Origin of the sequence: Methanobacterium aggregans (genome assembly GCF_017874455.1) — an archaeon.
In the GTDB taxonomy this organism is placed as follows: Archaea; Methanobacteriota; Methanobacteria; order Methanobacteriales; family Methanobacteriaceae; genus Methanobacterium_C; species Methanobacterium_C aggregans.
Map to the genome: position 1 here is coordinate 57,672 of NZ_JAGGLN010000004.1, position 57,671 is coordinate 115,342.

The following is a 57,671-nucleotide window of genomic DNA, read 5'->3' on the forward strand; positions in this document are numbered from 1 at the left end:
GGATGAAGCCGTAGCTGTGATAGTTAAAACTGTGTTATAGTGTGAGTAAAATGTTCAAGCCGGCAAAAATGCAGAAGCTCAAGATAATAACTTTGGACAAGTACGCTGATTCTGCAGTTAATTCCCTTCATGAAGAGGGAATCGTACAGATCCAGGATATCTCAGAGCGAATTCAAACCGATGCAGAGTGGAAGCAAATACTCAAACCTTCAAAGGCAAATCCCAACACAGGAAAAGTCTCTTCTCTTCTCATGAAAACTTCGGGAATGGTTGATTTTCTTGAATCCGTTGAAAAACGTGACGGTGGCATAAAAAACACCATCATGGGTTTTATCAATCCTGAAACATTTGAGAAACGAGAAGTTGAAGTTATAAGTGCAGATGAACTGGTTGCCAAAGCAGAGTCAACAATTGCAGATGTTGAATCAAGGACCAAATCCCTTGAAGAACAGTTGAACAAACTGGACTCTGAAAAAGGTAAACTGGAAGATGCTTCCAAAATTGCAGAAGAATTAAAAGATTTTGATGTTGATCTCATTGATTTAAAAGGATCAGAGTATACTGAAGTTATAACTGGTAAAATAGAACTTTCTAACCTTGAAAAATTTAAGGAAGAAGCCAGTGCAGTTACAGAAGAATATCTTGTTTTTGAAACTGATTCTGAACTTAAAAAATCAAAATCTAAAGAAGTTTCAAAGAATATTATTATCATAACCTTATCACAATATGGTGAAAAGTTAACAGGACTTCTAAGAAAACTGGAATTTGATAAATTCGAAGTTTCAGGAATTTCTGGAAAACCAGAAGAGTTTATAAGAAACTCTGAGACAAGAATTCATGCCATAGAAAGTGAAAAAGAAACCCATTTCAATGAACTGGCAGTTGTTGCAGATGAATGGAAGGATAATCTCCTCGTTCTGAAGGAACAGCTGGAAGTTGAGAAGGAAAGGGATGAAATATTTTCCTCATTTGGAGAAACCAACAACACCATGATGTTTGAAGCATGGGTTCCAGAGAAGAAGATGAAAAAATCTCTTGAAATCCTGGAAACATCCACTGAAGGACATTCAGTTGTTGAAGTTTCAGATCCTGAAGAGAACGACGACGTTCCTAGTCATCTCGATAATCCGCGCTTTGCAAAGCCATACGAGATGATGGTGGACATGTACTCCCCTACAAACTACAAGGAATTGGACCCAACCATTTTCATGGCAATCATGTTCCCATTCTTCTTTGGTTACTGTTTAACCGATGCAGGTTATGGTATAATTGATGCATTAGTAGGATATCTCCTTTACAGGGGACTTGGAAGGACCAATAGAACCATGCATGATATGGGTTTGATACTCGTTGCATGTGGTGTGTGGGCTTTCATCCTTGGAATGGTTACCAACGGTTTCATAGGAGACCTTGTACCAAGATTCATAGTTGGAGATATGAGTTACCTAATGCCAACAGTCATAGGATCTGTCAACGCATTTGTGCATCCTGAAAACATATTGTACATAGCATTGACCATAGGTATCCTTCACATAAACCTGGGTCTTATCATGGGTGCTTACAACAACATAAAGAATGGGAAAATTGGAGAAGCCTTCGGTACACAGCTCGATTGGATTATACTTGAATTAGCCATTGTTCTTTACATTGTAACAGGATCAGCCATAGTTGGAGGAGTTACAGCACTCATAGCCATAGGAATTATGATGTACTACAACGGCGTCATGGGAGTGATGGATATACTGAGTTTCCTCGGTACGGTTTTATCATACTCAAGGCTTTTAGCACTCTGTCTTTCAACAGGCGGAATAGCTATGACAGTTAACATCATAACAGGGTTGTCTGCAGAGATGATACCCTATGTTGGTATAATACTAGCTCCAATAATATTCATTGGAGGACACATTGCAAACCTGGCTTTCCAGAGTCTTGGTGCATTTATACATTCATTACGTTTACATTATGTTGAATTTTTCAGTCAATTCTACGAGGGCGGAAGTCCAAAATTCAAGCCCTTCCAAGCTGAAAGAAAATTTACGAAAATTAGGAGGTAAAATAAATGGCAGCAGAATTAACATTAGGTACAGCTTTAGCAGCAATAGGAGCAGGAGTCGCAGTAGGATTTGCGGCATTAGGATCAGGTATAGGACAAGGTATAGCATCAGCAGGTGCAGTAGGTGCAGTAGCTGAAGATAAAGGCATGTTCGCACAGGGTATCGTTTTCACAGCTATACCAGAGACACAGGCTATATACGGTTTCTTAATAGCTATATTGATCCTCGTGTTCTCAGGACTCATGGGTGGACACACGCTTGACGTAGTCACAGGACTTGTAGCAATAGGTGCAGGTGCAGCAGTAGGATTTGCAGGTTTAGGATCCGGTATGGGTCAGGGTATAGCTTCATCAGCATCCGTTGGTGCAGTTGTCGAAGATAAAGGTATGTTCGCACAGGGTATCGTTTTCACAGCTATACCAGAGACACAGGCTATATACGGTTTCCTTATAGCTATACTGTTACTTGTGTTCGGCGGAATTCTCGGAGCATAAGCATTTAAGCTTAGATATTGGAGGATAAGCAGATGAGCTCAGGGGCAGAAAAAATAGTATCAAACATCATATCAGATGCTCAAAGTAAGGCAGATATCATAATCCAGAAGGCCCAGGAGGACACCAGTACAATCACAGAAGAAGGGGACAAAAAAGCCCAATTTGAAAGCGAAAAAATTCTTGAAAGCGCTGAAAAACAGGCACAGATGAAATATCAACAGTTGATCTCTGAGGCTAAGATGAATTCCCGTAGGAAAGAACTCGAGGCAAGAGAAGAAATTATTGAAGAATCATTTGCTAAAGCCGGAGCAGAACTTGAAAAGATCGCTTCAACTTCTTCCAAGGAATATGTGGAATCACTTAAAAATGTCATAAGTGAAGCTGCATTTGAGATTGGTGGTGGAGAACTGGTTGTACTTCTTAAAGAGGAAGATATCTCCAAAATAAAAGACGAAATAAAAGCTATCGAGAAAGATATTACTGATAAAACAGGCCAGAAAACAACCTTTGAAACTGGAGAAAGCATAACCACCATTGGTGGGGCAGTTGTGAAAACCAAAGATGGAGATATTGAGGTTAACAACACAATCGAAGCAAGGATGCTCAGATTCAAAAAAGCTCTAAGATCAGAGGTTGCAAAGGTGCTGTTTAAGTAAGGAGGAAAACCTAAATGGTAGAAGATATTGCAGCATTAGTAAGCTCAATGGGATTTTCCTCCCCAGAATCCGTTATAGGGCTTTTATTTCTGGTCTTAGCAGTTATTGGAGCAGTAATTGTTGTTGTGAGCATCAGACCCGTTCTGGAGTTTTACCCATACACATCACCCAATGCACGTGTAAGGGCAAGAAGAGGAAAGCTGTTTGATGAAAAACAGCTTTCAGAAATAGTTGAAGCAGACACAGTGGAAGAGGTCAAAAATTACCTTAGGGGAGTTCCAGAGTACGCAGAATACGTGGAAAAGTACCCTATTGAGAAGGCACTTGACACCCAGCTTGCAGAAACTCACGATCTTCTTGCAAGGATAGCACCAGATGATATAAAAGAAACCTTTGAAATTCTTTTGTCAAAATGGGATATAAGCAACTTGAAGAGCATAATAATTGCAAAAGAAGCTGGTTTAACAAGGGAAGAAACAGAAGATCTTTTAATACCCTTTGGGGATCTAAAAGATTCATCTGACAAACTCCTTGATGCAAAGAACATTGAAGAAATTGTTAATGCTCTTGAAGGTACAGAATACGCACAAATTCTTGAAGATGCTATGCCAGAGTACCAGAAAATGGGTATGCTCTTACCTTTAGAAGCAGCACTTGACAAGAATTATCTTAACAAGCTGGTTAGATCCGTTGCAAACCCTGCAGATGACAACAGCAAGTTACTGCAGAGTTACATCGGAACCCTTGTGGACACAACCAACCTGAAGATCATACTCCGGGCAAAGGTTGACGGACTCAAATACGAAGAAGTCCAGTCTTACATGATATCCAACGGATACCAGATACGTGAGTGGAAATTAAAAGAACTCATGGAATCTGAAGATGTTGAAGGAGTATTAAGCAGTCTTGAAGGAACAAAATATTCACACATACTTTCAGAGTCCATGCCTGATTATTCAGGCACAGGTTCAATAGCCCCATTCGAGGCAGCTCTGGATGCAAATGTGAGAAAAACTGCAAACACCATATCCAAGAAAAAACCAATAGGCATAGGTCCAATAATAGGATTCCTCAGCAGGAAAGAAACTGAAGTAAGGAACCTTAAGATCATAGCCCGTGGTAAAGTAGAGGATGGAGTTTCAGCTTCCGTGATTAAGGAGATGTTAGTATGAGTTCGCAGGTAGCAGTTATGGCTGACGCGGATACTGTCACAGGATTCCGTCTTGGAGGAATTAAGGCAGGATATCCAGTTTCAAACATGGAAGAAGCAGATAAAACCCTTAAAGAACTTGTAAAACAGGATTTTTCTATTATAATAATAACAGAAAAAATCGGTGACGGAATAAGGGAAACAATAGATAAGTTCACAAAAACAAGCGCATTGCCTATGATAATTGAAGTACCCGACAAATCAGGCTCAATTAGGAGAGAATCAGACCCTATGAGAGAGCTTATAAAGAGAGTAATTGGGGTTGAGATGGTAAAATGATTACAGGAAATATAATAAAAATAGCAGGTCCCGTTATTGTTGCAGACGGCATGAAGGGAACCCAGATGTACGAAATGGTCAAAGTCGGTAGCGACAAGCTCATTGGAGAGATAATTGAACTCGAAGGTGACACAGCAACCATACAGGTTTACGAGGAAACAGCAGGTATGAAACCTGGCGAACCAGTTGAAAGTACTGGAGGACCATTATCTGTGGAATTAGGTCCAGGTATTTTAGGATCCATATTTGATGGAATTCAGAGACCTCTTGAAAAGATCAAAGTTCTAACAGGAGATTACCTCCCTAGGGGTGTTGATGTTCCATCCTTACCAAAGGACAAAAAATGGACTTTCAAACCAACAGCAAAAGCTGGAATAGAAGTTAAAGGTGGAGATGTTATAGGAGAAGTCCAGGAAACATCTGCAATCGTCCAGAAAATAATGATACCTCCAAAAGTGGAGGGAACATTAAAAACAATAGTATCTGAAGGTGAATACACTGTAGAGGAAGACATCGCAGAAGTGGAAACATCCAAAGGTGTCGTAAAAGTTCAGATGCTACAAAAATGGCCTGTTAGGGTTGGAAGACCATACAAGCAGAAATTAGACCCTGATGTACCACTTGTAACAGGACAAAGGGCACAGGATACTTTCTTCCCAGTTGCTAAAGGTGGAACATCTGCTATGCCAGGTCCATTTGGATCAGGTAAGACAGTTACACAGCAGCAGCTTGCAAAATGGGCTGACGCAGACATAATCGTCTACGTTGGATGTGGAGAACGTGGTAACGAGATGACAGAAGTTTTAACAGAGTTCCCAGAACTTGAAGACCCAAAAACTGGAAAACCACTCATGGACAGGACTGTCCTTATCGCAAACACTTCAAACATGCCTGTGGCAGCAAGGGAAGCATGTGTTTATACAGGTATAACCATAGCAGAATACTTCCGTGATATGGGCTACGATGTGGCTCTAATGGCAGATTCAACATCCCGATGGGCTGAAGCTATGAGGGAGATCTCAGGAAGGCTCGAAGAGATGCCTGGTGAAGAAGGATACCCAGCATACCTTGCATCAAGACTTGCACAGTTCTATGAACGTGCTGGTAGGATTACAACAGTCGGTACAGAGGACAAAGTTGCATCAGTAACAGTTGTTGGAGCAGTATCACCTCCTGGTGGTGACCTTTCAGAACCAGTTACACAGAACACCCTACGTATATCCAAAGTGTTCTGGGCACTGGATGCATCACTTGCAGACAAACGTCACTTCCCATCAATAGATTGGTTACAGAGTTACTCATTATACGTTGAAAGTGTGCAGGACTGGTGGAAGGAGAACACAGGTTCAGATTGGAGGGACACAAGGGACGAAGCAATGGCCCTGCTCCAGAAAGAATCTGAGCTCCAGGAAATTGTTCAGCTCGTTGGTCCAGACGCACTTCCTGACCGTGAAAGGGTAACCCTTGAAACAACAAGGATGATAAGGGAAGACTTCCTCCAGCAGAACGCTTTCCACGAGATAGACACATACTGCGCACCTCAAAAACAGTATGAAATGCTTAAAACCATCATCATGTTCCAGAAAAACGCAAGTGCAGCCCTTGAAAGGGGAGCAGCAGCAGCAGATGTAGTAGCTCTTACTGTTAAAGAGGACATAGGAAAGATGAAATACTTACCTGAAGCAGAATTTGATGCAAAGGTCAAAGAAATTCAGGATAAAATAATCAAGCAGTGCAGTGAGGTATGAAGATGAAGATAGATATAAAAACAAGGGAGTACACAACAGTTTCAGAAGTTTCCGGCCCTCTAATGATTGTTGAGGGAGTTGAAGGCGTTGCCTACGGCGAAATCGTGGAGATCGAAACACCTGCAGGGGATCACAGACGTGGACAGGTTCTTGAGGTTAAAGATGATCTGGCTGTTGTGCAGGTCTTCGAGGGAACAAGCGACCTCAACACATCAACCACCAAAGTCAGGTTCACAGGAGAAACAGCAAAACTCGGTGTTTCACCTGACATGCTCGGAAGAATATTCAACGGTACAGGAAAACCAATAGACGGTGGTCCAGAGATCATTCCTGAAGAGGAACTGGATATCAACGGTAACCCTATGAACCCATCAGCAAGGGAATTCCCAGCAGAGTTCATAGAAACAGGTATATCAACAATAGACGGTATGAACACACTTGTACGTGGACAGAAGCTACCTATATTTTCAGGTTCCGGTCTTCCACACAACGAGCTTGCAGCACAGATAGCAAGGCAGGCTAAGGTTATAGGTGAAGGATCAGAGTTTGCAGTTATATTTGCAGCTATGGGTATCACCCACGAAGAAGCAAACTACTTCATGAGGGATTTCGAGCGAACTGGAGCTCTTGAGAGGGTTACAGTTTTCATGAACCTTGCAGACGACCCTGCAATCGAAAGGATCATCACACCTAAAATGGCATTAACCACAGCTGAATACTTCGCATTTGAGAAAAACATGCACGTGCTTGTTATACTCACTGACCTTACCAACTACTGTGAGGCATTAAGGGAAATATCAGCAGCAAGGGACGAAGTTCCAGGAAGGCGTGGATACCCTGGTTACATGTACACCGACCTTGCAACCATGTACGAACGTGCAGGAAGGATATTAGGTAAAGAGGGTTCAATCACCCAGATGCCCATACTTGTCATGCCACAGGACGACATAACCCACCCAATTCCTGATTTAACAGGTTACATCACAGAGGGACAGATCGTTCTAAGCCGTGACCTCCACAGGAAAGGTATATACCCACCAGTAGATGTTTTACCATCACTTTCCAGACTTATGAGTGGTGGAATAGGTGCAGAACAAACACGTGAAGACCACAGTGGTGTTTCAGACCAGCTTTACTCAGCATATGCTGAAGGTCGTGAACTACGTGATTTAATGGCTGTTGTTGGTGAAGAAGCTCTTACAGAGCGTGACAGGAAGTTCCTGAAGTTTGCAGATGAATTTGAAAAACAGTTCATAACCCAGACCAGGGACGAAGACAGATCCATTGAAGAAACACTGACACTCGGTTGGGAACTTCTGGCACTTCTGCCAAAAGCAGAACTCAAACGTGTACGTGAAGAACACATTCCAAAATACCACCCAGAATACAAATAAACCCCTTAATTTATTTTTTGGGGTTATAGAGGGATAAAATGGCACAAGAAATGATAGAAGGAATCAATCCAACAAGGATGGAACTTCTAAAACTAAAGGATAGGGAAAAACTGGCAGTAAAAGGTCATGGACTCCTCAAAGAGAAGAGGAACGCCCTTATCATGGAGTTCTTCAACATACTTGAACGTGTTCAGGGTTCAAGGGACATGGTTGAGGAAAATCTAAAGGAAGCCTATGAAGACCTGGCAAAGGCCCAGATCACAATGGGAGAACTCGCTGTCCATAAAGCTTCAATGGCTGTTAAAGAATCCGTTGAAGTTGACATTGATTCTCGAAGTATAATGGGTGTTGTTGTGCCTGTAATTGAATCAACAAGCACACAAACACGTACCATGGTTAACAGAGGATATGGATTTGTAGACACCTCTGTAAAACTGGATGAAGCAGCCAAAAAATTCGAAGAATCCATCAAACTCATAATAGAACTTGGAGAAATAGAAAAAACTATTATACTCCTTGCAAGTGAGATAGAGTCAACAAAAAGACGTGTTAATGCTCTGGAACATATAATCATTCCAAGGGTTGAGAACACAGTCAAGTACATTGAAATGAGGCTCGAAGAGATGGAAAGGGAAAGTTTCGTAAGGCTCAAGATGATCAAAAAAACCATGGAGATGGAGTAATGGTCAGAATAGTAACCAGACTTGGTACCATAAGGAAGGAACTTGAAGATAAAGAAGCAGATATTGACTTCAAAATAGGAACTATAGTTGGAAAATTAAGGGCAATAGTTGCTGATGAAGATGTGGATTTCAAGGCCAACGATGTGAAGCCAATTAAAATCCAGGAGATCAAGGTACCTGCAAACCATATCTGCCTCCTTTACGCCTACGCTGAGAACCGATATGGGCATACAATAGCTGTAGGTGAAGAAACACCCCTACCAATAAGTATGGACAGAACAGTGGACCATGCAACATTTGTTGCAGCTCTTGATGGAGAGATCAAAAAGAATGACCTGATTGGAGTGCTGACCTTACTTCCAACAGAACTCATGAGGTAAGGTTAAAATCCTTACCTATCTTTTTATTTTTTATTTACGATTTTTAGTGTAGACTATTTTTTAGAAATTTAATTGAAAGAAATTTAATTGAATTTCAGGTAAATTATCAACTACCAATTTTTTATAAATTTTATAAATAAAAGATTAAAATTTCATTAGAATTTTTTTAGCATCTACTTGACTATGAAAAAAGATTGTAAAAAATAGGGGTTTGGTACATCCCAAATTACTCATTCACAACCAAATTCAAGGACTGAAATGAAGACAAAATAAATATGAAAGTTTTTGATCAAAAATCAAAGGTTCATCAACCGCTGGAAAGTCTGTCCTTAATGAAGTTGTTCATTGGCTCTTTGCTCTTTCTAACTTCAAGGAGGAAATCTTTTATAACTTCTTCCAACTCATGATATTCCTGTAATTTTTTGTTTTTATCCATTCCAAGCTGTTTTAATTCCTTCATCATCTTCTTTCGAGGTGAAGAGCTTAAAATACCTGTAATCCTCGATTTTTGAGATTTGTTAGAGTATTTATCAATTATAATTCGTTTATTTTTGGTATGATCCGATTTAATTTGTTCTATGTCCCTTTTAATATTGTCCTGAAGGTTGCAGAGAGCTTCCTCAATTTCATTCAGCTCAGACATTAAACGTCTTGAATCTGCAATTGAGGATACATCAAGATCAATTTCATTTATTTCAGACAAAATAGTGTAATAATCTTTGATGTTCATTTTTTACCTCCACCCCAATATTTTGTAATCCATAAAATTTTTATAATCCCTAAAATCACTGAAAATAGCAGTATCTAAATCTAATATAAATCGTAATACCACAACAGTATCTTTACCAATAATATTATAAATTGATTTAAGAGGTATTTATTTTGATTGTGATTTTCAGTAGCCCCTCAACCACCTCAGTGTAAGTTTCAACGTCATCGTTCTCCTTGGACATCTGCGTTAATCTGTAAAATATGTTGTTAAGGGAGATGGTGTTGAACGTTCCCATCTTGTTTTCGGGTTTTGAGGATATGAGGAGTATGGTGACTGTGCTGTCATCTATGGAAACGTTGTAGTTTACAGCGTTTATGTATATTGCATCTGAAACTCTAAGAAGAAGCTTTATATGTTTTATAGGAAGCCCACTTTTACTTATAATATCCTTTATCCTATCATTTTCTCGGCACTGTTCCACACTAATATCCATCTCATCACCTCTCAAACAAATTTCATTGAAAACTAATATATCCCACAACACAGATAAGTTTAACAAATGAAGGACCTAAACCGTGCAGACAGACTGGTGAAAAAACAGGTACTTAGCCTCAACAGGCACATCCCCAAACAGAGAAAAACCCTTGAATAACTCCTTAAAGAGGACAGGCCCCATGTTGTGGGTTCAGATGGTACAAGGCACAGATTCAAAGCTTCTGAACTTCAAAAGATTGCAGATATAGTTCCTGAATCAGAACACCATCTTCTGAAACTCCCAATATACGTTGAGATAGAATCTGTTACCTCTGGAGCCAGAATAACTGGAAACATTGAAACAAAGGTAGTCTGCAGCATACTGAACATGGAAGGATGTTCAAAGGAAATTTTCATTTACAGACCGGATATAAAGACTTTGCGAGCCAAATTTCCAACTACAACCCAGTACATATTTTTAGTGAGGTGAAAAATTGACCCCAGACCCATTCGAAGAACTGATCAAGGACCCTGACAAACGTGCCAAGGCCTACGTATACATGACAATAGCATTCATAATCTCAACCTTCATGATAGCCATTGGAACCATAATATTTATTTTACATGTTATTGGAATAATTTAATCCTTTTTTATAATTTTTAATTAAAAAATCGAATTTTTCTAGAAAAAATAATTGTTGAACCTAATTGTTACGTTACAATGATTATTTTTATAGAAAGTATGATCATCTAAGTTAAGTTTAAGCTGTGCTAACTCGATTTATTGATAAACAGAGGATCTTTAAATGTTTTTTTGTGGATCCATGAAAAGGTTTATATGATATTTGAAACCATCATTATAAAGTTTGAAAATTTATAAATATATACGCAGTTATATCATGTTTAAAGGATTTTAGAGGGACTATAATCAAATAAAAATTATGAGAGGTGTTTAATTGTATGTGGTAATCATGGGAGGGGGTAGGGTGGGTTTAAAGCTTGCTTCATCCTTATCTAAGGAAGGACAGGACATCACACTCATAGAAAGTGATTCTAAAATATGCAGTGATGCTGCTGCTGATATCGATGCCCTGGTCATCTGCGGTAACGGTACCAGTGTTAAGACCCTTGAAGAAGCCAACATCAAAGATGCGGATATATTCGTTGCTGCAACAGGGAACGATGAATCAAACCTTCTGGCATGCATACTGGTGAAGGATCATGGCCTCAAAAAGATCATCGCCAGGGTCAGTGATCCAGCACATGAAAATATCTTCAGGAAGGTGGGGGTTGATTCTGTTGTAAGTCCTGAGCTTACAGCTGCAAGTTACCTTGAAAAATTGATCATACGCCCAAAAATTGCAGATCTAGTTATTCTCGGTAAGGGTAATGCAGAACTACTGGATATTCCAGTGGAAAATCCCAAGGTCATTGGTAAAAGTATTGGAGAACTGAGTCCAAAGGAAAACTACATCATATGTGCCATCTACAAACATGGGGATCGGGAGATTACAATACCTCAACCAGATATGGTTCTGGAAGCAGGTTACAAAGTTTCAATTTTAATAAAAACAAAATTCATAAAAAAAGTTGTTAAAATGTTTATTGAATAACGAGTTCCTAAATAAAGATGTTCAGTTGAAAGGGGGCTTTAAATTTGTACGCCATAAACAAGTTAAAAAAAGATGAAACATACTCCATACTCCATTACACAGGCTACATATGCATATTATTAGGACTTTTAATGTTAGTACCTGTTTCAGTGGCTTTGATATACCACGAATATCATTATATCCTGCCTTTCATTTATTCTGCAGTTATAAGTGTTGTTTTTGGGTTTCTACTCTACCACTCTTTCAGGAATACCAATGAAATCTCACTTAAAAGTGCAATGATATTTGCAACTCTCATATGGCTTGTTGGTAGTGCCCTTGCAGCGTTACCATTCTACTTTTCAGGAGATTTATCTTATATAAACAGTTACTTTGAGGCAATGTCTGGTATTACAACAACGGGTTTCACCATGTACACCAACCTGGATGTTGTTACCCATACAATGGATTTTTGGCGCGGGTTCATGCAGTGGTTTGGTGGAATTGGAATAATTGTCATGGGACTAGCCATACTATCTTCCCCTTCAATCAACATAATGAGGATGTACAGTGCAGAGGGTAGAGAAGAACGCTTAGTACCAAGTATCAAACATACCACTCGGATCATACTTTACATCTACCTGGGATACACGGTATTCTCAATCGCCCTCTTTGTACTGGCCGGAATGCCAGTTTTCGATTCTATATTCTATGCCTTCACAGCCCTTTCAACGGGGGGTTTTGCAATGCAGAATGCAAGCCTGGCATTCTACCACAACATATGGATAGAGATTGCTGCCATGATCATAATGATAATCGGCGCAACCAACTTCGCAATTCATTACGCAGTTATAAAGGGTAAATGGAAGGAATATTTCAGGGATATAGAAACAAAGGTATCATATTCTTTATTAATAATTGGAACCATTTTAGTGGCAGTATTCCTTTACAATGGTTCCTATTATGGCCATGATTTCCTGCTATCCCTCAGATATTCACTTTTCCAAATGGTCTCTGCTTTAACAACCACGGGTCTTCAAACAGCATCTGGATCCCAGATAACCAATCAATGGATGGGTATGGGAATATTCGTACTCACCATAATCATGATGGTGGGTGCAGGTGCCTGCTCAACAGGTGGAGGTATAAAATGGTTGAGAGTTGGCATTCTAGTTAAAGGAATGTGGTGGCAGATTAAATCACTACTATTACCAAAAAGTGCAGTTATATCACATAAAATTCACCATGTAAATGAATTGAAGTTAAATAACGAAGTTTTAAGGTTAACAGGATTATTCGTATTCAGTTACCTCCTTATATACATGGTAAGTGTTATAATAATCCTTTTCTATTACCAGAACGTTCCACAGGTTATGTTCGAGGTTGCATCTGCTTTGAGCAACGTTGGACTGGGTTCCGGGCTCATGACTGCAAGTTCCCCTACACTAGTGAAGATAGTGTTCATAGCTGATTTCTGGATAGGAAGACTTGAAATATGGCCAATACTACTTTTCCTTGTAATTTTAGCCCAGAATACAATTCGAAAATAAGAAAACACACATTTAAATCATATTTTCCTTATTTTTTAAATTAGACTCTGAATTGGAATTTAAATAGTTATTTTATATTATATTTTATTTCTAAAAACTTTAAAATAAAAAAAATAGTTCTTTTTTATATAATAATTCTTTTTTTATATATTTATTTGAAATTTCTATTTTAAAGGTAAAATTCTCATAATTTTTTAAAACGAATCCCTTAAAATTTTCTTTTAGATGATTGAAATATTTTGATTGATTAAGATCCTGAAGGAAATAGCGTGAGGGCAGAGTAAACATTCTTAACAGACTCATCTGCAGAAAATAGGGCGTTTTCAAGGATTTTATCAGATGAAACAACCGTTGCAATTGGTTCACCCATTTCAATCACGGTTTTAACTGGGGGTTTGTCGTAAACACCTGGAAAATCCATTTTTTCTGTGAGGGAACGTTCCTTTGCAAAGATGATTTTTTTAACAGCAAACTTCGTGGGTTTTGGAATGGAAAAGTTGTCACCCATACATATCTTCATGTGGGCTTCTGCCATGTTGACCCCAAGACATGCTTCAGCACATTCAAATGTTCCCTGAAAACGTGGGTTAACTTCTATGATGTGAGTTTCATCATGGCTCCTTATCATATCCACACCGTTTGAACCTGTGAGTTTCAGTGCTTCCACAACTTCCTCTGCAATTCTACTTATTTCCAGGGGGAGTGAATGTGGAGCCATGTTCCCACAGTAACCGTAGGGTTCCATCTGTCCGAGTCCTTCATCACCAATTATCTGCTGGCTTGTCAAAATTGTCTGGGCCCCATCTGCACCTGCCATTACAGATGCACTTACAGACTCACCCTCAACAATTTCCTGAAGCACAGAACTGGTAATATCACAGGTTTCATCTGCATCCTCAAGGTTAAGAATACCAACACCTCCGGATCCAGATATTGGTTTCAGTAAGAATCTTTTTTCAGGATACTGATGCCCAATTTCAAGTGCATCATGGATATCAGATATAAAATAAGTTTCAGGAAGTTTGAACTCTCCATTAAGTTTTTTGTAGAGTTTGTACTTATCTTCAAAGCAGGAAATATGTTTATTTCCAATCACCCTATCCTTTGGAAAGTTTTCAGGTGATGCACCAGATGTGCAGATAATAAAATCCACTTCATCCACAAAGTCCCTTGCAGCATCTAGAAGTAGAGATGGTTGAAAGTCATGGGCGAAGTTTCCAGAGGAACTGTAGGGTTCTGGGGATAAAACAGATCTTCTGTAATCTGAACATTCTGCAAGGTCCTCGGTGTAAAAATAATCAACAGCGTAAACTGTGTAGCCCAATTTTTTTAAAGAAGATGCCACAGGTCTGGTATTCGAACCCACAACAAGCACTTTTTCCATGTGATTACCTGTTTATCCTTTGAAGTAGTCCCGAGCGGAGTCGAACCGCTGTCTCCGGTTCCAAAGACCAGAAGGATTACCACTACCCTACGGGACTGAAAATATAGAAAAGACCGCATCAATACGGTAATTTCCTCTTAGATGAACATCCTATTTAAATTTATCGAAGCCATATTCAGCACATCAGAACTGGCATTTCACATCACAGTGGATGTTGAACCTGCAGCTTCTGCATTTATTTGGGTTTTTCGTTGGTATGAACTCTTCTTCACCCTCCAAAAGCCTGTGAACCCTGTTTACAAGTTCAATGGTTGCATTCTCAACCCGTGTATCGAATGGTGCTGCCCAGAATATGTTGTCGGTACCCCTCTCCCTGAGAGAGGCCACTATTCTTCTTTCATCATTAATTAAGTCTTTAAATGCCAAACAGTAACCGTATACCTGATTGATTGTTGAAGAATAAGCTCTTTGACCAGGTTTATCATCTATTATAACGAATTCCTCGGGAGTCATCCAGATCTCGTCTATATAACCCCTGATACCGTACTTGGCTGATTCAACCCACATCTCCCTTGAGAGCATTTCAGCGGTTTTTGATGATTCCATCATCTCTTCAAAGGTTGTTTCCTCAGCTTCCTCTAAAAACTTTGCTTCAAGTGCTGAGTGTTCACTGGTTCCCTTCAACATGGCCTTGGTTGGACCAACCTTGATCTCATCGTGGTATTCTAATTTTATACAGTACTCACAGAAGCCCTGGGTGTTGAGCCAGCTTATGGGAAAGTAATTTTTATCTGAGCTTATATTAAGCTTTGACTGGTCAAAAGATGGTTTTCCGTATTTCATAGTGTTCACCATGATTTTTTTTATATTTGAATGATTTCAGAATACTGAATCATAAAATGGTTCAAAAAAACAGAAATCTGAAAAAATAGTTCATGAGCACTCCTTGAATCTGAATACTCCCTAAACTCTTTGAAGATCTTCAATGATTATGAATTGAGCTAAAATGTTTTGTATAACACGTTTTATTTATCCTCTTCATCCTGTTCCTTTTTACCGCTGCTTCCAAGACGGCTTTTCAAGGTTGACCAGATGTCCTTATCTTTCTGGAGGTTTATCTCCTCCTCCATGACCCTGTTCTTTTCAAGCTCAAATTCGTATTTCTTCTTCAGATCCTGATATTTCAATTCTTTAGCTTCAATACCTTTAAGGATCTTTTGGTTGGTTTCTTCAAGGTCTTTAGCCCTTTGGGCTTCAAGTTTCAGCTTTTTATTGGTCTTTGCATTTTTTGTTACAAGGTCCTGGTAGGATTTTGAAAGTTCACTCTTCTTCCATTCCAGCTCTGCAATACTGTTTTCATATTCCTCTACGTTGCCTTGGTATCCCTTAAGATCCTCGAAGTAATCATTTAAATCCGACACTTCCCTCCCTGTTAGTTCATTTAACTGTTTCTGGGAAAGTATGAAAACATCTTCACTACACTCCAGGTCATCAGACTTCTTCAGAGGGATGAGGTACTGATTGTACTCGTAGATCTTCGTTTTGCCCCCAACCGTCTTCTTGGTCTTCTTTTTATAGCATTTAACAGCTGATTTTATTACCCTTACCATCAAGATTACTCCAATTGCAACTTAAAGTTATAAAAAGCAATTTAAATTCTGTTTAAATGTATCTAGATCAAAGCTTTTATAATTAACTTCTTTATATCTTTCATACATAATTTAGAACAACTCTTATATTGAAGTGGAATACTTTTATCTTTTTTGATTTCTTCCCAGCAATTTACATGTTCAATCTATACTCCTTGAATGTTCATGCACAGAATAATTATTTAAGCACATTTACAGCCTCATGAGTTAAATGATCTTATTAACACCCAATTCTGCATAATTAATTCATTTTTAATCATACAACACTCATCTTAGCCATTTTAGTAGATTTTCTGATCTTTTTTGAAGTAAGGTTGGGAAATATCTGAAAAATTGAAGAAAAAATCCATGAATTTTGAATAAAATTGGGGTTAATTACATTACTTTATATACTCCTAAAATCAATGAATAATTAGCCTTAGGGCATTAGTCTTATGGCTAAAAATTGGAAGTGATAAATTTGTTCGGAAATAGCTACGGTAATGATAGAGGAAATTCCGCTCCTATTAATGAAGGGGAAGAATACGATGTTAAAATTGAAGATTTAGGTAGAGACGGAGACGGAATTACCCGTATAGAAGGTTTTGTGATTTTTGTTTCAGGCGCTAAAGTTGGCGATGAAGTTAAAATTAGGATCACTTCTACAAGAAGGAATTTCGCCTTTGCTGAAGTAGTAGAATAATCTCAATTTTGCATTATTCACTAAATTTTCTTGAAAATTCTTAAATTAATCTCATTAATTTATTATTAATTTTCTCGAATTTTTTTTCTACATCACATTTTTTTTGCATAAACTAAATTAAGGTAAGTACAGATATTCTATTTTAACATCTAATTCTAATCTAATTCTAATCTAATTCTAATCTAATTCTAATCTAATTCTAATCTAATTCTAATCTAATTCTAATCTAATTCTAATTTTCATACATCTACAAGAATATATGTAAACCATTTCTGTTAATCTTCAACAAAATATTCTTGATTTTTTTTTAAATACTGCTAAAACGGTTTTAGAGAGGTAGGATAACTTCTTTACTCAAAATAATATAAAATTCGTTTGAACTTATATAAGAATTGAAAAATATGAGATGTGATCTCATATTTATTTCGTTAAATTACACTATAACGAAGTAAGAATATTTTAATTATCCCACGGGGTAGCAAACTGAACTATAACGAAGTAAACCTTTAATTTTTAAAATAATAAAAAAATGGATCATGATCCTGTTTTTTTAATGGATAATGTCTTTATGAGCTGATTAAATGTTGCTTCGTTGTTGGCTTCAAAATTTATATCCAAAGTAGTACTATTGGTTAAAGATATGGACACCAGGGTCCCTGATGAGGTACCATTCTCACTTGTTGTAATGTTACCTATCACTGCATCCCTTCCAGCTACCTTTGTTTTATTGAATCCTGTTGAATAAAGAAAATCATCTATAGTCCCGTTTCCACTACTTATTCCACCTATCTGTTCTGATCCATTGTAGATGTATATCTCAACCTGGTCACTGGTGGAAGCATCTTCCACTGTTAAGTTTGAAGGGTAATCAAATGAAATCCATTGATTTTCAAATGATCCTGCATTGGTCTGATTCATGGGAGAACTAGTGTTAACAGAGGTTCCAGGTAACTCAAGGAAGATCATCACACCCAAGAGCAGAACTATACACAAAACCCTCAGATAACTGAGCTTCCTCTCAAAGAGTTTCCAAGTCCTGATGAAATCATAGGCAGCCCATAAAAGTATTGCTAAAATTAACCCAACACATAAAGAATCAATTAATTCATTTCCAACGTAGATTGATGATATTTGAGTGTAAGCCAATATAATTGAACTTGCAACTATCACTGCCACAACTACAAGGTAGATAGTTCTATTCTCATAATCTTTGATCTCAAAAAAACCACTTAAAATAAAGAATATAGCAACACTGGCTGAAATAATACCCGTTAAAGTTGAAAAGTTGGCAAAATAAGTAAGTAAACTGCAAATTATAAATAAAACTCCAATAACTGTTGAGGTACTTATCTTCATTTTATCAATCGTCTGCTTTTGATCTAATAAATACTATCTTGTTTGAATCATATAATTCTTGTTATTGTATTTCATGGGATGGGATCATGAAGAATTCAATGAAAAGCTTAAAAAAAAGATTGTTTAAAGCATATTATTTTGGTTACTGACTTTTTTATTATATAACCCACACTACCTAGAATTGTACTTTAATTAAAAATAAAAAAAGGTGGATGGATAGTTATTCATCCAAGTCATCATACCTTGAAGGTTTAGAATAATCCACTCTCTTCCAGCTTTTCTTCCATCCACTGTGCACGTTTATCCATTTTTTCCTTGATGAGAATGGTCAGGATAAATGCCCCCACCGGGAACACAGTTAAGAGTATTATGTTGTACCAGAAACTGCTCCATAAAACCCCTGCAACCACTTCACGAAGGGCCCCAACTGCATAGGTCAACGGCAAGTATGGATGTATTGCCTGGAAAAATGAGGGTAAAAGCTCTAACGGGAAGATTCCTGCAGTTCCTGTGATCTGGAAGACCAGTATTATGATTGCAAGGGCCTTTCCAGCATTTCCAACTGCAGACGTCATTGAGTAGATGATTATCATGGAGCACAGACTGATGTACAGTGTGGTCAGTATGAAGAGCAGTGTGGATGAAATCTGAACATTGAGGAACAACGTTCCCACCACAACTACCAGGGCCTGTAATATAGCTATTATTAGGAATATTCCCATTCTTCCCATGTAAACACTGGTACTATGATATTTCTTCTTTGATCTCACCCTCATCCTTAGCATGGCAACTGATATTATTCCACCTATCCACAGGGATATGGGTATGTAAAATGGGGCAAGGGCAGACCCATAATTTTTTACAGGATAAATATGTTCCTTTTCCAGATCAACAGGGCTTTCAAAGTAGCTTTTCACTCCAGTCTGATTCACATCAGAAAGTGAGATCAGACTGTCCAGATCCGCCTCACTCACGGAGTTGAGTTTGGCTGCAGCCTCCTGGATGGCACTTTTGAATGTGGGCCATTGTGAGTTGGCAAGACCCAGTTTTGATGATGCTTGACTGATTGCAGAGTTTATTTTTCCCTGATTGTTGTAGAGGGTGTTAACAGCACTGTCCATCTGATCAATTGAAGTTTTTAACTGGGACAATCTGGTAGTTGTACCTGTACTCTTGAGATCTGCCTCTGCAGCTTTTAAAATGGTAAAAGCCTGATTTGCCTCATCAATATCCCCATTAACCTGAGTGATAATTGCTTTTAACTGAGGATCTCCCGTTGCATTGTACAAACTGGTTAAGATGGCGTTCATATATTTTAAACCTGTGATGAGGTTTGTGACCTTCAGTTCCATGTCCTGAACTGTGGCCAAAGCCTTTCCAGGGTCATTTCCAATGTAACCCGCCAGTGCATCTGACTTCGCTTTAGCATAATCAGCATTGCTCTTTATCTGTGGCAGATCTGCACTGACCTTCGACCATACACTGTTCACAGTTGTCATATCAGAATTTGCCTGGCCCAGTGAGGAATCGATCTCTCCAAGGTTTCCATTCAGCTCATTCACCATTGACTTGGTTTTAAGGAACTGTGCCTTGTTTGCTTTAGCAAGCTCTCCCACGTCGCTGAGTTTACCAAATATGATTCCATCAACTGTTTTAACAACTTCATCGTTGATCTTGGCCTGCACAGCATCCACACCTGCATTGGTGATCCTGGGAGCCACAGGATTCAGCTTATCATTGACTATGTACTCCATATGGGCCTCGTGTGGGTCCGATGTTTTGATGGATAACAAACTCTCTGTGAAGTTGCCTGGAACTATTAGGACTGCATAGTACTTTCCAGTTTTAAGTCCATCCAGGGCAGTCTTCCTATCAACGAACTGCCAGTCAAAGTTGGTGTTGTTTTTCAACTCATCAACAAACTCGTTTCCCATGTTGTACTGTGTTCCATTGAACTTAGAACCCATATCCTCGTTTACAACTGCAACCTTGATATCAGATGTGTGGGCGTAGGGATCCAGTGTTGCCTGGATGTTGAACACAGCGTAGAGTGAAGGTATCAAAATGATCACTGCCAAAACGAACATGACAACAGGGCTCCTTATAATTGCCCTGATGTCACTTTTAAAGATTTCTCTTGCTCCTTTTATCATTAAATCAGCCCTTATAATTGTAAAAGTTAATTGTAAAAGTTATTTTATTAGAATAAAATGCTTATAAATGCATGAAGTAAGAATGTTACTTCTCATCCTATAAAAAGTTTTGTCTTTTAATAACCTATGTTAAGTTAATTCATGCTGATTGGAATTGCTTGAAAAATCCATTAATTAGGTACATGCGCATACGAATCTTGAATTTATTTTTCATTAAATTGTTTTAGATACTTAAATGGATTAAAATAATATTAAAATAGTTAAAAGAACCTATATAAAGAAATAAAGGTTTTTTTAACTTGTATAGATGCCGAATGGCATGGGGGTATGTTTATTCTGTCAATGAATTGATTTTTAATTAATTTTTTTCTACTAACAATTTTTAGGGAGAATGAAGTTCATTGAAGTTAGAAAATCCTCCATAAATAGTTTAAAAGTAGTGTTAAAGCTTTAATTCTTAAAATAAGTTACAGTCTTAAAAAAAATAAAAAAAGAAAAAATTAGAAAGATATAGACGCATATCTGCCATATATCGTTGCCGTGTTCCAGTTGTTTATAACACCAAAGGTGTTTCTGTAGCTTATTGCATCTGCACTGTACCACTTACCATCAACGTATATCTCAGCCCAAACATGCCCGTACCAGCTTCCACTTGAGAACTTGCAGTAACCATGGACGTAACGAGCAGGAATACCTGCAGCCCTCTCAAGAGCTATTAACAGGTGGGTTGTGTCAACACAGTTTCCAGTTTTGGCATTCAATGTCCCTACTGCACCGTACTTGGTGTTGTAGTAGAATGAGTAGCCTATGTTATCCCTTACCCAGTTGAATATTGCAACTGCCTTAGCGTATGTCGTGGTTGCACCGGCACTGGCAATAATAGACTTAGATAGGGCTACTATCTGAGCATTGGTAGACTGACAGTTAGTTGTGGCCTGTAAATACTGCTGTAGTGATGCAGGAACTGTAGTTGTTGATGAACTGTTCGTTGTCACAACACTCCATGCTTTTACCCCAACATAGCTTGGAAGTCTTGCATTTGTGTCCTCAAACCTCAAGATCTTTGAGTACATGTACACAATGGATTCGAATCCCATATTTCCAAGGGTTGATGAAGCATAGTTTGGAGCCTTACCATTGAGTGCCATGTATGAGGCTATGGAATTAGCCATTGAAAGGTACTCAGTGGTGTAGATATTTCCAGCCGTCACATTTTCAGATGAACTGGTAGCTGATGTGAAATTACCAAGTACCACAGAATCTGTATCGTTGTTGTAAATATTCCGTAGCGCGTTGACAAGTAAGTTCAGGAAGTTTGACATGTTTATGTTCTGACTGCCAATCGTTACGTAGGTTGGTAACCTGTAATTGGCTTCAACATAATCTGCAACTCTTGTTGCTGCATCTTCAATGTCAGCTAAGCTTATGGTTGTATTGTTACTGGTTGAAGTGTTATTTTCTTCTGTTGAATTATCACTCGTAGTGGTTCCTGAACTCATGTTCCCTGTGTATCCAGAGAATCCATCATCTATCAATCCGTATCTGAATAGAACATATCCTGATGCTCCATTATCAATTGCGGCTTTTATATCCTGGTTCAGTTCACTGGCAGGCAGTGGTGTTACATTGCTGTCAGATTCGTAGGTTTGAATTCCTACAACAACTGGTTTTCCACCGGAATGCTTGACTATGTAATCTGTCATATCTCCTATCCAGTCAGTATCTTCGTTGTAGTTACCATTGTAGATCATTGGAACAAGGTAATCAAGATACTGGGACAGCTGGGCATAATCCTGCCCGTAGTAATATGCATTTGCAGCTCCTTCAGGCATTAAATCTGCTGAAACCGCCGCATTTTGATTTATATTTTTAACGGTGGTGTAAACCTTCTCAACAAAGGAGGTTACTGCATCTGTACCGTTGGCATATTTGTAGGCTGTTCCTGGATAGCGGACGTAGTCAAGGTTTACACCATCAACTCCGTAGTTTTTAACCATGTCTGAAATAGCACTTATAACCTCATCGTTGTGGGTTGTGTTGTAAGATGTTACTGTTTTTGTTGTGTAAGTCGTTGTTGTGACTGTTTTGTAACTGGTTGTGTACTTCAAGGTGTACTTCCACACGTACTTCCAAGTGTACTTCCAAGTGGATTTCCATGTGGATTTCCACTTGTACTTCCAGTGTCCCCTGTACTTGTACCATGATTTATACCAGGACTTGTACCAGGACTTGTACCAGGATTTATACCAGGACTTGTACCAGGACTTGTAGTAGTTTTTAACTGCTACCTGGGTTGAGGTTATGACTGGAGTTTTAACTGTGTAGTTATAGGTTCCCTGTGGATCGATCCAGTTTCCATTGGCATCTTTGAAGCATGTTACCCATGCATTCACACGTATTCCAGTACCATTGAACATCTGCACGACTTGAGAGAGAAGTGTTTTGTATGTAGGGTCTGAGTATATGTTACATTTCACGTAGATGTCCGTTATACCCATACTGAGTAGTTGGGTTACGTTCACTTTTAGTGCATCTGTACTTGAAACCCAGATACCCTGGATTTTACTGTAATCTCCTCCAGCTGCAGCTGTTGCATTGGTTGAACTGTTTGAAGCCGTGTTACTCGTTGCAGTGTTGCTAATTCCAGAATCATTGGTGGTGTTGGTGGCATTAACCGATGAAGTTGTGTTTACCGTCAGATTCGCTGTTGTTTGCGTGTTTGTGTAGTTCGTAGTTGTGTTTGTGTAGTTCGTTGTATTCTCAAGTAAAGATTGTGCGTTACTTGTGTTGTTGTCGCTGACAGTTTCACTTAATGAATAGGCATATATGCTACCTACATTGGACAATGCTAGACTCATAACGAGCAGCATTGCTAATAGCAAATTTCGCTTAATTATACCGCCTCCATGTCCAGATCTTCCCTGAAACTCAGACCCATGTACTGAAATGTACATCTCAGATATTATGGTCTGAAAGAAGTTTCTGGACAACCTTAAATTCTAAAATGGAGCATATATAAAAATTTCGATTTAAAAATCGATAATAAAATACCATTAAGCCTTTTTTTAGTTTTAAAGCTTCCTTAAATGGATTTAAGGCAAAGAGTTCCAAGTATCCTACCTTAATTTCTTATTTTTAGAAATAAGGCAAAGTTAGAGTTTATTTTAAGAAAAAAAGCAATTTAAATATGTATTTGTTTGAGGATTAGCCCTTTAATTGAATAAAGCATTTCTATTACTTTATTTTTTAAAAAAAGGAAGTTTAATGTTTATTTTGTGCAATGGAGCCATCTTAAAATGGATGGATAGATGGGTTGCAGTGCTCTCAAGTTCAAGTTAAGATTTTAAAAGAATAAAGCCAAAAAAATACCCATTTAACAAAATATAATAGAGTTTAAGTTGTTTTTACTATTTTTTAGAGTAAAATGGGAAAATAATCAATATGGGTTAAATACGGGGTTAAATTTAGAAAAAGAGTAATAATAAGTTTTGTTTATTTATTTTTATTTGAGTTTTTTGGGGTTTGAATCAAATTTTGAAGGATCTTCAAAACCCATTTATTCCATTGCAATTCTCAGATATCCACAACATCCCCTGTAGAAATATAATCAATCTTATTTCCCATAACATCCTTTAGGATATTATAAGCACTTTTACCAGTGCAATGGCTGGTGTAAAACCTTTCAACTTGATACTGGGCGAGTTTTTCAGCTGTAAAAATGATGCTTTCCTCATCCTCAAACATACCAGATGAAGGTCGTCCCATTAAATGAAATCCACCTAAAACAGCTTTCACAGGAACGTTACTGAATTCTTCGAAAACTGTTTCCATCACGTTGATTATGCCACTGTGGGAACAGCCACTAAAAACAACCAGACCATCATCATCCTTTAAAACCATTACAATCTCATGATCAAAGACATCGTTAAGAATTGCACCTTCTCTTTCCATGTAAAGATATTTGTTACCCTTTGGAATCGGATATTTATTTGTAACATCCTTTAAAATGTTAATATCACCCATTATCTCTGTTCTGCCTTTTAAAAAGGTTATTCTGTCATTGTACTGATCCATAACATTCCTGTTAATCCCTATGTACCTGTAGGATGATCCTGGATCTTTTGAGTAGTAGTTTAAATCTGCACCCTCACCCATGTAAACCCGAGCTCGGGAATTCTCCTGGAAAAATCTTTCAAGACCCCCAGCATGGTCGTAGTGGCCGTGTGAGATAACTACAACGTCAACCTGGCTTATATCAAATCCAAGTTTCTCTGCGTTATCTACAAACCTGCCCGTGGCTCCAGTGTCAAAGAGTATGGTTTTACCATCCCATTCAATTAGAAGGGAGAGTCCGTGTTCACCTTCAAGTCCCCTGCCCTGACATTCGTCATCAATGAGTGAAGTTACTTTCATATTATTCTCCTAAAAGACTTGTTAAAGATTTGAAGTATATTTTTTTGGAACATATTTAAAAAAAATAGGGAAATATAATTTTACATAAGTCCCTGTTCCCTTTTGGTAAATGCATATGCGGATATAACTATCATTAGGGCTGCAAATACCATTATAACCGCTACGTCAATGTAGATAGGTATTGAGGATGCTCCAAGTATTGCATAACGAAGGGCATCCACACCGTAGGTCAGGGGGTCTATGTAAACCGCCATTTTAAGCCATTCTGGCAAGTTGGTTATTGGGAAGAGTGCACCGCTTAAAAAGAACATTGGCAGTACAACAAAGTTCATTATAAGGTTGAATCCCTCCATGCTCTCCATGAATGCAGATATGAAGAGTCCAATTCCAACGAGTCCCAGTGACATGATGATCATGATGATCATGGCAGCTATGAATCCCAGCACAGTGAGTTGGATGTGCAGTATGAAGGCCAGGAGTAGGATTATGGTTCCCTGTATCATTGCAGTTGTGCTTGCACCCAGTGCCTTACCAAACACAATGGATGAACGTGATATTGGAGCAACAAACATCTCCTTCAGGAAACCGTACTGTCTGTCCACTATAACGGACACCCCTGAGAAGAGTGATGTGAAGAGTATGGTCATCCCTATTATTCCAGGGAATATGAAGGTCTGATAACCCCCTGCAATTCCCCCAAACCTAATTGCTGAACCAAGACCTGTACCGAATATTAAAAGCCACAGTAGGGGTGTTACAACTGAGGTCACAATTCTGGATTTGTACCTGAGGAACCTGGTATTTTCCCTGCGCCAGATGGTGTATATTCCCTCTAATTCTCCCATTTTACCGCCTCCTGCCCATTATACTGAACCTTCCACCCTTCTTGGTTTTGCCCTTCTTGGCGGTTCCATGGATTATGGACTTTCCTGTGTAATGTATGAAAACATCATCGAGTTTTGGGTGCTCAAGTTCTATGGAGTTCACGAATATTTTGTTCTCATTCGCAAAGTTCACAATGGTGGGAACGAGGTTTTCACCACTTTCAACCATGAGCTTCACCTCACCATCGATCCTGTGAATGTCACTTACAAAGTCCAGCTTGGAAACCAGGGATACGAAACGATCATCATCATCAACCTTTATGGTTATTATGTCTGCTTTAAGCTCTTTTTTAAGGTTTCGAGGCGTGTCTGACTTTATTATTTCACCTTGGTCTATTATTGAGATCTTATCGCAGAGCTTGTCTGCCTCATCAAGGTAGTGGGTTGTGAGAAGAACAGTCACATCCTCCTTCTTGTTGAGGTTCTGGAGGTACTCCCATATGCTCTCCCTTGTCTGAGGATCAAGTCCCAGGGTTGGTTCATCTAGAAACAGCACTTTAGGGTAATGTATCAGACCCCTGCCTATTTCAAGCCTTCTCTTCATTCCACCAGAGTAGGTCTTTATCATTTCATCTGCCTTATCTTGAAGCTGAGTCAGGTCAAGTATTTCCTCAATTCTGTCCTTTCTAACATCCCTTGGCACACCATAAAGTGCTGCATGCATCTCAAGGTGCTCACGGCCCGTTAAGATATCATCAAGGGCCCTTGCCTGGAACACTATTCCTATGGATTTTCTGACCTCGTTGGCATTTTTAACTATGTCATAGCCGTTCACACAACCTGTACCCGATGTTGGGCGCAGTATTGTGCAGAGCATGGAGATCAGTGTGGTTTTACCTGCACCGTTGGGACCTAAAACTCCATGTATGCTGTCCCTTTTAACTTTGAGGTTTATTTCATTCACTGCCACGAAATCATCAAATTTTTTGGTTATGTTATCAGTTTCTATGATGTAATCCATTGTCCCACCTACAGGAAAGGTCTTAATATAATTTCAGATATGACTTGATTTCAAATAAACTGTACTCCATTTTACTAATAATATATATTCTTTTTAATACAAAAATATGAAACAAAGGTTGTAATATTTTTATTGCAAAATCCATTAAAAGCAGGGAAAATAAAAAAATATGGATTATGATGGATTGAAAGGCTTCAAATATGAATCAGCTTGAACTGGAGGTTTGAATTTGATATTTGAAATTGTGAAATCCAGGGGACTTTCCCACAAATCTTATTTTATAGGCTCCAGGGGAGCTGCAGCGGTCATCGATCCAAGAAGGGATGTTGACATCTACCTTGACATTGCCAAAAGACATGATATGAATGTAGAGATGGTATTTGAAACCCATAGAAACGAAGATTACACAGTTGGATCCCTAGAGCTTTCAAAACTCGTTGATGCTAAGATATACCATGGAGCAGGTCTTGATTTTGCCTATGGAAACCCTGCACATGAAGGAGACAGCTTTGAATTTGGATCACTCCAACTGGAGGTGCTTGAAACTCCAGGACACACACCTGAAAGTATATCAATCACAGTTAAGGATATGGATGCTTCAGAGGATGTTTACATGGTCTTTACAGGGGATGCTCTTTTTGCAGGAGAAGTTGGAAGGTGCGACATCTACGGCCCTGAAGAAGTGGAGAGAATGGCTGGATCCCTCTATGACAGCATAAACCAGAAGATACTCCCCCTTGGAGATGGTGTTATCATCTGCCCAGCCCATGGTTCAGGCTCAGTCTGCGGGGCTGAGATACGAGATGTGGATATCACAACGGTGGGATATGAGAAAAAAACCAATCCACTTCTACAGAAGACCAGAAGAGATTTCATTGAACACAAGGTGGCTGAGAGATTCTACATTCCTCCCTACTTCAAAAGGATGGAACTGAACAACCAGAGGGGTGCAGAAATCCTCTGCAGACTTCCACACCTCAGAGCTCTTTCAACTGTAGAACTTCAGGGTATGGATGATGGTGTTCAGATTATTGATGTCAGGGACCCTGAATCCTTTGCAGGCGGACACATACCTGGCACACTGAACATATGGAGTGAGGGAGTTCCTGCATTTGCAGGGTGGTTTTTAAATTACCATGACCCAATAGTTCTGGTTGACTATGATGGATCCAGAATCGAGAGTGTTGAAAGGTACCTGATTAGACTGGGCTACGACAACATATATGGATACCTTGCAGGTGGTTTTTCATCATGGTTCAAATCTGCAGGTCCAGTTGAAACCATTGAACCATGTTCCGTGCATGAACTCCGTGATAAATTGGAAGATCCCTCCATCTTTCTCCTGGATGTCAGAAAGGAATGGGAGTGGGAAGAAGAACACATAGATGGATCCCACAACATCTACATTGGAATTCTTGAGGAAAAACTTGAAGATGTTCCAAAGGATAGAAGTATCATTCTTTACTGTGATACAGGTTACAAAGCAGGTATTGGAGCATCAATACTTAAAATTAATGGTTATATTAACGTTACAAATGTTCTTGGCAGTATTATGGCCTGGAAAAAGGCAGGTTATCCCACTTTAGGGGTTGAATTTCATGGATAGTGAATGATTTGTGAATAACAGGTTGCAGAACATAAAAAGCAGGCGGTGAAACATGAAACTCGAAAAAATTCCATTGATGAATAAAAGAGAGTATGATGAACTGATAAATGAATGTTATGTGAGCAGAATTGCATTTAAAGGAGAATACCCATACATAGCACCTTTTATCTATGTTTTTGATGGTGATTTTATTTATTTTCTCTCAACGCGTTACGGTAAAAAGATAGAGTTGTTCCGAGAAAATCCTAATGTGGCAGTTGAGATAGAGAAGTACTCTGAAAACCTTTCAGATTACAGGTTCGTAACACTTCAGGGCCGTGTGGTTGAGGTGAATGATCCTGACAAGAAAAAGAGGGTTAAAGAAGATTTTGTACAGCTTATAAAGGATAAAAATCTTTCAAAAAGTATAATGGCTGCCCTTGGACATTCACCAGACGATCCCCTTGAGTCCATTGTTGAAGAAGACAGATCATTTGTCTGGAAGCTTGCAGACGTTAAAGGGATAACTGGAATTAAAAGTTCTTAAGATCCATTCTTGAATGCTGATTAAAAAGGACCATACATTGTTATTTGATGATATTTGAATTAAATTTTGTATTTGAAGTGTATAAAAAACGTGATTCATAATATAAAGGGTGTGAAAAAATGGAAGGATTAAAACTGAAGGAAATTCCAATGCTCGCTGGATCCATTTTAATTGTTTTGTTTGCAGGTTTTTTAGGTTCCCAGGCCACAATTTCCCAGATACCAGTATGGTACGCTGCACTTGCAAAACCATTATGGGCACCACCTAACTGGGTTTTTGGGCCAGTGTGGACAACTCTTTACATACTCATGGGAATAGCTCTATTCCTGGTTTTGAGAAAGGGCTGGCAGAGACAAGATGTTAAATTTGCAGTTCTGATATTTGCAGTGCAGCTCATACTCAACGTGCTTTGGTCTGTGGTGTTCTTCAGCTTCCACTCATTACTTGGAGGTTTTGCTGTTATAATGGCGCTCTGGCTTGCAATATTTGCGAACCTCATAGCTTTCTACGTTATTTCAAAACCAGCAGGCCTGGTTCTCGTACCCTACATAGTATGGGTCAGCATAGCAAGTTACCTGAACTACACAGTTTATTTATTGAATCCATGAGATGAAAGATAGGGCTTGATTTGTTGGATCTATTTAAGAAAAACAGATGTTACTTAGATATTTTAAAACAAAAAAAAGGGGAATTGAACCCCAAAACTATCTTTTTTTAGGGTCTCCTAATACCGAACAGACCGGATAACAACACGAGAAGTGCCATTACCAGTAGAGTTACTGGTGAACCCGTGGTTTCCATTGAAACAGCTTCAGCAGACACAGCCTCTCCACCAGATATAGGTTCTTCTGTTACAGCTTCTCCTCCACTTTCAGGAGTTACTCCTTCACCACCACTTGTTGCATTAACCACGCCAGTCACAGTACTTGCAGTGTTATTGTCATTGAACGGATCAAAAGTATCCGTAATAGCAGACACCGTGTTCCCAATAACATAACCTGCAGGTGCAGTAGCATTTACAAGGCCTGTTATAACTATTGTGACGTATTTACCAGGTGCAAGAGTACCGAGACTCAAGGAACCCAACCAAGAACCCATATCAGCACCATCTAAAGTGTAGGTCGCACCACTGATCCATGGATCCAATGCATCTGTCACAGTAACGTTTTGAGCATCAGAAGGTCCATTGTTACCAACCACAATGTTGTAGGTAATATTGCTACCAGCAGTCAGATTATCAGGAGCAGTCTTCTGGACATAAACATCAGCTAAGGTAGAGACCAATGTCCAAGTATGGGCATAGTTGTTTTCCTGATTTGGATCGTTACTTGAGAAAACAGTTGCATCGTTGTACAACCAAGGCCCAGCTGGTTGTGATGGATTTACCTGACCCCAAATTTTCACCAGAACAGAAGTTTGTGCCGGTAACACATCCCAAACGTGGGAACCATCGTAGGCACCATTCCAAGAACCCATATCCACTCCATCAATCGAGTACTGTGGATTAATGAGTTTACCAGTCACATTATCTACCAATGTAACGTTGTATGCGTTATTATCACTGTTCGTGTTGGTGACGGTTATATTATATGTAATGTTCTCACCAGCAACCACAGTATCCGGTGCAGTCTTGGTAATATTTACGTCTACACCTTCCTGTGCAGCGACGGCGCCAACAGCGCATATTACGAACAATAACATCAGCAATAAAAACGCGGGACGCCTATACTTCCCATACACAATTTCACCCCCCCATTTTTATAAAATTGTGACATTTGTCACCTTGATATATAAAAAAATTTCTTTAAATGTGACTATAGTCACTATTATGAAAAGATTACAATAAATAGTTTTTGAATTAAAAGCACAACCAGAGTATTTATATAGTAAAAATATTCCCGAAAAAGGCCAGATTAAATAATAATATAAATTAATTTAATAAAAGAAGGGGATTTTGCCATTCCAAAGCATAAAAAAAATCATTGATGCAACCACCATACCCAACGGATGCATTAGAAACAAGTTTAAAAAAAAATAGGGGTTGAGATTGAATTAGTTTAAAAAAATAAGAATTTAGGATGGTTATCCATCTAAACCCTTACTTTAACTGTTTTATAAACCTTCACGTATCGAACTACTTTTTTGTATTTAACGTGCTTACGATGATTTTTGTAGTAGTAAACCTTCTTCTTGGTCACCACTTTTTTGGTGTACAGATACTTCTTAACGTACTTGTACTTCACAACAGCAGATGCTGTTGCACCCTTTGTACTCTGATACCATTTTTCTGCTGCAGCATCATTGTAAGAAGTTGTTTGAGCAACACTTGGGAATGTTCCTGCCCAGTTACCTACAAATGCAGCATGTCCATTGGTGTTATGCCATACTTGAACACCCTTGTAGGTTGTTGGCTGCTTGATTACCTCGTAGTTTTTACTGTTGGCATCAGCAAAGTTTTTAGCTCCTCCAAGGAAGTCTGTGACTATCTCACCACCACTCCATGAGGTTGCATAGTAATTCGCATTTGGGAACATCCGTGAAAAGTCGTAGATTGTCTGAGTTGGATTTGCAACCCTGGTACCTTGTACGTCACCCACTGAGAAACATGTGTGTAATAACATTACAGGAATACCTTTTTTGTAAGGAGGCGTAAATGTTTTACCGTGCCATCCTTCACGCATCTGGTTTCCAACACCCCATATGTAATCATTTGAACCGTACAGGGCGTATGGTCCTGTTGATGTTCCACCTTTCATGTTGTAATGTCCGGTTATGTACGCACCGTGACCAACGTATATTATGGCATCTGCATTGTACATCCCCTTCATTATATTTTTAGTGGTTGCACTGCTTCCAATAAGACTTACAACATTGTAACCTTTACTTTTAAGTTGAGAGGTTATTGCCACAGCTTCATTGTGCATATAAGGCGTATCACCTCTTGCATCACCCACCACTAGAATGTGGGCCTCTGAACTCGGCATTGAAACAAATAATATAGTTGTGAATATCATCACCATTCCAAATGCCATTAAATTTTTTTTAATACTAGTTTGGGACAACCTTAACATCCCTCCCTTAAGTTTTGTATATCTTGCTGAGTTTTCACAGTGCCATAAAGCTTAATAACTAATTGGGTGCATATATTCACACAATTAATATTAGGGGCGGTGTTCAATGGAAACTGAACAAAAAGTAAGGGATCTAATTATTGAAACACTTGAAAAAAAGGAACTGTCAAAAAAACAAATTTTAAACGAAGTCAGTGCCAGAACTAACCGGGAAATATCCAGCAAAGCTTTAAATGAAAACATTATGCACCTACTGAGAGAGGAAAAAGTAGAGATCGTGGGTTACGATTTTAATATCTACGAAGGAAAAAAGCGTATTCAGTCCATAAGGTCAGATGGAGTTGTATTCAGTCTGGTGAAACGGGACATTATAAATATGAACCTTTTACTGAAAAAATTTGGAAGCGATATTCCAGAAGACTCCATGGAAGCTTGTTATCAAATAAAAAGGGCTATGAATCAAAAACTTCAAACCATGAACGATCCTAACCTTAATTTAAACAGGTTTTTCAACAAAACTTACCTGTTCCTCAACAGTCAGGATGAAGTTCATAGAAGAAAGTTAATAAGCAAACTTGCATTCGTTCTAAGTAATGAGGAAGGTTCAGATGAGATGTTTAAACAGATGCTCCATCTTATCATGTCCTAAAAAAATAGAGAGGATATTTAAGAAAATTTAAAACTTGAATTCATGCAGATTTACCTTAAAATTATTTTAATTAATATTAAATCATTTTTTTAAAATCTCTTTTGAACTAGATTATTTTTTAAATCTCTTTTGAACTTTTTCATCACGAAGTTCCCTTAAAGCATCTGAAGCTATCCATTTAGCACTTCCCTCAGGAATTTTCTTTATCTCAAGGGCATTTTCTATGGCTTTCTTATTAAGTGACCGGTTTCTTTTCCCAACTTGGCATAAAGCCCAGTTAACTGCCTTTTTAACGTAGTTTCTATCATCAAGGGATCCTCTCATTATGTGGGGGAAAAATTTCTCAAATTCATCATCAGGGGTTTTCTTATCACTCACTGCAAGGCGTGCCATGAGTGCAAATCCTGCTCTTTTAACAAATTCTTCATCACGAAAGCTCCACTCAACTGCCTTTTCGTAGGCAATCGGCATCTTTTCAAAGAGGTTCATACAGCATTGATCACATATCTCCCAGTAATTAAAATCTGTTACCCATTTCTCCATCTGTTCTTCTGTAACCAAATCCTTGTCTTCGATCATGCATGCAAGTATTCTGGTTTCCCGGGTGTTTGATTCCCAGAGACGCAATGCAAGTTCATGATCTTTACCTATTTCCCTTGCAAGTTCTCGAAGATGGGGTATTCTAATCCCATAGGTCTTCTTTGGTGTGATTCCAACCCTGGACATGTGCTCAGCTGATTTGGTTGGAACCTTCTGTGACAGTACCACAAATCTTTCTAAAACTTCTTCGTAATTCATTTTAAACCCTGAAATTTTAATTTTTATTTGGTTGATATTAGTTGTAGTTCTTTATGACTCTATTTAAAAATGAATCCACTGAAACTCCATGGTCCCTACACTTAATTCAAATGAATGGGAATTGCATAGCTCAATTCTGATGGTTTTTTTATCATGTGCCTTAAATCATTAGGAAACCAACGTAAAACTCTTAAAAAATTAGTATGAAAAATTTAAATAATTTATAGTACCATATTATTTTGTTATGACAAAAGATTCAAAAATTCAAAATTTTGGATTGTTGGCATTGCTTTTTGTTTTTTTACTGGCATCAATTTCAATGGTTAGTGCCCACCAACCCCGCTTGGAGGTTGGACAAACTGTATCCTATCAAAACCCAATAGTGGTACAGAACCCAGAGATATCACAGGCATTCTACGGGAAACTCAATGGAAGTCCCAATTACTACAAGATAATTTCAGACAAACCATTCAAACTGTACATAAACCTCCTTGTACCTGCAAGTCCAGGTATAACTGCGAATTTTGTTTCCGCGGAGGTTCTTAATTCAAGTGGAGAAAGTATACTGCTTATAAACGGAACAGATGCCCAGTGGGAACCTTACTTCGAAGAGTTTGGTGGAGATAGCTACCTGAAGGGGCCAGAGACAACTAGAAACCTATCTGCTGGAACCTACTACGTTAAGGTGTTCAATTCAAACAACCAGGGAAAATATGCCATAGCAATTGGGGACATAGAATCATTCCCTGTTGATGAATCCCTGAAGGCTATTGTAACCATACCTATGCTCAAGGAATTTTTCTTTGCAAAACCTGTTACAACCCTATTTCTGGAATTTTTAGGGATAACAATGGCACTCGGATCACTCATTGTGCTTCTGACAATGCTCATGAAGTCCAGAAAATCAGAGGAACTAACGGAGTTAACAGTGAAGGCAAGCGGAGTTCTCAAACCCTTGATTTGGTTGGGAATAACTCTGACAACAGCTGTATGGATTTACGTGATGTACAAAAATCCATTGAACATAATGGGGCTTGTTAACAGCATGCTTCTGGTCGTTCTCATAATTATCAGCTGGTACGTTGGTTCAAAAACTTCTAAAATGGAATTTAGAAAAATACCATGGATAAGTGCCATGATCACGGTTCTCCTGTGGATGGTATTCACTTTTGTAGCCGTTGTTGTTATCTAAAACGAAGGTGTATCCATGGATGGGTTACATAAAGTATTGGTGGAATCCCATGTCCACCACCTTATTCAATCCTTTTTTTGAAAATTTAATGCACAAAAAAGAATAAAGGGAAGTTCCCTTAACACACAATGGTGAAAGCGTGGACATATTTACAAACATTGCACTTGTATTCATAAGCGGAGTCATAGAATTATGGCTTGCTGTATCAATGGGTATTGCACTTAAGTTAAACCCCCTTTTGATCCTTGCAGTATCAGCTTCCAGCTCAATTTCAGCTGTTTTGATCGTAGCGTTTTTAGGGGATTCACTCAGAAGCAAATTCATTAAATGGAGATATGGGGAAAATAAGAAGTTTGAAAGGAGCCGAATTCATAAGGTCTGGATTAAATATGGTGTGATAGGTTTAGGATTGTTATCACCACTTCTTTTTGGTGCTCCGTTGGGAACTGCAGTAGGTATTACCTTTGGGGCTAGAAAAGACCATTTAATATTATGGATGTCCATTGGGATAATTATATGGAGTGCAGGACTGACTGCGGCCGGTATAATGGGTTTAATGAGTTTTGAAGGATTTTTAAATTGATTTGATACCTATTAATCCATAATACCTATTTTTATAGTTTTAAAGCATCTAAATGCATGTGAAAATAGTTTTTTAGAAAAAAGGAAATGTAAGGCCTTAAATCAGTTCATTTAATAGTTTAAGCATGAAAAGGGTTAATATGGAAGTTGATCGAAACCTTTAATAGTACAATAATCTAATTGTAGTTTTAAGAGAACTTAATATAACCTAATTAGGCTTATGAAAGACAGAATTTTTATGTTAATTTTAAAATAAGATTAATATGTCACGATAAACGTTTTAAAACGGTGTTTTAGAAGGTGTTGTAGTTGGAAAAGATAAAAATAGCGATAATTGGTATTGGTAATTGTGCAAGCTCCCTTATACAGGGAATACACTATTACAAATACAAGGATCCCCAAGAAGTCATCGGTCTGATGCATTGGGATATAGGTGGTTACACACCATCAGATATAGAGGTGGTTGCTGCCTTTGACATCGACAAGAGGAAGGTTGGAAAGGATGTGAGCGAAGCCATATTCGAAAAACCTAACTGTACCACAGTATTCTGCGAAGATATACCTGAAAGTGGTGTTGAAGTATCAATGGGATGTGTCCTTGATGGTGTAGCACCGCACATGGCCGAATTTAAGGATGATAATACATTCATAGTTTCGGATGAAGCAGAAAAAGAAAAAAATGAAATAATCAAGATCTTAAAGGAAAGTGGGGCAGAAATACTTCTTAACTACCTTCCAGTTGGTTCTGAAGAAGCAACAAGGTTCTATGCCCAGTGTGCACTTGAAGCAGGTGTTGCATTCATTAACAACATGCCTGTTTTCATAGTGAGCAATCCTGAATGGGATGCAAAGTTCAGGGAAAGGGGAATACCAATTGTGGGTGATGATATAAAGGCACAGATCGGTGCAACCATAACCCACAGAACACTGGCAAACCTGTTCCGTGAGAGGGGTGTGAAACTCGAGAGAACCTACCAACTTAACACAGGCGGAAACACTGATTTTCTGAACATGCTCAACAGAAACAGGTTAGATTCTAAAAAAGAATCCAAAACTGAGGCTGTTCAATCTGTTCTTGCTGAAAGGCTTGAACCTGAAAACATTCACATAGGCCCATCAGACTACGTTACCTGGCAGCAGGACAACAAGCTCTGCTTCCTCAGGATGGAGGGAAAAACCTTTGGTGATGTTCCAATGAACATAGAACTTCGATTGAGTGTTGAAGATTCACCAAACTCTGCAGGTTGCGTTATCGATGCTATAAGGTGCTGTAAACTGGCTCTTGAACGTGGAGTGGGTGGATATCTAACCTCAATTTCAGCCTACACAATGAAACATCCTCCAGAACAGTTCAAGGATGAAAAAGCTCATGAAATGGTTGAAGAGTTCATAGCTGGGAAAAGGGAAAGGTAAATCCCCTTTTTACATTTGAAACTTTTTTTTTATTAAAAAAGAAAGAATTTTATTAGTTTTTTTATTAATCCTTAAGTTATTAATTCATAATATTTCCTGAACTTCTTATCGACTTTTTTACGCTTTTAATTTATTTAGAACTTTCATTTTAAATTCGTCCTAAAAAAAATGTTTCTTCGTACAATTCATTGAAGATGAAAAAATGGGATGGAAAAAATAAAAAAAATAGAATGCTGAATCATCTTTATCAGCACATACTGATTTTTAAAGAGCAAACTCATTTTTAAAGACCAAACTCCCCTGTTGCAATCCAATCTGCCTTTATTAATGTCCACCAGTCTACTGCCAGTCCCTTCAGCACGTAATCGTAGGGTAACCATCCGTAACCTTTATCACCCCAACCCTTTCCCCATGAGTTTCTGATAAGTAGGGCTCCTTTAGTGGTGTTTCCACAGTTGGGATTTTTGATCACAACACTGTCATCGTATCCCACTGCCACTATTGCATGGCCACCTGCAACCTTTTCTCCGCTGCAGGGATAGGGTATATTTCCAGCTTCTGCATGGTATATGGAGTCGTAAACTGTGAACCCGAACATGGATGGTAAACCCGCCACCAAATTTGTTTTTATTCTATCTAAAAGTATATCTACAGGTGTTGATGGCGGATCAAGCCGAAGATACTGGATTGCCTTGTAGTTTTCCGCAAATGCATAGCAGAATGCATCTGGAACTGCATCAAAGTCTGGTTTTTTATCTGTGTAGGGCCAGTACTTCTCTGGTGGCACACCAAAAAGAACCAGTGCAGCCATGGTTGTTCTGAGGTAGGATCCAGTATCCCCAGTTAGTCCTGCCAACTGTCGAGAATTTTTGTAAAGAAAGAGCCTTGATGCATCTATATAACTTCCAAAAGCCCTGCGTTCGAAGTATTCAAGTAGTCCGGCCCCTGCATTTGCAGTGCAGGATCCCAAACTTTTCTGATCCTCCACAGGAGAGCACCATTCCCTAAGATCCACTGCAGCGGGAATTTCAGTCACAGGTTCTTTAATGCCTAACTCAACCACCATATCCACTATTCCTTCATTCTTCTTTTTTTCAATGTTAAGTGTCAGATCCCTTCTATCAGGAAGATCTGGAAACCATCCCATTCCCTTTTCAAATATTTCATCCATTTTGTACCTCCTCTATTTTTTTGATTTGGATGAACATGTCAAAGAAGAAAATGAATTTGAAGTGTTAAAAAAGAATTAAAATCGATTTAATGGACAAAAATATGAAAATTATCCATTACATCTCTTTATAATCTTCATCTTTGAATTTAATCTTCATTTTAAATTCCTTTGATTAAATAGTCCCGTAGTTGCAGTAATAGTTTCAGAACATCTGAAGCATGGCAACGGGATCAGTTAGTAATAATCAGTTGAGAAAAGTACTTACTTTTTTCTAAAATGAGTTCAATGCATACGTATTAATAATAAAATTGGTTGAAATGGTGTGTTGCACACCACTCATTCAACACTAGTTTTTCGAATTTTAACCATTGTTTCATAGTAGGGAGTCCCATTTCCAGCATTACTCATTATATCCACGGTTAAAACGTTGATGTTCTTCCCATACTTCATCCAGCCACCCATCTGTACTTTAACTGTATCAATCCTTGCATCTGGATCCCCTCGAATAGTAACCTTCAACTCTCCAAATGGAGACTCAAGGACTGCAGTTTCCCCATCATGCATTCCAAGTTCGTTGAGTATTTTGGGTGAAACTTCAGCATCAATTAGCCCAGTGTCCATTTCACTTTCTGGAACAACTGAACGAACCCATTTTTCAGGGGACGAAGAGATGAGATGGAGGTTGTAACCATCATCAAAACCATTGATTTTTCCTTCGTAGTCTGAAAAATCATTAAATCCATCTGTGAATTCAGTTATGAATTCAAATTTTCCAGAGGCTGTGAAAAACTTTCCATCTGAGTAGGGTATGTAATCTTCGGGCACCATTTTCACGGGGCCTGCCTTGAGATCATCCCATTCTACTCCCTGATCAAGAACTGTTGACACTATTTTTTGCAGCCAGTACTCAGGTTTTCCCCCCATTTTCTCTCCGAATCCCATTTTATCTGCAAGTTTCTGGAATACCTCAAGCTCAGACTTTGCCTCACCTTCAGGATTTGTTACAGGATTTATGGAATATATCCAGTTGTGCCCGTAACTTCCAACCAGGTCTTCCTCTTCAAGAAAGGTTGTTGCAGGTAAAAACAGATCAGCAACATCTGCTGTGTCGTTGAGGAAATGATCCATCAACACAACATGATCAACAGCTTCAAATGCCTTTTTGACCTTATTAGAGTTTGGATTCAAGTTGACAGGGTTTCCGGATGTTATGAAGGCCATTTTTATTGGTGGATGGTCTGCCTTGAGAATTGCCTCACCAATCGTAGGCATTGGAAGTTTTCTACCAATTTCGGGCCTTTCCAGGGCATAGGAATCATTAAAAAATCCGAACTCCTCAAATCCCTGACTCACACCTCCACCTGAAATTCCAATGTTTCCTGTTATGGCTGCAATGGCATCCAAAAATCTGAATATGATGTGTCCTGATATGTACCTGTGAAGGCCCCAGCCTGTGACTATGCTGGAGGGTTTATTTTGAGAGTAGGTAACTGCAAGTTCCGTGATGGTTTCAATGGACACATCACATTTAACTGACAGTTCCTTCATGGAAAAGCCCTGAATTATCTGGAGATATTTCTCGAAGTTTCTGGTGCTCTCATTTATAAACTCTTTATCTGTAAGATCCTTATCCAGAATTATCTTGGAAACTGCAACTGCAAGGTAAGAATCTGTTCCAGGTTCTGGCTGAATGAAAAGATCTGCATGTACTGCAGTTTTTGTTTTAATCGGGTCAACAACAACCAGTTTTGTACCGTTTCTCTGGGCTTTCCTGAGTATCCTCCAGAGATGGATGTCTGTAACTGCTGGATTTCTTCCCCAGATCAGCACGGTTTTACTGTTAATGTGGTCTAAATGATCGTGGGATATTCTCATGCCCAAATCCATTTCCTGACCTGCCTGACCTATTCCACCACACACAGTTCCATAGAGGGTTGAAACTCCCCCAAGTAAATTGAAAAATCGCCTATTAAGTATTTTAAGGGCAGTTCTTGATCCAAATCCCTGGTAGTAAAGTACTGAGTTCTTTCCATGAGATTTTATTGTATCCCCAAGTTTGGACACCATGATATCAAAGGCTTCATCCCAGCTTATTCTTTTCCAATCCCCATCTTCACGTTTAAGTGGATGTAGAACTCTTTTATGGCTGTAATGAACATTTTCAAGGTATTTTGCAGTATTGGGGCAGAGAAATCCGTCGGTAATATCATGATCTGGATTTCCCTTGAGTTTGACTATTTTTCCATCCCGAACCGTAGCGATTATGCTGCATCCACCTGGACAGTCCCTTGTGCATGCAGTTAAAATTTTTTTCAAGATATATGCACCCTTTAAATCTTAGAATTATATTTATCATCTGTATATTTTATAATATACAATTACAGGAGTAGCTGGTTGTTTTTAACAAAGTTCAATTGAAACATTCTACTTCATTGTGATTTTTAAGTTTTATAAATTGTACATGATTTTCATCGAGATAACAATTAAGAAAAAATAAAAGGTTAAAAATAAATTAAAGAAAGTTTTTTAAGGCACCTTCAATCAAGCCAGAGGATTCTAATACTGTGACACCTCTATCTTCAATGTTTGATCTGGGGTCTGGACCAATTTTAGCACACAAAATCATGTCACAATCCCCCAACAGATCACAGACAGATTTCCAGCGATCTGAATGTTCTTTAATGGTGATGTTTGGTTTTTCCCGGAGTTCAAGAAATTTTACTTTATCGCTTTGAATTTCAAAAATCAGGAAATGATCACAGGCTGAAAAGTGCAGATCCACATTTTTACCATCACTTGAAGCCACTGCAATCTTCATTCTGATCCTTCCTCCCTTAATGGGACATCACACTTCCCTGCAGAATCATCGTAGTATTTCTCTATGATAGTGTTGGTAAATAGATCCACAAGATGTGTACCTGCCCTGTATCCTAAAATTGGCATTCTTTGAGCACCTAAACGATCGTAGATAGGGAACCCCAATCTTACAAGTGGAATATTTTCTTCTTTAGCTATTCTTGCACCGTAAGAATTTCCAATGAGCAGGTCAGTATCTACACCTTTGATATGCTCATGAAGGTCGTACAAGTCTCCACCTGAAAGCACGATTGGATCATTACCATTTTCATCGGATATCCTTCTAACATCATCAATGAACCTTTGGCTTGAAACTCCGGTACATATTACAGATGGAACCATTCCAAGTTCCGACACGAATTGAGTCATTCCAGCAACGAAGTCTGGATCACCATAAATCGCAACCTTTCTGTCATAGTTGTAGGAATGTGCATCCACAATAGCATCTATAAGTCTTCCACGATCTCTTTCAAGCTTTTTTGAAGTTTTTAGTCCCAGAATGTTTGTTAAGGATTCGATAAATTCATCTGTATTTTTAAGGCCTACTGGCATTGGTCCTGAAAATGAGGGAACCCCATATTTTTTATCCAGAAAACTGGCCCCAGAATCTGCATGTTTGCAAAGGGATATTGTGCCCTTAGAATTTGCAGAATCTTTAATATCATCCAAAATTGTTCCAGCACATGGTAAAAATGATACATCCCCAGTAATTGGTGCATTAAGTGATTCTGAAGTATCAGTGAGGATTATACTTCCACATTTAATGGTTTCAAGTATAACTTTAACTTCTTCTACATCTGCAGGAGATATCGTGCCGGTTACAATATTTATTTTACCATTATCCCCATTTTCATTGGATTTTTGGGTTAAATTTTCAAGCAGTGCTTTTATTGTTCTGTCGTAGCCTTCAACATGACTTCCTGCATAGCTTGGAGTTGAAACTGGAATTATGGGAATGATATCTTCAGCTTCAAGATAGGATTCTGTGAACTTCTTTATTATACTGGGCATATCATCTCCAATTGTTTCTGTAAGACAACTTGAAGTCACACCTATCAAACTCGGTTCATATTCTTGATATATCGTTTTAAGAGCTTTTAAAAGGTTTGCTTCTCCTCCGTAGACAACTGTTCCTTCACTCATTGATGTTGAAGCCACATTTATGGGTTCACGGTAGTGACGGCACAGCTGAAACCTCATATACGTACTGCACCCCTGAGAACCATGAATTAAGGGCATTGCACCCTTAACTCCTAGAAGTGCCTGTACAGCACCCATTGGCTGACAGAACCTGCAGGGGTTTATAACTGCAAAATTTTTATGACCAACGTGTGCTTCTTGATTTTCTTTAATCACCTTCAATTCTCCTTTAATCCTTGTTTTATACCTAAATTGGTGATTCTAACTGAATTTCATATTTTCAAGTTATTATTCAATTTATTATTCCTCAAAGGCCTTTGGAACCAAATTCCAAACTGGGCTGGATACCGACCTATCAACTTCCCTGGCAAAGTTTATGAAACCTTGAAAACCTGCAAAGGATGTTATCCTATCATGATTAAAGTCACAGAAGGGTATTCCAATCTTTAAGGCCATGTATTTCTCTTTTGCACCTGAAACAACTAAATCAGGTTTATATTTTTTCAGAAGCCTTGCTAGTTCCATTGAACCTGCATCATCCACAACAAGGGTTCCATCCTTAACAGCATCCTGTATTCTCTGGTAGTCCTCAGGAAGACCATTTTGTGTTCCAGTCATTATAACATTCATTCCAAGTTCTTCAAATGACCTTATAAGGGACCAAGCCTTGTTTCCCCCAACGTAAACTGCTACACGTTTACCTTCCAATCTTTTCCTGTAACCCATAATTTTAGAGCGTAAAACTTTCACATCACCCCCTATGAGTTCTTCAGTCTTCTTCATCATCTTTTCATCAGCAAAGAACTCTGCAACTGCCCTTAATGATTCTGATGTTTCTTCAATTCCAAAGAAGTTGACCTTTATTGAGGGTATGCCATAACTCTTTTCCATCTCATGTGCAAGGTAGTTCGAGGATTTTTGGCATTGAACAACGTTCAGATCCGCGTTGTAAGCTTTGACTATTTGAGCAACCCTTGAATCACCAGTTACTGAACAGTTGATTTCCACCCCAATCCTTTCAAAGAGTGATTTTATAGCCCATAAATCCCCTGCAACGTTGAATTCACCGATTATATTTATTTTGTATCGGGAATTTTCATTCTTAATTTGATTCTGATCATTTTCTGAGTCTGTCCCTATCACATAATCTAGAAGGGCATCACATGCGATTCTGTGGCCCAATGATTTATTGAAACTTCTAAAACCTTCAGATTGAACTGGTACAACCCTACATTTCGTTATTTCCTGGGCCTTTTTGCACACACTTTTCAGATCATCCCCTATCAGTCCAACAACACATGTAGAATATACGAATATTGCTGCAGGATTGTAAAGTTTGTTTAATTCAATTATAGTTTCGAATAATTTATTTTCTCCCCCAAATACTATGTCTTTCTCTTTTAAATCCGTTGAAAAACCTGTTTTGTAAAGATCATCCCCCGAGGTCCTGCTGCCCCGTATATCCCATGTACATGAAGCACAACCCACAGGACCGTGTACCAAATGTATTGCATCGGTTATTGGCATTAAAACTACTCTGGCCCCCCCATAAACACAGGAACGCTGGGTGACAGCACCGGGTATTGATGATTCATTACAGGAAGGGATTGAATCCTGACTTTTTATGCACATGTGACGTTTACGAGACTTCAACGTTTTCAGAATAGATTCAGGAATTTCTGGCATTATTATCTCACTATCTGCTGAGTTACTCCCTGATTTTCTATCTTCTACTTCCACATCTGCATTGCTGTCCATATTTAATACCAATTTTAGCCTCCTTTAACCAATAAAATTTAAATGTAATCCACAACCATTATAAAATCATTTAAAAACTATTTATTAATGAAATACCCAGTTTTTAAATATTATTTTAATATTTAAACCATTTTAACTGTTATTCTAAAAAAGATTTGGATATTGTTCGGGATTTGCTCCAAAACATCTGAAATATTGGTTACAGTACCCCAAATATCCAAATTAAATCCATTATTTTAATAAATGATTTTTTTTAATCCTGTTTTTTACTGCTGGAGCTTCCAGTGGGTTTCATCGTAATATTTTTCCATGACTGTGTTGGTTATCCTGTCAAGGAGATTTATACCCCCGTTGTATCCCACAATTGGTACTCTGTGATATCCTGCACGGTCGTAAACTGGGAATCCAACCCTAACAAGTGGAATTCCAAGATCTTTTGCTATCACTCTTCCATCGGAATGTCCTATCACCAGATCAACAGGTTCTTCCTTGAGACGTACTTCCAATGCCCTTAAATCCTGTCCTGGGAGAACATCAATAGGACCATCAGATTCCTTGGATACCTTTTTCATATCCTCAACAAACTCAGGATTCTCTGTTCCTGTACATGCAACTGCAGGTATCATTCCCAGTTCACATACAAATCTTGCTATACTGCTTACCATTGCAGGATCTCCATAAATCGCAACACTGCGACCGAAGAGGTATCTGGATGCTAGATCTGCCATTGAATCTACAAGCAAACCCCTTTCATCCAGAAGTTCATCTGTAACTTCCACATCGGTTAGTTTCACCATGTTCCTCACAAAATCGTCGGTGTTCTGGAGTCCAATGGGTAACTGTCCAATGACTGCAGGTACATCGTACTTCTTCTCAAGATCCAGAGCTGCAGAACCGGCATAGTTACACAAGGCAATTGTTCCCAGGCTGTTTGAAGATTTAGAGATGTCTTCAACTGGTGTGCCCCCCTTCGGGTAGTAAGGCTTCATTTGAGTTGCAGAAGGCCTTAATGGTGAGTCGAATGGGTCTGATGTGTCTGTGAGCATTATACCCTCAGAACCCATTAAAGACATCATGTGTTTTATTTCACGTATGTCACCAGGGTTGACTATTCCCGGGATTATATTAACTTTCCCATTGGATTCCCCAGGATCCTCTGCAAGGGTTGAAACCATTGCTTTAACAGCATTGTCATATCCTTTGAAGTGGTTTTCAACGAAACTTGGAGTGCTTATGTGAATTAATTTAATTTTTTCAGCCTTTTCTTTACCCATCTTATCTATCATTTCTTCACGGGCAACTTTTATGAACCCCTCAACATCATCTCCAATAATTTCACATGAACAGGTTGTTACGATACCCATAAGATCTGGTTTGAATCTTAATGCAAGATTTCCTATACCCGATATAAGATTTTTACGCCCTCCAAATACAGCCGCATCCTCGTGAAGGGATGTGACAGCTATTTCAGACGGTTCACGGAAGTGTCTTGAAAATCCGTACCGCACAAATGTTGAACAACCCTGAGATCCATGAACTAATGGAAGTCCCCTTTGAACCCCTGCAACTGCAAACATAGCTCCTAAAGGTTGGCATGTCACAAGAGGGTTTATGATAGCATTTCTATTCTTCTCAACGATGTTTATACCGCATGCAGTCATGTTTTCAGATTTTGCACCTTCTACTTTAACACTCATTTTCCTACCTCCCCTTCAGCCATTTCCCCATGTGAAATCTCTTCTTTGATATCTTCATTGGTACTTCCTTCAGTTTCGTATTCAAATTCCAGCATATTCCAAACTGGATTGTATATGGCAGCATATATATCCTTTGTAAGGTTTAAAAAGCCTTCAAATCCTATATAAGGACCATTTTCGTAGGAATGGATGAGAACACATGGTACGCCCATTTTGTGGGCTAAATACTTTTCTTTTACACCGGAAAGCATGAGATCTGGCTTGCATTTTTCTATTATTTCTTCCATTTCCAGGGAGTTTGGGTCGTCAAATATTATGGTTCCTTCATCCACACGCTCTTTGATCTTTCCGTATCCATCTTCGTGTTCAAACATGGTAGATACTGCAATTACCTCCATTCCAAGCTCCTCTTGAAGAGGCCTTGGGAAGTGCCAGTTTTTTGGACCTCCTGAAAAAACCCAGACCTTTTTGCCCTTGAGTTTTTCACGGTAGAAATCTAGTTGAGGTCTTATTTCTTTCATTCTGCTTTCTATAACCTCTTCTGCTTTATCCTCCAATCCAAAATATTTTCCAACCGCCCTTAAGTTCTCTGCACAGTACCTTGGCCCAAAGAAGTCCACTTTCATGTAGGGCACTCCATATTTTTCCTCTATGAGATCTGCTATGTAGGTTGCAGAACGCTGACACCTGACAAGGCTGAGTTTGGCCCTGTGCATCCAGCATATCTCATCATGGGTTGAATCACCTGAGAATGATGATAATATCCTTATTCCCATCTCATCGAAGTAGGATTTAATGATCCAAAGATCCCCATCTATGTTGTACTCCCCTATAAGGTTGACATCGTAGGGTGTTGTTTCCAATGGTTCTTTGGTACCTACAAGACAGTCAAACAAGGTATGGTTTGCAACGTGGTGTCCTTTAGACTGTGTTGGACCTGAAAAACCAGGGGCGTTAAATGCTACAACATCTTTACCCAGTTCTTCAGAGAGTTCTTTGGCCACTGCATCCATGTCGTCACCTATCAGACCAACAGTACATGTTGAATATGTGTATATTGCATTGGCTTCTGGGAATTCCTTTGCAGTTTCAAGGATGGTTTGTCGTAGTTTTTTCATCCCTCCAAAAACCACGTCTGATTCCTTGAGGTTAGTTCCAACGATGTATTTGAGGTTGAAATTTTCTATTGGAAATTTACTTCCATCAGGCATGTCCGGACTGGTTGGATACCTCTTACTTCCATATCCATAAGCTGTGCAACCCACAGGTGAGTGGACAACATGTGCAACATCCTTTATGGCTCCAGTTATAACACCTTTAACACCTGCAAATGCACAACCCCTCTCAGTCATACATCCTGGAACTGTCTTGGTATTGCAGGCAGGAATATCTTCCGTGGGATCTGCTTTATCCTTAACATAAGTGTGTTTTTTTCTTTCGGGAATATCCTTATCCACATCAAAAAGTTTGTAAGGCATTATAATTCTCCTTTATTCTTTAAATTTCTTTAATAAATGCTTCATTTATTTCAATTGGCTTATTTTAATCTGATCTTAGTTAAAAACATTCAAAGAACTTAAAAGTTCTTTAAAGGTCCTATTCAAGGCCCCATATAGTTCATTAATTCAAGTTTAAGTTGTGAGTTGAATTGTATTTGAAATTGGATGGTGTGGATGAATGGGGTGAACTAGTTGGAAGGTTTAAACTCCCATTTCAAATGAGGGGTTATAGAAGTTTTATTGGATATTCGAAGTTCTCTGAACATTTCAATTTTCAAATTATAATATTTTGGTTTAATCTATCGCTCTTTCTCCTCTTTCATCAGTTCTAACTCTCACAGCATCCATTATTGGGCAGACAAAAATTTTTCCATCACCTATCTGTCCTGTGTGGTTAACCCTCATTATGACCTCAACAACGAGAGATGCATCCTCATCTGGAACAACCAGTGATATCATTCTCTTGGGTATGTAACTCATGGTTCCTTTTTCCTCTAGAAGTTGCGGCTCCTGAATATCAAAGGAAACTTCCCCTATTATGGCCTTCTGTTTTCCTCTACCCATAACCCTACGAGCAGTCATTGCAGGGAATCCTAGGGTATCCAGAACATTTTTGGTCTGAGCCATTTTTTTAGGGCGTATTATGGCAATTATCTCTTTCATTTATGCACCCCCTTAATTTTATAGATTATAATCCTTCTGATCTTGTTCTTACTGTGTAGACAGATTCAACATCACTTACAAATATTTTTCCATCACCAAAATTCCCTGTAAATGCAGATTCGTTGATTTTTTCTATTATTTCAGGTATTCCCTCATCTTCTGCAACCAGCATGAGCATCACCTTGGGAAGTTCATCGTAGTAGATCTTATCCAACTGGATACCCCTCTGTTTTCCACGTCCAATTACATCCATTTTGGTGAGAGCAACATATCCGGACTCTGCAAGGGTTTCTACAACTTCTTCTATTTTATCTGGCCTCAATATTGCGCGTACCATCTTCATTTTTTTAATCTCCTAATCCAAATTAATTTAAAAAAATTAAAGGGTTTTTAATCCATTAAACCGTACTGAACAACCATTTCTTCAAGCTCATCCATGGACATTGGTTTTGGGATGACGAATTTTTCGTTGTTAATGATTTTACCTGCAAGGGCTTCGTACTCATGGGCCTGGTTACAGTCTGGTTCAAAATCTACCACTGTTTTTTTGTTGAACTCTGCTTTCTGGACTATGTTGTCCCTTGGAACGAAGTGGATCATCTGGGTTCCTATTTTTTTACAGAATTCTTCAAGGAGTTCCCTTTCTCCATCAACGTTTCTGCTGTTACAGATTATTCCTCCAAGTCTCACACCACTCTGATTAGCGTATTTCACCATACCTTTACACAGGTTGTTTGCTGCGTAGAGTGCCATCATCTCTCCAGATGCCACAACGTAGATCTCTTCAGCTTTGCCGTCCCTGATAGGCATTGCAAATCCACCGCACACAACATCCCCAAGTACATCGAAGAAAACAAAGTCATTGTCTTCGTAGATCTTCTGTTGTTCCATGATGGTGATTGCAGTAATTACACCACGACCTGCACATCCAACACCAGGTTCAGGACCTCCAGATTCAACACATTTTATTCCTTCAAAACCTGTTGACATGACATTGTCCAGTTCCATACAGGCTTCTTCTCCATCTTCCCTGAGGGTGTCCATCATGGTTCTCTGCATTTTTCCCCCAAGAATCATTCGTGTACTGTCTGCCTTTGGGTCGCAGCCGTGTATCATAACCCTCTGATTGTGAAAGTGTGCCATTGCTGATGCTGTATTCTGAGTGGTTGTGGACTTTCCTATTCCACCTTTTCCATAAATTGCTATTTTTCTTACCATTTAAACCTCTCTTGATTATTTTTTTAGTTAAAATCGATTTTAATAGAGTATTTATTCATAAATATCCTTTTAAACCGATTTTTTTAATCCTTAATTCAATCACTTCAGGGTTCACCTCGAAGTTTATCGGAATAAGGAAACCTACTTCCGACAACAATACATGTGCGGAAGAAGTATATAAAGTTTGTGATAGGTATTTGAAAAATGTTCAGTAATTTCAGATATAATATAAAACAAATTAGTGAAAATTAATAAAAGGCTGTGATCATTAAGAGAGTTTCAATTCCATGAGAATGGATGCTTTTTAGATAAGTTTTTATCGTATGCAAACCCCACTATATCTATCTTTTTTAAAAGGTGTTTGTGAAAGGTGTTTGAATCAAATCTTGCAGTGCCTTTGATACTGCTGGTTACTAATATCTTTATATCAATATTCATCGATCTATTAACTGATAGAAAGTCCATTTCATCAAAGTCAATATGCAGTTCAAGTATGAATTCATTGTTTACTAAAATGATTAGGATAAAAATATAATCAAGGGATACCATGAAGTTGGAGAGAAAAAATTTTAAGGGAAAATTAATACTGATTCCTGCAGTTGCAGCATTTTTATTGGCATTGATACCAACACTAACCCATAACTGGCCCTTAAGCTGGGACATATTTTACCATGTTCAGTACGCAAAAATATACTCCCAGTATGGATTTACACTGGTAGATCCGCTCTTGAATGCACCCACAGGTCAGGTCATAGGGTATCCTCCGCTTTTCCATCTGCTGCTTGCTGCCCTTGGAACAGTTCTTAAGGTTGACTACTTCCAGATAGCCAGGTTCATGCAGCCATTCATTGCAATGTCCATAGTGCTCTCTGTAAGCTACGTTGCCAAAAAGCTCTACGGAGAAATTGCGGGCATGTCCACAGGTTTTCTCCTGATTTCAAGTTACATGTTAACCCGTCTACTACTTCCAATACCTGAAAACTTAGCCCTGATATTCTTACCCCTTTCAGTTTACTTTTATTACATCTCCATAACTAAAAGAACATTAAAATACGCAGTTATATCTGGAATATTATTCATACTAGTCTGTTTAAGCCATCAAGCAGCAATATTATGTTTATTACTGGTTATAATATCATTCACCCTACTTGAAATAATATTAAGCCGTAGGATCACTGTTTTAAAGAATTTTGGTGCATTCCTCTCTGTGGGAATTATTTTAGGAATTATGGGTTTAATCATGCTTTTAATATTAAAACCAGGACTTTTAAACACTATTATGCAAAAGGGAATAGAAGCCATTGGTTTTGGAACGAAACTCTACTACAACAAAACCTTCAGTAACATAGGATACCTGAGCCATCTTGGAGCTTTCGTTTCCTTGTTTGCACTGGTAGGGGCCATTGCAAGCATGAAATTAAGGTCTAAAAAAGGATTGTTCATGTTAACATGGATACTTGTGCTCTTCTTGTTGAGCAAAGCCTACTGGTTTGGTATAAATGTTATATCATACAGGGTCCTTGTTTACATCCTCATACCCATGACCATACTGGGAGGATTTGGTTTAAGCCATGCTTATTACCATCTTAAAGATTATAAACGATTTTCTTCACCCAGGTTCAGATCTGCATTTTTAATAGCTTTACTTGGCTTGTCAATGTTCTTTGGAGTTTTAACCGTTACAAATTCTGAGATGGGGGTTTTCTATGCTAAACCTGCATCTGGAAACTTCCAGATAGCACCTCCAACAGCATCAGAGGTTGAACTTGCCAGCTGGTTCAAGGCAAATGGAAACAGAAGTGAATCAATTTTAACAACAAATCAGTATTCCGGGATGCTCGTGTCAAGCTATGCTGAAATGCCAATGCACTACAACTTCGAAAATTTCAACAGCACCACTTCAAAGTCAGTTTTCCAAAAGGAAGGTATAGGTTACATAGTGCTGGACAAGCGCCTTACAATACCCTCAGAGAATGGAACATTCTACCTGCAGAAGGAGAATTCTGAGTTCTATCCACTTTACTACTACACTGTAAACATTTCTTCGCACTTGAGTGAGATAGTTCCAAGCTTTGCAGAGCTTGTGTATGAAAATCAGGACTTTTTGGTTTTCAAAGTTTGAATTTCAGGAAAATTTAACCCTTCCTACACAGTTACTTCATTTTTTTTTTAATAGGTTATTTTAATAAATTTTATCATGCAAACTGATTCATAAGTGCATATAACTTTAAAATTTACTCTAATTTATTCAAAGCACAACCTATTTTAGGACTTTATGGGAATATGATTACGGAAATATATATGGAACTTAGGACTATCTATATAGAGACAATGTAAGTAAGAATGAAAAAAGAAATCCAAACTTACTGTGAGGGTCAGAATGAAAAAGATAAAGATCATAGAAACAGCGTACCGAGATGCGCATCAGTCACTCCTTGCAACAAGGATGAGAACCAGGGATATGTTACCAATTGCCGAGAAAATGGATGAAGTTGGATTTTTCTCCCTGGAAGCTTGGGGAGGTGCAACCTTCGACAGCTGTATAAGGTACCTCAACGAGGATCCATGGGAACGCCTGGTTGAACTTAAAGAAGTCCTGAAAAAGACCCCGATACAAATGCTGCTTCGAGGCCAGAACCTCCTGGGTTACAGGCACTACCCCGATGATATAGTCAGAAAATTCGTTGAAAAATCCTATGAAAACGGTGTGGATGTTTTCAGGATATTCGACGCCCTTAACGATATAAGAAACATGGAACTTGCAATAAAAGTTGCAAAAGAACAGGGAGCCCATGTTCAGGGAACAATAAGTTACACTGTAAGTCCTTTCCACACAATAGACAAGTACGTGGAATTTGCAAAGGAATTAGAAGCATTAGAATGTGATTCAATAACCATTAAAGACATGGCAGGATTAATATCCCCACATGACACTTATAAACTTGTTAAAAGTCTTAAAGAGGAAACAGACCTCATGGTTAACCTCCACTGCCACTGTACAAGCGGTATGACTCCAATGAGTTACTATGCAGCATGTCAAGCAGGTGTGGATCTCCTGGACACTGCAATATCGCCTCTGGCATGGGGTACTTCCCAGCCCCCTACAGAGAGTATAGTTGCAGCGCTTAAAGGTACTCCTTGCGATACAGGCCTTGATCTGAAGCTTTTAAGTGAAATAAAGAAATACTTCGAGGAGATACGTAAAAAGTACAGCGGCCTCATAGACCCAATAACTGAAAGGGTTGATACAGATGTCTTGTTATACCAGATACCTGGAGGAATGCTTTCAAACCTGGTTTCACAGCTTAAAGAACAGAATGCACTTGACAGGTACGAGGATGTGCTTGAGGAGATGCCCCACGTGCGTGAGGAACTCGGCTACCCCCCACTTGTAACACCAACAAGCCAAATAGTTGGAATACAGGCAGTTATGAACGTTCTAAGCGGTGAAAGGTACAAAAACGTTTCAAAAGAAGTTAAGGATTACATCAAAGGATTCTATGGAAAACCTCCAGCCCCGGTCAATCAGAAAATTGCTGAAATGATCATTGGAGATGAAAAACCAATTGACTGCAGACCTGCAGACCTACTGGAACCTGAACTTGAAAAATTCAGGAGGGAAGGTGAAGAACTGGGCATAATCAAGAAGGAAGAAGATGTTTTAACCTATGCACTTTACCCTGCAGTTGCACCTAAATTCCTGAGGGGTGAAGCAGAGGAAGAGGAAATTCCATCCCCTGAAAAACTTGCTCCATCTGAAGCTCCTGCACTCCCAACAGAGTACAATGTTGAGGTTGACGGAGAGGTTTTCGATGTTAAGGTTGTTCCAACGGGCTACATGGAAATAGAATCCGTGGGGACCAAGGCGCCATCGGGACCTGTTGAAGGCGGAGTCACATGCAGTATGCAGGGAATGATCCTGAAGCTCAAGGTAACAGAGGGTGACAAAGTCAATGAGGGAGATGTTGTGGCAGTTCTTGAAGCCATGAAAATGGAAAACGATATTCATGCCCCTCAGTCTGGAACAGTTGAGGAAGTCTTCGTGGATGAGGGAGATACAGTCAACCCTGGAGAAGCCCTGATGGTCATAAAATGACCTTAATCTCCTTATTTTTTAACCTTCATCAATTTTGTTTATAGTTTTTAAAACTTCTTTTAAAATTATCTTATTTTTTTAGAAATAGTGACTTCTTTAAATTTTTTTTAGCTTCGAAGATTGAAAATTCGTTACTTGAAGATATAAAAAAAGAGTAAAAAAGAAAAGAATGGAATTTTGTATCTTGACTAGTTTTATTTGAATATAAAAAAAAATTTGAAGGCGAGAAAAGGAAATTAAAGTCCATAAATTCATTCCATGTAAAGAGTTTTATCAGGAATTCCCGATTCTTTAAATGCCCTTTTACGTCTCATACAGGATTCACAAACACCACAGTGCTCTTTTTCATCTTTGTAACATGAATAACTCATGTACATTGGTGCCCCTATCCTGTCACCAAATTCTACAATCTCCCTTTTATTCATACCAATTACCGGTGCTTCAATCATTATATCATCAAAGGATCCAATATCCAAAACCTTGTTGAATGCTTCTAAAAATTCTTTGGAGTTATCAGGGAAGGTTACAGCTTCCTCCAGGTCCCAGCCAACTATGATTATTTCAGCACCCTCCGCCTCTGCAAATGAGGTTGCAATGGCTGTAAAAACAACGTTACGTCCAGGAACCCATACCTTACGTGCTGTTTCATTACAGATTTCTTTATCATCCAGTTCATGCTCATGGAGTTCAGGTATCTCCTCACTTGATGTCAGAGCTGAACCACCTAAGTTTGCAAGCCATGGCAGTTCCAAAACCGTGTGTTTCATATCCAATTTTTCACATATGGAACTTGCAGCCTTTATCTCCCTTTCAGCACTTCTCTGACCGTAGTTGAAGGTTAAAGCGTGAATTTCATATTCATCCCTAAAACTGGACGTTGCAACTGTTGAATCCAGACCTCCTGAGAGGACTGCTATTGCCTTTTTCTTTTCTGACACCATTTGTACACCTGTGAACTTTAATAATTTGATTCTATCATCTATTGATTTTGTCTATTATATTCTGTAACTATAAAATTGGTTTTCAGTGAAGGAATTTTGAATTAAATGAATTAATAATCTTGGATCATGATTTAAATTTCTTGAATGCATCTTCAGCCATTGCCATAATATCTTTAACTGGAATTCCAGTTTCAATGGAAACTTCTTTTGCATCCTCATATTCAGTTTTGCTGCTTACAATGTCCTCTCCAATCAACCCCACTTTTATCCTTATACTTTTTTTCATCCCATTTACATCCACTTCAACAGGTACTATTTCCCTTGAAACAGTGCTACGATGACTGTAGGGTAAAAATCGAACACCCAGAGTTCCTGTCTCTCTTATGATTGCCTCTGCAATTGCATCAGAATCTTCAGGCTTTGTTATTACCCTGAGAAGATGTCCGGGCCTGTTTTTCTTGGTCAGAGTGGGTATGATGGTAACGTCCCTTGCTCCCTTCTCCATCAACCTGTCAAATGTATGCCCCAGAACCTCTCCTGTAACATTGTCCAGGTTGGTTTCAAGTATGTACACCTTGTCCATTGGAACATGTGAATCACCTGTGATAATCCTTAAAACGTTTGGGATGGAGAGTTCATATTTTCCAGCACCGTAAACCACAGTTTTGTCTGTTACCATGGGATAAAATTTGCAGAACTCATCAACCATGTTAACAAGGAGGGCCGCACCTGTTGGTGTTGCAAGCTCCTGTTCAACAGGTCCGCCGAAGGTTGGAACGTTCCTCAGGATCTCAAGGGTTGCAGGTGCAGGAACACTTAAAACACCATGCATACTTTTTATTCTACCACCTCCAAGGGCAACTGGCATTCCGTAAACCTTCTGTTTGTTCAATCCAAGTTTGAAAAATGAGTAAGCTGCACCCACAACATCTGCAACTGCATCTGCAGCCCCAACCTCATGGAAGTGCACTTTCTCCATAGTTGTGCCGTGAACCTTTGATTCTGCCTCTGCAAGTGTTTTAAAAACTTTTTTAACGAACCCAGTTACTTCCGGACCAACATCAGGGTGATTAATACTGTCAAAGCCATTGAGAAGTTCCATGTAGGTTACAGGTTCCTTATCCCTGCAATTGACATCCGCGTAGGTTGCAGATATCCCTGATTTTTTAACTTGGGATATTTCCACCTTTACATCTCCAAAGTGTGATGCATAATGTTCCATGACGCTTATGATATCTTCATGATCCACTCCAAGGGATGCTAAAGCTCCAACCATCATGTTTCCAGATATTCCTGAGTTTTGAGGGTCTATGATAACTACCATCTTTTCACGATCACTTCGTTAGGTTTAAGAATCCTATGATAAATTTAGGACAGATCTCTATTTTTATACGCTACTATTTATGCTATTGATGTTTCTTAGTTCTTGTTGAAAATGTTAACTGATAATTTTTTTGAAAGCCTCACCAAGCCCTGAATGATATCGTTGGCTGTAAAACTTTTTTTAAGGCTATGCTAATCCTGCCTTAAGTGAACTGTCCTAAAAAATTACAACCAACAATAAATCATCTGAAGAATTTTAAAATTTGAAAAAAGTTTTTAGAGTCTTCATAAAACTTACAGCATAATATTATGATTATTTATAAGTTTGTTTAGATAAATTTTAAGGCAGGTTACCTAAAAAAGATCCTTTTAAAGAAAAGTTTAAAGAAAAGTTATTTCTAAGAGAATCTGAAAATAGAAAAAAGCTAAAAATAAACCATCAAATCATTATCTGAAAATAAATTTAAGGGGAGGTTTGTAATGGACTGGAAATCTGTGGCTGTTTTTATAATATTTACGGTGATATTTTACTTTTTAATATCCTTCCTGCTGCACTGAAACCTTTTTGAAACTTCAATAGCTTCAAATCTTATTCTTTTTGTTTCTCTGGGAGGTTAACCATGTGGAAGGTGTAGTAACGGGCAAATCCACAGTCCCTGCAGCGTATCTCCATTGTGTACTCATCAACTGTTATGTCGTGGATGGTTGCATCACCGCAGTTGTAGCACTTGGCAGATTTTTCAAGTTTCCAAGCTTTAACTGTCATTTTCCACCCTCAGATTTACCTGGTACTTCAACTGTTTTCAGGGTGTAGTACCTTGCGGCACCGCAGTTGGTGCACCATATCTTGCCCTTGTTCATATTTATACGTATTCTCTGGACTGCATTTTCACCGCAGTAAAAGCAGGGCACTTCCTTCTCAAGGAACCATGTTTCAGTTCTATCTTCCTTGGTTTCGTGTTTTCCGTTGCTCACTATTATTTTGCGTATGGGTACCTCGAGTATGGTGTACTTCTCTCCATCAAGGGCTTCCTCAACAGATTCTATGATTCCATCAACCTTCTCTTCATCCACAACACTGCAGATGAGAACTGCATCTGTTGCATAATCCCTTATCATACCTATGGCTGATTTTGGATCCTCTTTTATTGAAAATCCCTTCCAATCCTGGGGAGACATTCCCTTGTACTCTAAAATGTAAAATCCAGTTATCCCTGCATCTGTAAGGGCGTTCATAGCTTTTCCCAGGTTTTCAATCTCAACAAAGACTCTAAGATGAACCTTCATAAAACCACCTACTATATATTCATTATATCCATCATATTATTATAATGTGTTGGTGATGAAATGAAAAAAATCTGCATAAAGGATGCGCAGGTCCTAGAAGACCGGGAAAAGCTTATAATTCAGAGGGAAAAAGGATTTTTAGCAGTTGGAACTCCAGCAGTTGGTGGGGGGATCATGGAGGTTAAAAGAATTGTTAATCAATTCAACTGCAGTGAAAGCCTTCCAGGATCAGGTTCTAAAGGTTCAGAAACCAGAAGTTTAGGGGAAGTTCCTCAAACTTCAAATGATCTTGATGTCCCCACTGACTCCATGATACTTCTAAATCCCTCAGATACTGGAGGTTCAGTAACACTTAACAATTTCAATGTTACAGCAGTTGTGACTGGAGATTACATAAAATATTTCTCCAACGATGCTGACTACCTCTGGATGAACATCATGGTATTCGTGGATGAATTCATGGATGAAGAAACTCTTTTAGAATTGTTCAAAACAACTTCAGATGCTAAATTTGCAGCTTTATGGGATATGGGTCTTTTAAATCATTTTTCATTTGATCCAATGAACTGTGGTGACTCAATAGTACTGGCATGCAAAGGTAATGGAAATCCTTCTGACGAGGAAGTGATCGAAACCATTGAAAAGACTGCAGAATGTGTTAGAAAAGCCGTGGCCGAACTACTCAAAATATGTGGCTTTCCAAAGGATGTTCTGGGTTTCATGGAGGATGTTGGAGTCACAGTGGACAACCTCACCGATGCGGGCATGGAACTTGTTGTTGGTGTTGAAAAAACAGATGAAATCAGGGAAAAACTCCGAATGCAGATAATCAAATCACTCCATGACCTGAACGTTGTATCCTTCATAATAGCAGGAATACGGCTTGAAGAGGACTACGAGAAGCACAGGGTTCATGGTGTGGATGTGGATGATGATCCAGCTTATCTTTACTCTGATGAGGTCTTTGGAATGTCAGTTGCAAACCAGATAGCTGGTACCAAGGCCATTTTCAACTTCAAAAGGTACGATGAAGCTAAACCTGGAATAATAAGTCATCTTGGCCCTGTTTTGGATGATGTTTTTGCAGGGCTCGTTGCAGGCTGCATGTCCAAGATATTTGAGGAATAGTTCTTTAGGGATTTAAAAGTACTTTGGAGATATTATTAAGATTTTAAGTAAACCTTGATGAGAAATTTTCAATGGAAGAATTCAATATCCAGTTCATTCAGAGTATATCTGGAGATACTTGGTTGCTTTTTGGATGATTTATTGTATGTCAGACTAAATGGATTGAATGGATGAAAATTATGGATAAAAATAAATTTGAGGAATACAATGCAGGATGATAACAGAAACAACAATGTCAGAGACCCTCAGAAAATTGGAAGTTTGAGGGGTATTGCAGGTCTGGTATCCTTCTCAACCATACTCCCCCTTAATATTCACACAAGCATTGAGGAAATGGCCAAGTTCACAT

At 38.6% G+C, this 57,671-nt stretch carries 53 protein-coding genes, 1 tRNA gene and 1 pseudogene (2 of these 55 cut by a window edge); 26 read left to right on the forward strand and 29 right to left on the reverse strand.

What is annotated here, in order from left to right; translation table 11 throughout:
- The 10 genes in view from ahaH to J2756_RS07055 are tightly spaced (at most 38 nt apart) and all read left to right on the forward strand, a layout consistent with a single transcriptional unit that may run on beyond the window.
- On the forward strand, positions 1-40 hold the 3' end of the coding sequence (gene ahaH, locus J2756_RS07010) for an ATP synthase archaeal subunit H (RefSeq protein WP_209584050.1). It extends 275 nt beyond the left edge of the window; only the last 40 of its 315 coding nucleotides appear in the window; the start codon falls outside the window, past its left edge; its stop codon occupies positions 38-40.
- Positions 41-50: 10 nt separating this feature from the next.
- Positions 51-2,054: a V-type ATP synthase subunit I gene (locus J2756_RS07015; protein WP_209584054.1), complete on the forward strand. Its 2,004-nt coding sequence runs from the start codon at positions 51-53 to the stop codon at positions 2,052-2,054.
- 5 nt (positions 2,055-2,059) lie between these two features.
- Entirely contained in the window at positions 2,060-2,548 is a 489-nt protein-coding gene (locus tag J2756_RS07020) for a V-type ATP synthase subunit K (RefSeq protein WP_209584056.1), read from the forward strand.
- Between the two features lie 32 nt (positions 2,549-2,580).
- A complete protein-coding gene (locus tag J2756_RS07025) occupies positions 2,581-3,204 on the forward strand; it encodes a V-type proton ATPase subunit E (protein ID WP_209584058.1) in 624 nt (207 codons plus the stop codon).
- 14 nt (positions 3,205-3,218) lie between these two features.
- Entirely contained in the window at positions 3,219-4,376 is a 1,158-nt protein-coding gene (locus J2756_RS07030) for a V-type ATP synthase subunit C (protein WP_209584062.1), read from the forward strand.
- Positions 4,373-4,693 carry a V-type ATP synthase subunit F gene (locus tag J2756_RS07035; protein WP_209584063.1) on the forward strand — a complete coding sequence of 107 codons (321 nt, stop codon included), beginning with the start codon at positions 4,373-4,375 and terminating at the stop codon, positions 4,691-4,693. The genes J2756_RS07030 and J2756_RS07035 overlap by 4 nt, the downstream gene beginning before the upstream one ends.
- A complete protein-coding gene (locus J2756_RS07040; protein WP_209584064.1) occupies positions 4,690-6,441 on the forward strand; it encodes an ATP synthase subunit A in 1,752 nt (583 codons plus the stop codon). The genes J2756_RS07035 and J2756_RS07040 overlap by 4 nt, the downstream gene beginning before the upstream one ends.
- A gap of 2 nt (positions 6,442-6,443) precedes the next feature.
- On the forward strand, positions 6,444-7,835 hold the full coding sequence (locus tag J2756_RS07045) for an ATP synthase subunit B (protein ID WP_209584066.1): 1,392 nt from the start codon (positions 6,444-6,446) through the stop codon (positions 7,833-7,835).
- 38 nt (positions 7,836-7,873) lie between these two features.
- Positions 7,874-8,518 (forward strand): V-type ATP synthase subunit D, encoded by a 645-nt coding sequence (locus tag J2756_RS07050; RefSeq protein WP_209584067.1) that lies wholly within the window; start codon positions 7,874-7,876, stop codon positions 8,516-8,518.
- Positions 8,518-8,898, forward strand: a complete 381-nt coding sequence (locus J2756_RS07055; RefSeq protein WP_209584069.1) for a DUF22 domain-containing protein — start codon at positions 8,518-8,520, stop codon at positions 8,896-8,898. The genes J2756_RS07050 and J2756_RS07055 overlap by 1 nt, the downstream gene beginning before the upstream one ends.
- Before the next feature lie 307 nt (positions 8,899-9,205).
- On the opposite strand, the gene J2756_RS07060 is transcribed toward J2756_RS07055, so the two are convergent.
- The gene (locus J2756_RS07060; RefSeq protein ID WP_209584072.1) at positions 9,206-9,628 is read right to left on the reverse strand and encodes a hypothetical protein; all 423 of its coding nucleotides are present in this window, start codon (positions 9,626-9,628) and stop codon (positions 9,206-9,208) included.
- Positions 9,629-9,764: 136 nt separating this feature from the next.
- Positions 9,765-10,103 carry a hypothetical protein gene (locus tag J2756_RS07065; RefSeq protein ID WP_209584074.1) on the reverse strand — a complete coding sequence of 113 codons (339 nt, stop codon included), beginning with the start codon at positions 10,101-10,103 and terminating at the stop codon, positions 9,765-9,767.
- A 171-nt stretch (positions 10,104-10,274) separates the two neighbouring features.
- Here J2756_RS07065 and J2756_RS07070 point away from each other — a divergent pair.
- The 4 genes and pseudogenes from J2756_RS07070 to J2756_RS07085 form a co-directional block, all read left to right on the forward strand.
- Positions 10,275-10,574 (forward strand): annotated as a pseudogene (locus J2756_RS07070) (DUF61 family protein); the annotation flags it as partial.
- 4 nt (positions 10,575-10,578) lie between these two features.
- Positions 10,579-10,728 carry a hypothetical protein gene (locus J2756_RS07075; protein WP_209584076.1) on the forward strand — a complete coding sequence of 50 codons (150 nt, stop codon included), beginning with the start codon at positions 10,579-10,581 and terminating at the stop codon, positions 10,726-10,728.
- A 312-nt stretch (positions 10,729-11,040) separates the two neighbouring features.
- Positions 11,041-11,697 carry a potassium channel family protein gene (locus J2756_RS07080; RefSeq protein WP_209584078.1) on the forward strand — a complete coding sequence of 219 codons (657 nt, stop codon included), beginning with the start codon at positions 11,041-11,043 and terminating at the stop codon, positions 11,695-11,697.
- Positions 11,698-11,741: 44 nt separating this feature from the next.
- Complete coding sequence (locus tag J2756_RS07085; protein WP_209584082.1) at positions 11,742-13,226, forward strand: TrkH family potassium uptake protein; 1,485 nt, start codon at positions 11,742-11,744, stop codon at positions 13,224-13,226.
- Between the two features lie 247 nt (positions 13,227-13,473).
- On the opposite strand, the gene J2756_RS07090 is transcribed toward J2756_RS07085, so the two are convergent.
- From J2756_RS07090 to J2756_RS07105, 4 genes are all read right to left on the reverse strand, one after another.
- Positions 13,474-14,610 (reverse strand): ATP-grasp domain-containing protein, encoded by a 1,137-nt coding sequence (locus tag J2756_RS07090; protein WP_209584085.1) that lies wholly within the window; start codon positions 14,608-14,610, stop codon positions 13,474-13,476.
- Between the two features lie 25 nt (positions 14,611-14,635).
- Positions 14,636-14,707, reverse strand: a tRNA-Gln gene (locus J2756_RS07095).
- Positions 14,708-14,793: 86 nt separating this feature from the next.
- Positions 14,794-15,453, reverse strand: coding sequence for a CRISPR-associated protein Cas4 (locus tag J2756_RS07100; protein WP_245315977.1), 660 nt, complete (start codon positions 15,451-15,453; stop codon positions 14,794-14,796).
- Positions 15,454-15,635: 182 nt separating this feature from the next.
- Positions 15,636-16,220, reverse strand: coding sequence for a hypothetical protein (locus J2756_RS07105; protein WP_209584090.1), 585 nt, complete (start codon positions 16,218-16,220; stop codon positions 15,636-15,638).
- Between the two features lie 499 nt (positions 16,221-16,719).
- Between J2756_RS07105 and J2756_RS07110 the strand changes: the two genes are divergently transcribed.
- Entirely contained in the window at positions 16,720-16,941 is a 222-nt protein-coding gene (locus J2756_RS07110; RefSeq protein WP_209584092.1) for a TRAM domain-containing protein, read from the forward strand.
- Between the two features lie 534 nt (positions 16,942-17,475).
- On the opposite strand, the gene J2756_RS07115 is transcribed toward J2756_RS07110, so the two are convergent.
- The 6 genes from J2756_RS07115 to J2756_RS07140 all read right to left on the reverse strand — a co-directional run bounded on the left by J2756_RS07115 (position 17,476) and on the right by J2756_RS07140 (position 26,708).
- Complete coding sequence (locus J2756_RS07115) at positions 17,476-18,297, reverse strand: hypothetical protein (protein WP_209584094.1); 822 nt, start codon at positions 18,295-18,297, stop codon at positions 17,476-17,478.
- Between the two features lie 251 nt (positions 18,298-18,548).
- The gene (locus tag J2756_RS07120; RefSeq protein ID WP_209584096.1) at positions 18,549-20,450 is read right to left on the reverse strand and encodes a YhgE/Pip domain-containing protein; all 1,902 of its coding nucleotides are present in this window, start codon (positions 20,448-20,450) and stop codon (positions 18,549-18,551) included.
- Positions 20,451-20,950: 500 nt separating this feature from the next.
- Positions 20,951-23,440 (reverse strand): transglutaminase domain-containing protein, encoded by a 2,490-nt coding sequence (locus tag J2756_RS07125; RefSeq protein WP_209584099.1) that lies wholly within the window; start codon positions 23,438-23,440, stop codon positions 20,951-20,953.
- A gap of 583 nt (positions 23,441-24,023) precedes the next feature.
- The gene (locus J2756_RS07130) at positions 24,024-24,863 is read right to left on the reverse strand and encodes an MBL fold metallo-hydrolase (protein ID WP_209584102.1); all 840 of its coding nucleotides are present in this window, start codon (positions 24,861-24,863) and stop codon (positions 24,024-24,026) included.
- Positions 24,864-24,943: 80 nt separating this feature from the next.
- Entirely contained in the window at positions 24,944-25,708 is a 765-nt protein-coding gene (locus tag J2756_RS07135; protein ID WP_209584105.1) for an ABC transporter permease, read from the reverse strand.
- 1 nt (position 25,709) lies between these two features.
- Positions 25,710-26,708, reverse strand: a complete 999-nt coding sequence (locus J2756_RS07140; protein WP_209584109.1) for an ATP-binding cassette domain-containing protein — start codon at positions 26,706-26,708, stop codon at positions 25,710-25,712.
- A gap of 229 nt (positions 26,709-26,937) precedes the next feature.
- On the opposite strand from J2756_RS07140, the gene J2756_RS07145 reads away from it, so the two are divergent.
- The 3 genes from J2756_RS07145 to J2756_RS07155 all read left to right on the forward strand — a co-directional run bounded on the left by J2756_RS07145 (position 26,938) and on the right by J2756_RS07155 (position 29,448).
- Complete coding sequence (locus J2756_RS07145; RefSeq protein ID WP_209584110.1) at positions 26,938-28,314, forward strand: MBL fold metallo-hydrolase; 1,377 nt, start codon at positions 26,938-26,940, stop codon at positions 28,312-28,314.
- Positions 28,315-28,366: 52 nt separating this feature from the next.
- Complete coding sequence (locus J2756_RS07150) at positions 28,367-28,840, forward strand: pyridoxamine 5'-phosphate oxidase family protein (protein WP_209584112.1); 474 nt, start codon at positions 28,367-28,369, stop codon at positions 28,838-28,840.
- Between the two features lie 119 nt (positions 28,841-28,959).
- Positions 28,960-29,448 (forward strand): TspO/MBR family protein, encoded by a 489-nt coding sequence (locus J2756_RS07155; protein WP_209584115.1) that lies wholly within the window; start codon positions 28,960-28,962, stop codon positions 29,446-29,448.
- Positions 29,449-29,554: 106 nt separating this feature from the next.
- Here the strand turns inward: J2756_RS07155 and J2756_RS07160 are convergent, their stop codons facing one another.
- Both J2756_RS07160 and J2756_RS07165 read right to left on the reverse strand, forming a co-directional pair.
- Positions 29,555-30,535 carry a DUF11 domain-containing protein gene (locus tag J2756_RS07160; RefSeq protein WP_209584118.1) on the reverse strand — a complete coding sequence of 327 codons (981 nt, stop codon included), beginning with the start codon at positions 30,533-30,535 and terminating at the stop codon, positions 29,555-29,557.
- Positions 30,536-30,930: 395 nt separating this feature from the next.
- Positions 30,931-31,911: a hypothetical protein gene (locus tag J2756_RS07165; RefSeq protein ID WP_209584120.1), complete on the reverse strand. Its 981-nt coding sequence runs from the start codon at positions 31,909-31,911 to the stop codon at positions 30,931-30,933.
- A gap of 106 nt (positions 31,912-32,017) precedes the next feature.
- Here J2756_RS07165 and J2756_RS07170 point away from each other — a divergent pair, with 106 nt between their 5' ends.
- On the forward strand, positions 32,018-32,560 hold the full coding sequence (locus J2756_RS07170; RefSeq protein WP_209584122.1) for a hypothetical protein: 543 nt from the start codon (positions 32,018-32,020) through the stop codon (positions 32,558-32,560).
- Between the two features lie 111 nt (positions 32,561-32,671).
- Here J2756_RS07170 and J2756_RS07175 read toward each other — a convergent pair whose 3' ends face one another.
- Complete coding sequence (locus tag J2756_RS07175) at positions 32,672-33,358, reverse strand: DNA alkylation repair protein (protein ID WP_209584123.1); 687 nt, start codon at positions 33,356-33,358, stop codon at positions 32,672-32,674.
- Positions 33,359-33,644: 286 nt separating this feature from the next.
- Here J2756_RS07175 and J2756_RS07180 point away from each other — a divergent pair, with 286 nt between their 5' ends.
- The 3 genes from J2756_RS07180 (at position 33,645) to J2756_RS07190 (ending at position 36,545) form a co-directional block, all read left to right on the forward strand.
- Complete coding sequence (locus tag J2756_RS07180) at positions 33,645-34,550, forward strand: hypothetical protein (RefSeq protein ID WP_245315978.1); 906 nt, start codon at positions 33,645-33,647, stop codon at positions 34,548-34,550.
- Between the two features lie 139 nt (positions 34,551-34,689).
- Complete coding sequence (locus J2756_RS07185; protein ID WP_209584127.1) at positions 34,690-35,133, forward strand: small multi-drug export protein; 444 nt, start codon at positions 34,690-34,692, stop codon at positions 35,131-35,133.
- Between the two features lie 308 nt (positions 35,134-35,441).
- The gene (locus tag J2756_RS07190; RefSeq protein WP_209584136.1) at positions 35,442-36,545 is read left to right on the forward strand and encodes an inositol-3-phosphate synthase; all 1,104 of its coding nucleotides are present in this window, start codon (positions 35,442-35,444) and stop codon (positions 36,543-36,545) included.
- A gap of 283 nt (positions 36,546-36,828) precedes the next feature.
- On the opposite strand, the gene J2756_RS07195 is transcribed toward J2756_RS07190, so the two are convergent.
- From J2756_RS07195 to nifH, 10 genes are all read right to left on the reverse strand, one after another.
- On the reverse strand, positions 36,829-37,716 hold the full coding sequence (locus J2756_RS07195) for a C1 family peptidase (protein WP_209584139.1): 888 nt from the start codon (positions 37,714-37,716) through the stop codon (positions 36,829-36,831).
- A gap of 336 nt (positions 37,717-38,052) precedes the next feature.
- Positions 38,053-40,032 (reverse strand): molybdopterin-dependent oxidoreductase, encoded by a 1,980-nt coding sequence (locus J2756_RS07200; protein ID WP_209584141.1) that lies wholly within the window; start codon positions 40,030-40,032, stop codon positions 38,053-38,055.
- Between the two features lie 196 nt (positions 40,033-40,228).
- A complete protein-coding gene (locus J2756_RS07205; protein ID WP_209584144.1) occupies positions 40,229-40,534 on the reverse strand; it encodes a NifB/NifX family molybdenum-iron cluster-binding protein in 306 nt (101 codons plus the stop codon).
- On the reverse strand, positions 40,531-41,928 hold the full coding sequence (locus J2756_RS07210) for a nitrogenase component 1 (RefSeq protein ID WP_342593118.1): 1,398 nt from the start codon (positions 41,926-41,928) through the stop codon (positions 40,531-40,533). The genes J2756_RS07205 and J2756_RS07210 overlap by 4 nt, the downstream gene beginning before the upstream one ends.
- An 84-nt stretch (positions 41,929-42,012) precedes the next feature.
- Complete coding sequence (nifE, locus tag J2756_RS07215) at positions 42,013-43,398, reverse strand: nitrogenase iron-molybdenum cofactor biosynthesis protein NifE (RefSeq protein ID WP_245315993.1); 1,386 nt, start codon at positions 43,396-43,398, stop codon at positions 42,013-42,015.
- A gap of 338 nt (positions 43,399-43,736) precedes the next feature.
- On the reverse strand, positions 43,737-45,167 hold the full coding sequence (locus tag J2756_RS07220) for a nitrogenase component 1 (protein WP_245315979.1): 1,431 nt from the start codon (positions 45,165-45,167) through the stop codon (positions 43,737-43,739).
- Positions 45,164-46,645, reverse strand: coding sequence for a nitrogenase subunit alpha (locus tag J2756_RS07225; RefSeq protein ID WP_209584147.1), 1,482 nt, complete (start codon positions 46,643-46,645; stop codon positions 45,164-45,166). Before J2756_RS07225 ends, J2756_RS07220 begins: the two co-directional genes overlap by 4 nt.
- 315 nt (positions 46,646-46,960) lie before the next feature.
- Positions 46,961-47,329, reverse strand: a complete 369-nt coding sequence (locus tag J2756_RS07230) for a P-II family nitrogen regulator (protein ID WP_209584149.1) — start codon at positions 47,327-47,329, stop codon at positions 46,961-46,963.
- Between the two features lie 25 nt (positions 47,330-47,354).
- Positions 47,355-47,672, reverse strand: coding sequence for a P-II family nitrogen regulator (locus J2756_RS07235; RefSeq protein ID WP_209584151.1), 318 nt, complete (start codon positions 47,670-47,672; stop codon positions 47,355-47,357).
- A 47-nt stretch (positions 47,673-47,719) separates the two neighbouring features.
- Positions 47,720-48,547: a nitrogenase iron protein gene (nifH, locus tag J2756_RS07240; RefSeq protein ID WP_209584153.1), complete on the reverse strand. Its 828-nt coding sequence runs from the start codon at positions 48,545-48,547 to the stop codon at positions 47,720-47,722.
- A gap of 547 nt (positions 48,548-49,094) precedes the next feature.
- Here nifH and J2756_RS07245 point away from each other — a divergent pair.
- Together J2756_RS07245 and oadA are read left to right on the forward strand one after the other, a co-directional pair.
- Positions 49,095-50,669: a glycosyltransferase family 39 protein gene (locus J2756_RS07245; RefSeq protein ID WP_209584155.1), complete on the forward strand. Its 1,575-nt coding sequence runs from the start codon at positions 49,095-49,097 to the stop codon at positions 50,667-50,669.
- Between the two features lie 258 nt (positions 50,670-50,927).
- Complete coding sequence (gene oadA / locus J2756_RS07250) at positions 50,928-52,643, forward strand: sodium-extruding oxaloacetate decarboxylase subunit alpha (protein ID WP_209584157.1); 1,716 nt, start codon at positions 50,928-50,930, stop codon at positions 52,641-52,643.
- Positions 52,644-52,894: 251 nt separating this feature from the next.
- Here the strand turns inward: oadA and queC are convergent, their stop codons facing one another.
- The 4 genes from queC to J2756_RS07270 all read right to left on the reverse strand — a co-directional run bounded on the left by queC (position 52,895) and on the right by J2756_RS07270 (position 56,194).
- Positions 52,895-53,584 (reverse strand): 7-cyano-7-deazaguanine synthase QueC, encoded by a 690-nt coding sequence (gene queC / locus J2756_RS07255; protein ID WP_209584158.1) that lies wholly within the window; start codon positions 53,582-53,584, stop codon positions 52,895-52,897.
- A gap of 124 nt (positions 53,585-53,708) precedes the next feature.
- Positions 53,709-54,908 carry a nickel pincer cofactor biosynthesis protein LarC gene (gene larC / locus J2756_RS07260; RefSeq protein ID WP_209584161.1) on the reverse strand — a complete coding sequence of 400 codons (1,200 nt, stop codon included), beginning with the start codon at positions 54,906-54,908 and terminating at the stop codon, positions 53,709-53,711.
- A 588-nt stretch (positions 54,909-55,496) separates the two neighbouring features.
- Positions 55,497-55,673, reverse strand: a complete 177-nt coding sequence (locus tag J2756_RS07265; RefSeq protein WP_209584163.1) for a hypothetical protein — start codon at positions 55,671-55,673, stop codon at positions 55,497-55,499.
- Complete coding sequence (locus tag J2756_RS07270; RefSeq protein WP_209584165.1) at positions 55,670-56,194, reverse strand: MJ1244 family protein; 525 nt, start codon at positions 56,192-56,194, stop codon at positions 55,670-55,672. The genes J2756_RS07265 and J2756_RS07270 overlap by 4 nt, the downstream gene beginning before the upstream one ends.
- 60 nt (positions 56,195-56,254) lie before the next feature.
- Between J2756_RS07270 and J2756_RS11500 the strand changes: the two genes are divergently transcribed.
- A complete protein-coding gene (locus J2756_RS11500) occupies positions 56,255-57,322 on the forward strand; it encodes a phosphatidylglycerophosphatase A (RefSeq protein ID WP_245315980.1) in 1,068 nt (355 codons plus the stop codon).
- A 207-nt stretch (positions 57,323-57,529) separates the two neighbouring features.
- Positions 57,530-57,671: the beginning of an adenosylcobinamide-GDP ribazoletransferase gene (gene cobS, locus J2756_RS07280; RefSeq protein WP_209584167.1), read on the forward strand. 650 nt of this gene lie beyond the right edge of the window; the window shows 142 of its 792 coding nt (coding positions 1-142); the start codon lies at positions 57,530-57,532; its stop codon lies off the right edge, out of view.

Excerpts from the sequence above, each read along its gene's own strand:
- J2756_RS07015 (WP_209584054.1), top strand. The coding sequence starts at position 51 with ATGTTCAAGCCGGCAAAAATGCAGAAGCTCAAGATAATAACTTTGGAC.
- J2756_RS07020 (WP_209584056.1), top strand. The coding sequence starts at position 2,060 with ATGGCAGCAGAATTAACATTAGGTACAGCTTTAGCAGCAATAGGAGCA.
- J2756_RS07025 (WP_209584058.1), top strand. The coding sequence starts at position 2,581 with ATGAGCTCAGGGGCAGAAAAAATAGTATCAAACATCATATCAGATGCT.
- J2756_RS07030 (WP_209584062.1), top strand. The coding sequence starts at position 3,219 with ATGGTAGAAGATATTGCAGCATTAGTAAGCTCAATGGGATTTTCCTCC.
- J2756_RS07035 (WP_209584063.1), top strand. The coding sequence starts at position 4,373 with ATGAGTTCGCAGGTAGCAGTTATGGCTGACGCGGATACTGTCACAGGA.
- J2756_RS07040 (WP_209584064.1), top strand. The coding sequence starts at position 4,690 with ATGATTACAGGAAATATAATAAAAATAGCAGGTCCCGTTATTGTTGCA.
- J2756_RS07045 (WP_209584066.1), top strand. The coding sequence starts at position 6,444 with ATGAAGATAGATATAAAAACAAGGGAGTACACAACAGTTTCAGAAGTT.
- J2756_RS07050 (WP_209584067.1), top strand. The coding sequence starts at position 7,874 with ATGGCACAAGAAATGATAGAAGGAATCAATCCAACAAGGATGGAACTT.
- J2756_RS07055 (WP_209584069.1), top strand. The coding sequence starts at position 8,518 with ATGGTCAGAATAGTAACCAGACTTGGTACCATAAGGAAGGAACTTGAA.
- J2756_RS07060 (WP_209584072.1), bottom strand. The coding sequence starts at position 9,628 with ATGAACATCAAAGATTATTACACTATTTTGTCTGAAATAAATGAAATT.
- J2756_RS07065 (WP_209584074.1), bottom strand. The coding sequence starts at position 10,103 with ATGGATATTAGTGTGGAACAGTGCCGAGAAAATGATAGGATAAAGGAT.
- J2756_RS07090 (WP_209584085.1), bottom strand. The coding sequence starts at position 14,610 with ATGGAAAAAGTGCTTGTTGTGGGTTCGAATACCAGACCTGTGGCATCT.
- J2756_RS07100 (WP_245315977.1), bottom strand. The coding sequence starts at position 15,453 with ATGAAATACGGAAAACCATCTTTTGACCAGTCAAAGCTTAATATAAGC.
- J2756_RS07105 (WP_209584090.1), bottom strand. The coding sequence starts at position 16,220 with ATGGTAAGGGTAATAAAATCAGCTGTTAAATGCTATAAAAAGAAGACC.
- J2756_RS07115 (WP_209584094.1), bottom strand. The coding sequence starts at position 18,297 with ATGAAGATAAGTACCTCAACAGTTATTGGAGTTTTATTTATAATTTGC.
- J2756_RS07120 (WP_209584096.1), bottom strand. The coding sequence starts at position 20,450 with ATGATAAAAGGAGCAAGAGAAATCTTTAAAAGTGACATCAGGGCAATT.
- J2756_RS07130 (WP_209584102.1), bottom strand. The coding sequence starts at position 24,863 with ATGAAAGTAACTTCACTCATTGATGACGAATGTCAGGGCAGGGGACTT.
- J2756_RS07135 (WP_209584105.1), bottom strand. The coding sequence starts at position 25,708 with ATGGGAGAATTAGAGGGAATATACACCATCTGGCGCAGGGAAAATACC.
- J2756_RS07140 (WP_209584109.1), bottom strand. The coding sequence starts at position 26,708 with ATGGATTACATCATAGAAACTGATAACATAACCAAAAAATTTGATGAT.
- J2756_RS07150 (WP_209584112.1), top strand. The coding sequence starts at position 28,367 with ATGAAACTCGAAAAAATTCCATTGATGAATAAAAGAGAGTATGATGAA.
- J2756_RS07155 (WP_209584115.1), top strand. The coding sequence starts at position 28,960 with ATGGAAGGATTAAAACTGAAGGAAATTCCAATGCTCGCTGGATCCATT.
- J2756_RS07165 (WP_209584120.1), bottom strand. The coding sequence starts at position 31,911 with ATGTTAAGGTTGTCCCAAACTAGTATTAAAAAAAATTTAATGGCATTT.
- J2756_RS07170 (WP_209584122.1), top strand. The coding sequence starts at position 32,018 with ATGGAAACTGAACAAAAAGTAAGGGATCTAATTATTGAAACACTTGAA.
- J2756_RS07175 (WP_209584123.1), bottom strand. The coding sequence starts at position 33,358 with ATGAATTACGAAGAAGTTTTAGAAAGATTTGTGGTACTGTCACAGAAG.
- J2756_RS07195 (WP_209584139.1), bottom strand. The coding sequence starts at position 37,716 with ATGGATGAAATATTTGAAAAGGGAATGGGATGGTTTCCAGATCTTCCT.
- J2756_RS07205 (WP_209584144.1), bottom strand. The coding sequence starts at position 40,534 with ATGAAGATTGCAGTGGCTTCAAGTGATGGTAAAAATGTGGATCTGCAC.
- nifE (WP_245315993.1), bottom strand. The coding sequence starts at position 43,398 with ATGCCAGAAATTCCTGAATCTATTCTGAAAACGTTGAAGTCTCGTAAA.
- J2756_RS07220 (WP_245315979.1), bottom strand. The coding sequence starts at position 45,167 with ATGAGTGTTAAAGTAGAAGGTGCAAAATCTGAAAACATGACTGCATGC.
- J2756_RS07225 (WP_209584147.1), bottom strand. The coding sequence starts at position 46,645 with ATGCCTTACAAACTTTTTGATGTGGATAAGGATATTCCCGAAAGAAAA.
- J2756_RS07230 (WP_209584149.1), bottom strand. The coding sequence starts at position 47,329 with ATGAAAGAGATAATTGCCATAATACGCCCTAAAAAAATGGCTCAGACC.
- J2756_RS07235 (WP_209584151.1), bottom strand. The coding sequence starts at position 47,672 with ATGAAGATGGTACGCGCAATATTGAGGCCAGATAAAATAGAAGAAGTT.
- nifH (WP_209584153.1), bottom strand. The coding sequence starts at position 48,547 with ATGGTAAGAAAAATAGCAATTTATGGAAAAGGTGGAATAGGAAAGTCC.
- J2756_RS07245 (WP_209584155.1), top strand. The coding sequence starts at position 49,095 with ATGAAGTTGGAGAGAAAAAATTTTAAGGGAAAATTAATACTGATTCCT.
- oadA (WP_209584157.1), top strand. The coding sequence starts at position 50,928 with ATGAAAAAGATAAAGATCATAGAAACAGCGTACCGAGATGCGCATCAG.
- queC (WP_209584158.1), bottom strand. The coding sequence starts at position 53,584 with ATGGTGTCAGAAAAGAAAAAGGCAATAGCAGTCCTCTCAGGAGGTCTG.
- larC (WP_209584161.1), bottom strand. The coding sequence starts at position 54,908 with ATGGTAGTTATCATAGACCCTCAAAACTCAGGAATATCTGGAAACATG.
- J2756_RS07265 (WP_209584163.1), bottom strand. The coding sequence starts at position 55,673 with ATGACAGTTAAAGCTTGGAAACTTGAAAAATCTGCCAAGTGCTACAAC.
- J2756_RS07270 (WP_209584165.1), bottom strand. The coding sequence starts at position 56,194 with ATGAAGGTTCATCTTAGAGTCTTTGTTGAGATTGAAAACCTGGGAAAA.
- J2756_RS11500 (WP_245315980.1), top strand. The coding sequence starts at position 56,255 with ATGAAAAAAATCTGCATAAAGGATGCGCAGGTCCTAGAAGACCGGGAA.